The organism is Roseovarius sp. MMSF_3281 (assembly GCF_030733685.1).
Classification (GTDB): domain Bacteria; phylum Pseudomonadota; class Alphaproteobacteria; order Rhodobacterales; family Rhodobacteraceae; genus Roseovarius.
Map to the genome: position 1 here is coordinate 1 of NZ_JASHIM010000010.1, position 55,932 is coordinate 55,932.

Consider the following 55,932-nt stretch of genomic DNA (forward strand, 5'->3'; position numbering starts at 1 on the left):
GGCGGCATCGTCCACCGGGCGGGGCGCGGGGCCGGGCGGGGGCGTGACCGGCGAAAGGCCGCCGGGTTCCATGATCGTGATCTGGTGGCCAAGGCGCGCGGCCTCGCCCGGGTCGTGGGTGACCATCAGGACGGTGCGCCCCTGTAACAATTCGCAGGCCAGATCCTGCATGTCGGCGCGGGTCCTGGCATCCAGCGCCGAGAAGGGTTCATCCAGCAGGACAACGGGCCGGTCCTCCATCAGCGTCCGGGCCAGCGCCACGCGCTGGCGCTGGCCGCCGGACAGGGTGCCGGGGCGTTTGCCTTGGTGGTCGGCCAGGCCCACCCGCGCAAGCACATCGCGCGCGCGGTGCTTGTCCGGTGTTTCGCCGCGCAAGCGCGCGCCGAGAAGGGTGTTTTCCAGCACCGTCAGCCACGGCATCAAAAGATCGCTTTGCGCCATGAGGGCAAGGCGGCCTTCGAGCGGGGCGCCGTCGGTGGTGGTGATGGCGCCGTCGAAATCGGTCAGGTCGTCCAAACCGGCAATCAGGCGCAAAAGCGTGGTCTTGCCCACGCCCGAGGGGCCCAACAGGCAGGTCCATTGCCCGGCGGGCACCTCCAGTGTCAGGGGGCCGAACACCGGTGTTTCGCCAAAACTGGCGCGTCCCGACAGGGTCAGCCCCGGCGCACTCATGCCTCTTCCAGCCCCATGTCCCAGAACCCGACTTCAAGCCGCGTGGCAGTTGTGAACCGGTGGCACAGGGCGGGCCAGCGGGGGCTGTCCTGCGCGGCCGGGCCAAGCCGGCGGGTCACGGCGGCATCAAGAAGCGCGCCCACGTCGCGGCAGACCTGTTGATAGTCCTCGCTTGCATAGGTGGCGATCCAGTCGGCGTAGCTGTCCGATGTCGCCTTGCCCTTCAACTGCGCACCGATCTCGCCGTAGCCCATGACGCAGGGGGCCAGCGCGGCCAGCAGATCGAGCAAATCGCCCGAATGCCCGGCATCCAGCACGTATCGGGTATAGGCGATGTTCTGCAGCTTTTCCTCGGCCTCGAAAAGCTCTGTCTCGGTGAGGCCCAGATCGGCGCAGGTGCGGATGTGCAGCGCCATTTCGTCGTTGATCAGCGCGTTGACCGTCCCGGCGCAAAGGCGCATTTCATCCGCCGTATCCGCCTTGGTCACGGCCAGTGCCCAAGCGCGCGAGAAATGCACGAGGAACAGGTAATCCTGCACCATGTAGTCAAGGAAGGCGGCGCGCGGCAGGCTGCCGTCGCCCAGGCCCTGAACAAAGCGGTGTTGGGTATAGGCGGGCCAGTATTGGCCCGCCGCGTCACGCCAAAGTGCGAAGGTTTTGCCGTAATCAATCATTGCGCGGGGTCCATTGCGATATCGTCCACGGATTGCGGCGCGTCGATCAGCCCGGCCTCGGCCAGAAAGGCGCTGAATTCTCTGTAGCGGCCATGGTCCAGTGCGGATGGGCGCAGGGCAAAACGCGGGATCGTGTCGGCCCATGCCATTTCGTTCAGCTCGTCCTGCAGGTCGGTCGAGGTGCCCGAGAACACCTCCCAGGCCTCTTGCGGGTGGTTGACGATATATTGCGTGGCCCGTTCGGTGGCGCGCAGGAAGCGGGTGATCTGATCCATGTCGGCGGTTTCGGGGTTGGCGACATAGATCAACTCGTCATAGCTGGGCACGCCCATCTCTTCGAGGTACATGCAACGGCCTTCGACCTCTTCCAGTTTCATCTGGTTCAATTCGAAATTGCGATAGGCGCCGAGCACCGCATCGACCTGGCCGGACATCAGCGAGGGTGAAAGCGACCAGTTGACGTTGATCAGCTCGATGTCGTCCATGGTCAGGCCCGCATCGCTGAGCAGGGCCGAAAGCAGGGCCTCTTCCACGCCTGCCACCGAAAAGCCGACCTTGCCGCCCTTGAGGTCCGCCGTGGTCTTGATCGGGCCATCCTCCAGCACCAGAAGGCAGTTGAGCGGCGAGGCGACAAGCGTGCCGACACGCTTGAGGGGCAGGCCCTCGGCCACCTGCAGGTGCAATTGCGGTTGATAGGAAATCGCCAGATCGGCCTTGCCCGCGGCGGCCATTTTCGGCGGCGCCGAGGGATCGGCGGGGGCGATCACCTCGACCTCAAGGTTTTCCGCGGCGAAATAGCCCTGTTCCTGAGCCACGATGATCGGGCCGTGGTTGGGGTTGACGAACCAGTCCAGCACAAGCGTCATCTGGTCCTGCGCCATGGCGGGCAGGGCGGTGAGCAGGCTGGCGGCGAGGGTGAATGCGGCTTTCATCGTGGCCTCCTTGGGTTGGGGTCAGGCGATGAAAGGAGGGCGCATTGGGGCCTTGGGCCCTTGTGATATGCTCCGTTCCCTCCGCCGGTACTGACCGGATCAGGTTCGGTGGGTTAGCGCGTGGCCTCTCAGCCCCTTTCAGGGCACCCCAACGGATGAAGCCGGGGTAGCAGTACAGCCCGATCACGGCAAGGGGCGGGGAAAAATAATTCGCTTTTTATGTCTTCAGGAGATGTTAACCGACCTTTGTTCAAACTGCCCTATCCAAGACGGAGAGGGCGATGCATGGTTTGATCAATCGCGCGGTGGAACGGTTTGCCCGCGATACATATGGGCGCGAGATGTGGCGCGGGATCACCCAGCGCCTTGACCTTGGATTCACCGAGTTCGAGGCGATGCTGACCTATGACGACAAGATCACGCAGGATGTTCTGGGCGAATTGGCGGTCAGCCTGAACAAGCCTTTGACCGAGGTGCTTGAGGATATCGGCACCTACCTGGTTTCGCACCCCGGTCTTGAGGCATTGCGAAGGTTGCTGCGCTTTGGCGGGACGGATTTCGTGGAATTCCTGCATTCGCTGAATGACCTGCCGGGGCGGGTGCGCCTGGCGGTGCCCGAGCTTGCGCTGCCGGTGCTGGAACTGGAGGATCACGCGCGGGATTTCTATAGCCTGACGGTGGGGCCGTTGCCCGGTGGGCAGGTCGCCTTTGGCCCGGTGATGATGGGGCTGCTTCGGGCCATGGCGGATGATTACGGCGCGCTGGTCTTCCTTGAACACAAGGGCAGGCGGGCAGGCCACGAGATTATCGAGGTGCGCCTTTTGGAAACGGCCTTTGCCAGCGGGCGGGCCTTCGACCTGGGGGCGCATTTGCGATGACTGAGCAGGGTAACGAGTTCGCGTTTTACACAGTTCTGGACACGCTTTGCCCGATGCATGTGGTGCTTAACGACACGGGGCACGTGGTGCATGCCGGGCCAACCTTTGCCAAGGTGTTTCCCGATGCCCCGCCGCAGGGGCGGCGGTTTCTGGAACTGCTGGAACTCAAGCGTCCCAAGCTGGGCCAGAGCATGGCCGAGTTGCGCCGGGCCGCTGGCGGCAAGCTGCATTTCCGACTGCGGGCCGAACCGCGGACCGATTTCAAGGGCGTGCTGGTTGCCTTGCCCAAGGCGGGCGGGCTTGGCCCCGGTGGCGGGGCCATCGTCAACCTGTCGTTCGGCATTTCGGTGATGGAGGCGGTGCGCGATTTCGCCCTGACCAGCGCGGATTTCGCGGCCACCGACCTTGCCATCGAAATGCTTTACCTGATCGAGGCGAAATCGGCCGCGATGGAGGCCTCGCGCAAGCTGAACCTGCGACTGCAGGGCGCCAAGATCGCCGCCGAGGAACAGGCCTTTACCGATACGCTGACCGGCCTCAAGAACCGCCGGGCGTTGCAGCCCGTGCTTGACCGGCTGATGGAGTCCGAGCGCGATTTCGTGCTGATGAACCTTGACCTGGATTACTTCAAATCGGTGAACGACAGGCTGGGCCACGCGGCGGGGGATCACGTGTTGCAACGGGTCGCGCGCCGCATGGTCAGCGAAACCCGCGGCGAGGATACGATCATCCGCACCGGCGGCGATGAGTTCGTGTTGATCTTTGCCGGGCTGACCGATCGCCACCGCGTGGCCGAGATCGCCGGGCGGCTGATCGCGCGGCTTGAGCGGCCCATCGCCTTTGGCGATGAGGAATGCCGGGTCTCTGCCAGCATCGGGGCCAGCCTGAGCCGCGATTATGCCCGCATCGACCCCGAGCAGATGATGAAGGACGCCGACCTGGCGCTTTATGCCGCCAAGGATCAGGGCCGGGGGCGGCATGTGATCTATGACCCGGCGCTGCGCATGACCTGACGCGCGGGCCGTCAGAACCGCGTCGCGCGATAGGCCTCAAGCGCAACATTGGGCCGCACGCCTGTCAGGTGGTCGGCCAGAACCTCGCCGGATTTGGGGGCCATCATCAGGCCATAGTGGGAATGCCCAAAGCAGAAATGCAGGCCCTCGTGACGCTCGGAGGGGCCAAGGACCGGCAGGCTGTCGGGGAAGGACGGGCGGCGGCCCATCCAGAACCGGGCATTCTTGGTGACAATATCGGGAAAGACTTCGCGCGCTTGCCGGGCCAGTATCTCTTGCCGTCGCGGATCGGGGGGCGCGTCGGCCTGTGCGAACTCGGCCTGCCCGGCAAGGCGCACCCCGCCTTCCATGCTGGAGGCCACGAACTTGCCGTCCATATCCATGATCGAATTTTCAAGGCTGACCCCGGCGGCGGGGCATTCGATGTGATAGCCCCGCTCGGCCATCAGGGGCAGGCGATACCCCAAGGGCCGCAACAGTGCGGCCGACCATGCCCCCATGGCCATGACGACCCGGGCCGCGTCGTAGGTTCGGGCCTTGCCCGCGATTTGCCAACCCGTGCCCGCGGGGGTCAGGGCCTGCACCTCGTCCTGGATGATCTCGGCCCCCATGGCGCGGGCTTTCTCGGCCAGAACCTGCCCCATGCGCCCCGGATTGGTACAGCGCGCCTGGGCGCCGATGACGATGGCCGCGCGATAGGCGGGGCCGATGGCCGGCTCCATCTGCTTGAGCGCGGGGTGATCCACCAAATCCATCGGCGCGCCTTTCTCGGCGCGGATGCGATAGCCAAGGCTGTCGAAGGCTGCGCGCGCCGCATCCTCGTTGCGGAAGGCATGGATATAGCAGCTGTCGCGGATCAGCGCCTCGTGCCCGGTGCCCGCAAGGTGGCGGCGGTAAAGATCAATCGAGGGGCCGCAGAGATGCGCCATGGCATCGGCGGCTGCGCGCGTCCTGGTTTCGCTTCCATGGGCCAGAAGGCGCAGGCCCCAAGGGATCATCCTTGGCCATGTGGCCGCGCGCACCGCCAGCGGCTTGTTGCCCGACAGGAGCATCCCGGGGATGGAGCGCCACAGCCCCGGCGTGGCTTGCGGGATGATCGACCACGGGGAAATCACCCCGGCATTGCCAAACGAGGTTTCCTGCCCCGGCGCACCCCGGTCGATCAGGCGCACGCGCTGCCCACGTTCCAGCAGGGACAGCGCGGTGCAGATGCCGACGATGCCGGCGCCAAGGATGGTGACGTCTTCGGCCATCGGTCAACCTGCGACCGGCGCGGCGCGGCGGCGTGCGATCACTTGGCTGACGATCACCGGCGAGGCGATGATCAGCGCGACCAGATCGGCCTGCAACGAAGGCGCGATGAAGATCAGCCCCGAGATGGCCAGAAGCCAGCGCGACAATGCCCCCATTGGCACCAGCCAGTAACCCACCACCGCCGCCGAGAGCGAGATCACCCCGACGATGCAGCTTGTGGCGGTATAGCTGAACTCCCAGAAGTCGAAGCCGGTTTCGGAAACGAACAAAAGCACCGGCGCATAGACAAAGGCCATGGGCGCCAGCACCTTGCCAAGCCCCAGCGTGAAGGCGGAAATGCCGGTGCGGAAGGGGTTGGAATTGGCAATCGCCGAGGCCGCGTAGGCCGAGGTGCAGACCGGCGGCGTGATCTCGGCCACCACGCCATAGTAAAGCACGAACATGTGCGACGCGATCGGCGGGATGCCCAGTTGTGCCAGCGCCGGTTGGGCGACCGAGACCAGCATGATGTAAAGCGCCGTGGTGGGAATCCCCGCGCCCATCAGGATACAGGCCAGCGCGATGAACACGAGGCTGATGAACAGCGTCAGGTCAGAGATCGAGAAAAGCTCGAACGTGCCATAGGTGAACAGCCAATGCAGGTCGGTGCCAAGGGCGGTGGCGGCCTGCGTGACCATGAACCCGATGCGAAAGCCCACGCCGGTGGTATTGATCACGCCGATGACGATGCCCACGGCGGCCGCGGCCGCGCCGACGGCAAGGGCGTATTTCACGCCCGTCTCGAAGGTATCGGCCATCTCGCCCAGGGTAATGCGTGGTTGTGGATTGAAACTGGCGATCACGCTGCCTGCAATCAGCATCAGCGACATCGACAAGTCAAACCCGCCGCCCATGTATTTCCAGATCACGAAGGCGATGAACCCGGCGGCATAGATCAGGCTGAGAGGTTGCTTGACCCGGCTCATCCCCGCGATCAGCGACAGGGAAATGCCGCAGAAGGCCGACATGAAGGGCGTATACCCCGAGAAAAGCACCAGAAGCAGCCCGATCAGCGGCACGATATTGGCCCAGCCATCGCGCCAGACAGCGGCGAATTGCGGTAGTTTATCCTTGGCCAGCCCCTGCAGGTTCAGGCGCCGCGCCATCAGGTGGACAACGGCAAAGACGCCCACGTAATGCAAAAGCGCGGGAAAGATCGCGGCGATGACGATGGTGGTATAGGGCAGTTCCAGGAACTCGGCCATGATGAAGGCCGCCGCGCCCATGATCGGCGGGGTGATCTGCCCACCGGCCGAGGCCGCGGCCTCGACCCCGCCCGCGAAATGGCCCGGATAGCCCAGCCGCTTCATGTTGGGGATGGTCAGCGCGCCGGTGGACACGGTGTTGGCCACCGACGAGCCCGAGATCGTGCCGAAAAAGGCCGAGGAGACCACCGACACCTTGGCCGGCCCGCCGGTATAGCGGCCTGCAAGGATCGTGGCGTTGTCGATGAACAGTTGGCCCAGCCCGGTGCGCTGGGCGATCACGCCGAAAAGGACGAAGTGGAAAACGATGGTCGAGACCACCCAGAGGGTGACGCCAAAAATCCCTTCCTGCGGGAAGTACATCGACGAGACAAAGGTTCTGAACTTCACGCCGGGGTGTTGGAGGATGCCGGGAAAGATCGGCCCGAAAAGGGCATAGCACATGAACAGGCAGATGATCAGCGGCAGCACCCAGCCCAGCGTGCGGCGCGCGATATCCAGCACCAGCACGATCAGGATACAGCCAAAGACCATGTCGAAATTGTTGGGGTTGCCCATGCGGAAGGTCTGTTCCTCGATCCCCAGCATGGGAATGCCGCGCCACGCCAGCCCAAGGTAAAGCGCCGAGGCGACGCCAAGGATCATGGCGATGATATCGAGGATCGGAACGCCGCCAATCCGCCAGCCGCCGGTTTTCAGGTCGAAGGCCGACGAGGTTTTGAAAAGCGGGAAAAACGCGTAGGTCAGGATAAAGAGGCCCGAAAGGTGCCATCCCATGTGCCAGAAATCGGGCGGCAGGGCGAAGCCCGCCGTGAGGTAATGGTAAACCGCGAAGGCCAAGGCGACATAGCGCAGGAATGCGGCAAAGCCCGGGGCCACTGTCCGCGTCGCGGCGCCTTCGTCGTACTTGCGTTCGATGTCTTGCAGATCGTCGGCGTTCAGGTCGCCTGTTGGCTCTTTTTGTCCCTCGGTCATGGTGCCCCCCGTGTTCTTGTTATCCCGGATGCAAAAGGGGGCGGCGACGGGGCCGCCCCCTTGGCTGTACTCAGGTCAGGTGCGGATCACTCCAGCAGGCCCGCTTCCTTGTAGAACTTCTCGGCCCCCGGATGCAGCGGCACGCCAAGCGACATGATGCCGTCCAGCGCGGTTTCGAGCGTGATCTGCTTGCCCTTGGCATGGCCATTGTCCAGCAGGTTGCGGGTGTTGTCGTTCCACATCGCCTTGGTGATGCCATAGACCAGTTCCTCGTCGAGATCCGAGGACACGTTCAGCAATGCCGACACGGCGGGGGTTTTCACCTCGTAATCAATGCCTTCATAGACACCCGCCGGAATGGTCGAGGGGATATAGGCCGGGACAGCCTCGTTGATGATGGCAAGGTCCTCGTCCGAGAAGCTGTGCAGTTCCATCCCCTTGGTGGTGGCCAGTTGCACCATGGCGGAAACGGGCCAGCCCGCGGCGTAGAAATAGGCATCAAGCTGACCGTCGGCGAGGCGTTCGGCAGATTGCGAGTTGTTCAACTCGGCCTCGTCGATATTGTCGCGGGTGATACCCCATTTTTCCAGCATCTGCAGCACGGCCACCTGTGTGCCCGATCCGGCCTGCGCGATGCCCACGCGCTTGCCTTCGAGGTCGGCAAGGCTGTCGATGCTTTCACCTTCGGGCAGGACAAGGTGCAGGTCTTCGGGATAGAGGTTGGCGACGATGCGCAGTTTCTCGTGCGGTTTGCCATCGAACTTGCCGCTGCCCATGTACATCGAGCGGGTCACGTCGGCGGCGGCCATGCCGGCCTCAAGCTCACCGTTTTGCACGGCGGTGTTGTTGAAAACCGAGGCGGTCGTCGATTGCGCGATGGCGATCAGGCCCGGCACACCGCATTGGCCGCCTTCGTCACAGGGACGCGAGCCGGGAGGGGCGGAAATCCCGTTGGCGATGGTGCCGCCGATGGGGAAATAGGTGCCCCCGGCGCTGCCGGTGCCGATTCGGAAAAAGGTTGGCTCCTGGGCCAGGGCGGTGCCTGCCCCAAGGCTCAACGCAAGCGCCGCGCCCGTGATTTTCTTGAGTAATGTCATATGGATAACTCCCCGTTTTTGACGATTAACCCGTGACGTTTTCCCGTCACTTGGGCAAAGCCTAACAGAGGAAAAGATTTACGCAAATTTGAATACCTTTTGTTTGTAAAAGTTTCGCTTATGATAAATGGATGAACCTGAGCCAACTTTCCGCCTTTCGCGCTGTCATGACCTCGGTCTCGCTGTCGGATGCCGCGCGCAAACTGGGCCGTACGCAGCCCGCCGTCAGCCTTGCCATTCGCTCGCTCGAAGAAACCTTGGGCATGAAACTTTTCGAACGGCGGGGTCGGCAACTGGTGCCGGTGCCCGAGGCGCAATACCTGCTGGTCGAGGCCGAACGCCTGCTTGATCGCCTTTCGACGGTGTCGCGCACCATGCAAAGCCTGGCCTCAGGGCGGGCGGGATCCTTGCGGATATCGGCCATGCCGGGGCCATCGTCGTTCCTGTTCCCGCGTTTCGTGGCCGATTGGCTGGGCGGCAGCGGTGAATTCAATGTCAATATCACCTCGCGCAGTTCGATGCAGATCCAGGAACTGGTGCGCACCCAAAGCATTGATTTCGGGTTTTGCGATGCCCCCACGACCACGGCGCAGGGCGCGCAATACAACACCGAACAGATCACCGCGGAAAGTTTCGTGGCCGTGCCGGCGGGGCATGCCCTGGCCGGGAAACCCCGCATCGCCCTTGATGATCTTGCCGGTCAGCCGCTGGGCGCCCTGCAGGTGGGCCATGCCCACCGCGAACGCATCGCGCGGCGGTTCCAGCGCAGCGGGCTGGCCTTGTCCGTGGTGGTCGAAAGCCAGACGTTTTCGCCGCTGCTGCATTTCGTGCGCACCGGGCGGTGCCTTTCGATCGTCGGGCCTTTGGCAGTGGTGTCAGAGAACATCACCCGAAACCTTGAGGGGGCGGTGGTGTTTCGCCCCCTCGAAGAAACCCTGCGCTATGATTATGCCATCCTGACACCGATCCTGCGCCCGCTAAGCCAAGTGGCCCTCACGTTGAAATCCGATTGGCGGCAGGCCCTGATGGCGCATCTTGATGAGATCGCCTCGGACCCGCGGATCGAGGGGGCGGGCGATACAACCGCTCAGGGGATCAGCCCCACGGGCGAGACCTGACCCGGCGCACAGTTCAGCAAGAAGGCCAGCAATTTATTGGTGTCGATGGGCTTGTGAATCAGGGCAAAGCCTTGGCTGTTGCAGCGTTCGGTCAACTCGACCGAGCGGTCGGCCGAGATGATGCAAACCGGCAACCGCCCGAAATCGTCGCTGATGCGGCTGGCGGCTTCGGTGCCTAAATGCCCGTCGTCCAATTGGTAATCGGCGATGATGACATCCGGGCCAACGCCGATTTCCTGCAAAAGCGTGCTGGCCTCGTCCTCGCTGGCGCAGGCCAAAACCTGCACCCCCCATGTTTCAAGCGCCATGGTTAGGGCGGCGCGCATGCTGTCTTCGTTCTCGATCACCAGCGCGATCAGGCTTTGCAGGTCGCCGGTCTGGTTCGAGGTCTGGGCATCGGGATGGGCGCGGGCCTGTCCGCCCGATGCCACCAAGGGCACGCGCACCGAAAAGACCGATCCGCGCCCCTCTTGCGACACCAGGGTCAAGGGATGCCCCAGAAGCGCACAGGCGCGTTCGACGATGGCAAGGCCAAGGCCCATGCCCTCGGCGGCGCTGGCGGCGGCGTCAAGCCGCTGAAACTCCTGAAAGATGGTGTCGCGGGCGGAGTCGGGGATGCCGGGGCCCGTGTCACGCACCTCGATCAACAGGTGGTCGCCTTGGCGCCGCGCGCCGATCAGCACCCGGCCCGCATCGGTATAGCGAATGGCATTCGAGATCAGGTTCTGCAAAATCCGGCGCAGGTAGGTGGCATCGCTTTGCACAAGCGCACTGCTTGAGACGATGCGCAGGTCCAGCCCCTTGGCGCTGGCCGCCGGGCCGAAGGCATCGCCCAACTGTTGCAGCATCCCGCCAAGCTGCACCGGCGAGACATGCACCGAGGCACGCCCCGAATCCAGCTTGGAAATATCAAGCAGCGCTTCGAGGATATGTTCGACGCTGCCCAAGGCGCTGCTGGCTTTATGGGCGATGCCGCGTTCGGCTTCACCGGCGGCCCCGTTTTCCAAGGACGACACGTAAAGCTTTGCCGCCGACAGCGGTTGCAGCAAATCGTGGCTGGCCGCGGCGACAAAGCGCGACTTGGTGGCATTCGCGCGCTCGGCCTCCTTGAGGGCCTCGGCCAGTTCGGCAGTGCGGTCCGCCACCCGTTGTTCCAGTTGCTCCTTGGCCTCGATGATCGCCTGTGCCGCCTGCCGTTCGGCGGTGACATCGGTAAAGGAAATCACGAAGCCCCGGTCGGGCATTTCCTGTGCAAAGACCGACAGGATCGTCGACCGGCCCCGGTGAATTTCAAAACTGAGCGGCGGGCGGTTGTTGTCGCTGCCGACCCAGGCCTCGACGGCGTCGGCATTCATGCCGTCGTCGAATGTGACATCGGTGCGGAAGCGGTTGAACAGGGTGGCGAATTGCGCGCCCATCTGGAAACGCGCGGCGGGGATGGCCAAAAGTTCGCTGGCGCGCTTGTTCCAGCCCACCAGCCGCAGCTTGCTGTCAAAGATGCACAGCCCCTGGTCGATATGTTCCAGCGTGGCGCGGATCAGGCGGGCCTGATCGTCAAGGATGCGCTCGCGCTCCTGGCGTTCGATGCGCATGATGTCGGTCACATCGGTTTGCAGGATCACCGTGCCGCCATCGGGGGTGCGATGCTCCGAGACCTGCACCCAGCGGTTCCAGATCATCCGCACGTTGAAGATCACATGCTCATCGGCGTGCCGGGCCATGCGCCGCCGGGCCCATTCTTGCGGGGTCTCGGTGTCCGGCAGGGAAAGATAGCTCGATTGGCTGACCAGCTCGACGTATTGCGCAAAGCTCAGGCCCGGGCTCAGGGCGCTGCGAATATCGGGCATATGCATGCCAAAGCGGCTGTTGCACATGACCAGTTCTTCGTCGGCATTGAACAGGGCAAAGCCCTCTTGCACGGTCTCGATGGCATTGGCGAGGTTCGAACGGGCGGCCTCGGTTTCGCGGTTGGCCTGGGCCAGCCGCGCGTTTGACTCGTTCAGCAGGTCAAGCGCGCGTTCCAGGTCCAGGGTGCGTGCGCGCACCTCCTGTTCCAGCATCGCGGCGCGCTGGAACTGGGCATAGGCGGCGCCCGAGGCATCGGTCGATTCCTCGACCCGCCGCATCAGCGACTCGGCGATCTTGAGCAGCTTTTCGTTCTGCCGCTCAAGCGGATCGTTGGGATCAATCAGCGACAGGGTCATGTGCCGTGGCCTCTTCGGGCGGATAGATCGCCACGCCGGTCAGGGTTTGGTTGACGTGGATCGAATTATATTGCTCGCCATAGGTGGAAAACCCCACCACGCGGTTCGCGGCCAGAATCCCGGATAGCGCGCCAGTCATCTGTTTTTCCTGCGCTTCCATGCGGCGCAGGATGCAATCGCATCCAAGGATCGTGTCGGGCGTCGTGTCGCGTGTGAGGTTGGATAGCTCCTCTTGCAGATGCTCACCCATGTTGCGCGGCTCGGCCAGTGTCAGGACAAGCCCCTCGTCGATGGCCGAAAAGAACACCAGGTCGCCGTTCTCGGCCACCTGTTGAATGGCGCGCACATGGTGCTGCCCGCCGATCTGCACCACCACCGGATGCGCGGCGAAGGTGAAGGTGGTCAATTGCTCGGGGTCCTTGCCCAGAATGCGGGCATATTCGCGCGCCGCCGGTTCGGCGTTGATCTCGCGCACGACGCGGCGGGCGGGGTCGGCATCGGTGACGACCATGCGCTGTGCCGAGGGGACCAGATGATCGGATTTGAACACCTTGATCGGACAGCGCGTGCGCACCTGCGTCAGGATCGCGGCGTTTTCCAGGGCCCGGCCCCGGTGCAGAACATAGGTATGTTCGAACCGCGTGCCGTCGCCTGCGGACCCGCCGAACAGGGGCACCGGCCCAAGCCCGACAGCCAGCTCCGAGGTCAGGGCATCCTCTTTCGTCGACAGCCCGTCGATCATGAGAAAGGTAAACTCGTGATGCCAATCGGGGGCGGCTTCCATCATGGCGTTGCGGTTGCGGATCATCTCGTCGATCAGGTCCTGGGCGTCGAAATCATCCAGATCGGGAACCAGACAGGTCGTCGCCCGAAAGTGCGACCCTGGCAGGCCCATGGCGACGATCTGATCTTCGGTATAGCCTTCGCCGGTTAACTCACCCGCCGTTGTGCAGCCGATAACCGGGGTCGGTGCAAACCGTGCCGTGGCTTGCGCGATGACTTCGGCGGCATCGGCTTGGGAGGTGACGAACAAGATAACAAGTTCCATCGCGTCGCTGCCGATTGCGCGCAATAACGCGCCCGCCGGATCGGCAGTGTCATAAGGTACACAGGCTGTCCGGACGATGCCGGGCACGCGGGCGCAGGCCGCGTTCAGGCCGATCGCCTGCTCCATCGTGCTCCCTCCCTAAAGCGTTTCGCGAAAAAACCGGATTACAGCGTTTCGCGAAATGCGGCGCCTCCCTTGATCGTTGCGCGCGTTCCGCCTTTTGCTGATGGCTCAGGTGAATTGCGGAACGCCTCAAAAGCGTGACGAGTGTTTACCCTGCCAAGTCAGCCGTGGTCTTGCAAGACATTGGCGAACGAGGCCTGCTTCGCGATCAGCACCGCCTGCGTGCGGCTATGGACCCCAAGCTTGCGCATGATCGCGGTGACATGCGCCTTGACGGTGGTTTCGGCAATCGACAGGTCATAGGCGATCTGCTTGTTCAGCTTGCCTTCGCAGATCAACTGCAGGATACGCGCCTGTTGATTGGTCAGCGTGGCAAGGCGGCTGACCGCATCATCGGTGTCGTCCTCCTCCATCAAGACACAGCCTTCGGGCAGGAAGGTCTTGCCGTTTTGCAGGCTTTGAAAGGCGGTGCGAAACACCTCGCGCTGGCTGTGCTTGGGCACGTATCCGGCGGCCCCGGCGCGGATCACCTGATTGACGACCCGGTTATCGGCCAGCGACGAGACCACGACAATCGGCGCATTGGCGACAGATTTCAGGCGGATCAACCCCTCCAGTCCATCCACATCCGGCAGGTTCAGGTCCAGCATCACCGCATCGGGTTTCAGGCCGCCTGCCAAAAGCTCAAGCGCCTTTTCCAGACAATCGGCGGTATGCACATCGCCGATCCGCACCACGGTTTGCAGGGTCATCGACAGCGCATCGCAGAACAGCGGGTGGTCATCGACGATCAAAACGGTTTGAAAATCGCAACCCTGTTGTGTCTGTGCAAGCATCGTCAGCGGCCTTTTTATTTCTATGCAATAGCCTTTGAAACAAGCCTAGCAAGCCTTTCATCGCCCGCCTAGTGGCCGAAAGTCGTAGGTTCAGGGGGAAACCCCGCCGGGATCGGCGATTCGGGTTGCCACCAGAACCGCGTGCGCTGCCACGGCTTGTCTGCCGCGCGATAACGCGGCAGGCTGGGGCGCATGAGCGCGCGCAGGATCCTTCTCTTCGTGTTCCTTGCAGTGGTCCGCCGGATTGAACAGGTGTTCTTGCCCGGCGCTACCAACAGGACGACGTGGCGATGGCCTTTCGTGCGCTGGGCTATGCCGTTGACGATGCCATCCATGCGGCCATGCAGGATGGTCGCATGACTGAGATATTCACCCGCTATGGCCTGACCCACGTGGTGCCGGAATGCCGGTGACTACACCCAAGGTCTTACTAGGCACAGGGCGGGTTAGCGCATAGCGTGACATGAAAAGATTGGAGACAAGACAATGAAACTGTCCGATTCCCGCGTCATTGCCGCCCCCCGAGACGAGGTTTGGGCCGCATTGCTTTCGGCGGATGTCCTCAAGGATTGCGTGCCCGGCTGCCAGGAAATGACCGGCAGCCCCGAAGACGGCTTCGAAGCGGTCGTCGTGCAAAAGGTCGGCCCGGTGAAGGCCACCTTCAAGGGCGGCGTGACCCTGTCCGATATGGTCGAACCCGAAAGCCTGCATTTGTCTGGCGAGGGCAAGGGCGGGGCCGCAGGTTTCGCCAAGGGCGGGGCCGATGTTAAACTTGAAGAGGTCCCCGAGGGCACCAAGCTGATTTACGACGTGGAGGCCAAGGTGGGCGGCAAGCTGGCCCAATTGGGCAGCCGCATCATCGACGGCTTTGCCAAGAAGATGGCCGACCAGTTTTTCGAGCGGTTCCAGCAAACCGTCGAAGGCCCGGGCGAGGAAGATAGCGCCGACGGCGAGGCCGAGACAGACGAGGCCGATGGCGAAGGTGAAAAGAAGGGCTGGCTGAAGCGCACCTTCAGCAGCTGATTGGATCAAAAGGGAGGAGACAACCATGAAAGTGACAATGACGGTCAACGGGCAAACCCGGACCGGCGAAGCAGAGGGCCGGACGCTTCTGTCCACCTTCCTGCGTGAGACACTGGGCCTGACCGGCACGCATGTCGGCTGTGATACCAGCCAATGCGGCGCCTGCGTGGTGCATGTGGATGGCAAGGATGTGAAATCCTGCACCATGTTCGCCGCCGAATGCGAGGGCACCGAAGTGGCCACCATCGAAGGTCAGGCCGCGCCCGACGGCACGCTGAACAAGATTCAGCAGGCGTTTCAGGATTACCACGGGCTTCAGTGCGGGTTCTGCACACCCGGCATGGTGATGAGTGCCGCCGCCCTGCTGCGCGACAACCCGACACCGACCGAGGCCGAGGTTCGCGAGTACCTTGAAGGCAATATCTGTCGCTGCACCGGCTATCACAACATCGTTCGCGCGATCCTGGCCGCCAGCGGCCAAGAGGTGCCCGCGGTCGCCGCCGAGTAACGCTTTTCACGCGCCCCTTGCGGGGGCGTTTTTCGCGCGTGGGGCTATGGTGCCCCGAAGGCGCGATCATGGATTTTGAGGAGGAAAGACATGCCCAAAGACGGAGGCATCGGCGCCAGCAGCAAGCGGCGCGAAGACGTCCGGTTCCTGACGGGGGACGGCAATTACACCGACGACATCAACGTCAATGGCCAGACCTACGCGTGGTTCGTCCGCTCGGACGTGGCCCATGGCACGATCAACGGCATCGACACATCCGCCGCCGAGGCGATGGACGGCGTTCTGAAGGTCTTTACCTCCGCCGATTTCGAAAGCGCGGGCGGCATCCCCTGCGGCTGGCAGGTGACCGACCGGCACGGGCAGCCCATGCAGGAACCCAAGCATCCCATTCTGGCCGAAGGCAAGGTGCGCCACGTGGGCGACCCGGTCGCCTGTGTCGTGGCCGAAACGCTGGAACAGGCCCGCGACGCCGCCGAGGCGGTCGAGCTGGACATCGACGAGCTTGAGCCGGTTCTCGACATGAAAGCGGCGCTGGCCGATGGCGCGCCCAAGGTGCATGACGAGCTGACCTCGAACCTTTGCTATGACTGGGGTTTCGTGGAAGAAAACAAGGAGGCCGTGGACGAGGCGATCAAATCCGCCGCCCATGTTGTCACCCTTGAGTTGACCAACAACCGCCTTGTCGCCAACCCGATGGAGCCGCGCGTCGCCGTGGCCGATTATAACCGGGCGACCGGTGACTACACGCTTTATACCACCTCGCAGAACCCGCATGTGATCCGGCTTCTGATGGGGGCTTTCGTGTTGTCGATCCCCGAACACAAGCTGCGGGTCGTGGCCCCCGATGTGGGCGGCGGTTTCGGCTCGAAAATCTATCACTACGCCGAAGAGGCTTTCGTAACGCACGCCTCCAAGGTGGTGAACCGTCCGGTCAAATGGACCTCGACCCGCTCCGAGGCGTTTATCTCGGACGCCCATGGCCGCGACCACAAGACCAAGATCGAACTGGCGCTGGACGAAAACCACATGTTCACCGCCGTGCGCACCGACACCTACGCCAACATGGGCGCGTACCTGTCGACCTTCGCGCCGTCGATCCCGACGTGGCTGCATGGCACGCTGATGGCGGGCAACTACAAGACGCCGGTGGTCTATGTGAACGTCAAGGCGGTCTTTACCAATACCACGCCGGTCGATGCCTATCGCGGCGCGGGCCGCCCCGAGGCGACGTACCAGTTGGAGCGCGTGATCGACAAAGCCGCGCGGGAACTGGGCGTGGACCCGGCCGAGTTGCGCCGCAAGAACTTCATCAAACCCGAGGAATTCCCCTATGACACGCCGGTGGCCGTGACCTATGACACCGGCAACTATCACGCCACGCTGGACAAAGCGCTTGAGATGACCGACTACGCGGGCTTTGAGAAGCGCGCCGAGGAATCCAAGGCGCGCGGCAAGCTGCGCGGGTATGGCCTTGCCCACTTCATCGAGGCTTGCGGCATCGCGCCGTCGAACCTTGTGGGGCAGTTGGGCGCGCGTGCGGGGCTTTATGAAAGCGCCTCCGTGCGGGTCAACGCCACCGGCGGCATCACCGTGATGACCGGCTCGCACTCCCACGGGCAGGGGCATGAAACCTCGTTCGCCCAAGTGGTGGCCGATATGATCGGCATTGATGAGAACATGATCGAGATCGAACACGGCGACACCGCCAACACGCCGATGGGCATGGGCACCTATGGCTCGCGCTCCATCGCGGTGGGCGGCTCGGCCATGGTGCGGGCGACCGAGAAGATCATCAACAAGGCCAAGAAGATCGCGGCCCACCTGATGGAAGCCTCCGAGTCCGACATCGAGCTGAAGGACGGTCAGTTCAGCGTCGCGGGCACCGACAAATCGGTGGCATGGGGCGATGTGACCCTCGCCGCCTACGTGCCGCATAACTACCCGCTGGAAGAGATCGAACCGGGGCTGGAGGAAACCGCCTTCTACGACCCGTCGAACTTCACCTACCCCTCGGGCGCCTATGTCTGCGAGGTGGAGGTGGACCCTGAAACCGGCAAGGTCGAGGTGCTGGGCTTCACCGCCGCCGACGACTTCGGCAATGTCATCAACCCGATGATCGTCGAGGGGCAGGTCCACGGCGGCGTGGCACAAGGCATCGGGCAGGCCATGCTGGAAAACTGCGTCTACGACGAAAACGGCCAGCTTCTGAGCGCATCCTATATGGATTACACCATGCCGCGCGCCGATGACATGCCGATGTTCGACGTCGACCATTCCTGCCAGACGCCATGCACGCACAACCCGCTGGGTGTGAAAGGCTGTGGCGAGGCGGGGGCCATCGGCTCGCCCCCTGCGGTGGTCAACGCGGTGATCGACGCCCTGCACCGGGGCGGCTTTACCAACGTGGAACACATTGACATGCCTGTCACGCCTGCGCGTGTCTGGGCCGCGATGAACAGCTGATCCGGCAAAGGGAGACTGAAACGATGTATAACTTCGATATCGAAACACCCTCGACGGTGAAAGACGCGGTCGCCGCCCTCAAACAAGAGGACGCACAGCCGCTGGGCGGGGGGCAAACCCTGATCCCCACCATGAAGCAACGCCTTGCCATGCCCTCGGCACTGGTCAGCCTCAAGGGCATCGACGAAATGCGCGGCATCTGCGAGGATGACGCGGGCCGGCTTTGCATCGGTGGCAGCAGCACCCATGCCGAGGTGGCGGCAGGCGCGGGGAAATACCCCGCGCTGGCGGCGCTGGCGGGCAATATCGGTGACCCGGCGGTGCGCAATCGCGGCACCATCGGCGGCAGCGTGGCCAACAACGACCCGGCGGCCTGTTACCCGGCGGCCGTGTTGGCCTCGGGCGCGACGGTCACCACCGACCGGCGCGAGATTGCCGCGGATGACTATTTCCAAGGCATGTTCACCACCGCATTGGACGAGGGAGAGATCGTCACCGAGGTGAAATTCCCGGTGCCGGAAAAAGCCGCCTACATGAAGTTCGAGCAACCCGCCTCGCGCTTCGCGCTTGTGGGCGTTTTCGTGGCCAAGTTCGCCGATGGCGTCCGCGTCGCGGTAACCGGGGCCTCGGAAGAAGGCGTGTTCCGCTGGTCCGAGGCCGAAGCGGCGCTCACGTCGGATTTCTCGGCCAGCGCGCTTGAGGGGCTAAGCCTGTCGGGCGATGGCATGATCAACGACCTGCATGGCTCGGGCGACTATCGCGCGCATATCGTCAAGGTGATGACCAAGCGCGCCGTTGAGGCGGCGTAAGCCGGTGTGACCTAAAGGACCGCGGCCCCGGTGGGGCCGCGCGCTTGATATCTCGGGCCCGGGGGAAACCCCAGGCCCTCGCGCGTTCGGGGGATGTGACGCGGTGCGACAGGCCATCGACGCAGGGGCACATAATCATGACTGTCGGCGTGACCCGGTTGATCCAGCAAGCGTCGTGACCGGCACCGGATACAATATCCGTCTGGCGGTATCCTAGGGCGCTGGCCGTCTCACGTAGGATATTGGTCAGATCCTGGTCGAAAGATACTGGGCCAAAGTGGCCAACCGCCTTGATCGCGCTGGTCAATCCCGGGTCGGAGGAAATCTCCTGCACGGCCTCTTAGACCCCCGATGGCGCGGCATTCTGCCTTGCCACGTGGCGCAGATCATCCCGTATTTGTTGTTCGACACTCTCCGCGATACCCCGCTCGAATCCATCTGGTATGACAGCGCCGCCTTCAACGTCTATCGCGGCTCCGATTGGTTGCCCGAGCCTTGCCAGGGGTGCGAGCGTCGGGATGTCGATTTCGACGGTTGCCGTTGTCAGGCCCTGGCGCTTGCGGGCCATGTCGGCGCGACCGATCCGATCGGTGTGAAATCCCCCGATCCTCGCCGCGTGGTCGCGATGTCGGGGCAGGCCGATGGCGAGGCGGAACCGGCCGATCGCGTGAACGCCTGACGGTGGTTTTGTACATTCTGTACATATATCGCACGGCAGACCCGGATTTCTGTACAAAACTGCAAGGGGCAATGTACAAACTGTACACTGGCTTTCCGACCTTAAGGCGGGTAAGACGACGCCCCAAATCAAGGCCCGCGTTAACCTTTTCAGGATCCGATGACCGCCCAAGATCACACCCTTATTCCCGCATGGGTCGATGGCACGCTAACGCCGGTCGATAAACTGCGCGCGCATCGGGACGGGCTGCGGCACAAGGCGGTCTCGGTCTTTGTTTTGCATGAAAATAAAGTGCTTATACAGCGCCGCGCCTTGGGTAAGTATCACACGCCCGGCCTGTGGGCGAATACCTGCTGCACCCACCCGCATTGGGGCGAAGCACCCGAGGATTGCGCCCGCAGGCGTCTGGAAGAAGAGTTGGGAATCAATGGGTTAGACCTGGTTTATCGTGATCGGGTCGAGTACCGCGCCGATGTTGGCGGCGGTCTGATCGAACATGAACTGGTCGATATCTTCGTCGCCCGGGTCGATCACCGTATTCCGACCGCGCCAAACCCCGACGAGGTGATGGATGTGGCATGGGTCGAGATGTCCGATCTTGTGTCGCAAACCCAGACACAGCCGGAGCGCTTTACGCCATGGCTTCGGATTTACCTGCAGGACCACGCCGCGCAAATCTTTTCCCAAGCCAATCGTGGGCTTTTGTAAGTCACTGATATTCTTGGAAAAGGTGGTAGCCCGTAGGGGAATCGAACCCCTCTTTCCAGGTTGAAAACCTGGCGTCCTAACCGATAGACGAACGGGCCATACCGTGGCGTGAGGCGGTTACTAGGCAAAAGCGGCGGCACGCGCAAGAGGGTTTTTGCAAAAAAACGTCTTGGGAAACCATTCTTTTCGCGCCGGTCTTCGCGCCGGGCCTCAACCCGCCTCCGCGGCGTCCTCAAGGCGCAGTTGCACGGTTTGTCGACCGCCCCAAGTGTTAATATCCAACCGCCCCGCAAGGTGGAACCGCGCGCCCCCATGCTGTTCCAACCGCGCCCCAAGCACCCCATCATAAGCCCCAAAGGCAATCGCCTCCATGCTGGCCCCCATGCCGTCGCCAAAGCGCAGTTTCAGATGCGATTCGCCCACGCGTTTGGCAAATTGGATCGCCATGTCGGGGAAGGCATAGCGGGGGCCGGGGGCGCCTGCACCGAAGGGGCCGGCGGCTTCGATCTGTTCGACCAGTTCCACCGTCGCAGCCCCGGGCATCAGGACGCCGTCAAGGCGCAAATCGGCCGGTCCAGCGGTGCCCGCGCCCTGTTTGGCCAGAAGCTCCGAGAGGCGGGCCATGGCGGGTTCAAGTTGATCACGTGCCACGGTAAGACCCGCGGCCATCTTGTGGCCGCCGCCCTTGATCAAAAGGCCTTCGGCGGCGAGTTTTTGGATCGAGGCCCCCAGATCGACGCCCGAGACCGAGCGGCCCGAACCTTTGCCCTCATCGCCGTCAAAGCCGATAACGATGGCGGGGCGGTTGGTGGTCTCTTTAAGGCGTGAGGCGACGATGCCGACGACGCCGGGGTGCCAGCCTTCGCCCGCTGCCCAGACAAGCGGCGCGTCCAGCCCGCGTTCCTCGGCCTGCTCTAGCGCGGCGGCGCGCACCAGCCCTTCGATCTCGCGCCGTTCGGTGTTGAGCTGGTCCAGCCGTTCGGCCATGGATTGCGCCTCGGGCAGGTTATCGCAGGCCAGAAGCCGCGCGCCCAGGTCGGCGCGCCCCACGCGGCCGCCGGCGTTCACACGCGGGCCAAGCACGAAGCCAAGGTGATAGGCGGCGGGCGCGGTATCGAGGCGGGATATGTCGGACAGTGCCACAAGGCCCGGGCGGTCGCGTCGGGCCATGACGCGCAGGCCTTGGCGCACGAAGGCGCGGTTGACGCCTTTGAGCGGGGCCACATCGGCCACGGTCGCCAGTGCCACAAGGTCGAGCATGGCCATAAGGTCCGGGCCGCGCTTGCCCGCCTCGCGCAATTGGCGGCCTGCTTCGACCAGCATCAGGAAGACCACGGCAGCGGCGCAGAGATGCGCCAGATCGCCGGGTTCGTCCTGCCGGTTGGGGTTCACCACGGCCAGCGCCGGGGGGAGCGTTTCCCCGCCCAAGTGGTGATCCAGAACAAGCACATCCGCCCCCTTGGCTGCGGCGATAGCGTCATGGCTAAGCGTGCCGCAATCGACGCAGATGATCAGGTCATGCCGGGCGGCCAGATCGGCCATGGCCGGTTCATTCGGGCCATAGCCTTCGTCGATGCGGTCGGGGATATAGAGCGTGGCGGCAAGGCCCATCTGGCGCAGCCAGTCGATCAGCAGCGCGGCGGAGGTGCCGCCATCGACATCGTAATCGGCGAAAATCGCGATTTTTTCGCGTCGCTCCACCGCTTGCAGGAAACGGGATGCGGCGGCTTCCATATCCTTGAGGCTGCGCGGATCGGGCAGCAGGTCGCGCAGTTGCGGGGCAAGGTAAGCGGCGCTGTCTTCAGTGGCCACGCCAAGGCGGGCCAAGGTCTGACACAAAGGGCGGGGCAGGGCGGTGGCCTGCGCCATGGCTTCGGCCAGCCGCTCAACCTCCAGCGACGGGCCGATCCAATGCCGCCCCGTCAGCGATTGCGTGATGCCAAGAAAGCCCTCCGCCACGCGTCAGCGCAGCGGGCTGCGGTAGGTCATGCGGCGCAGCGATCCGGTTTTCGAGCGCATCAGCACGGTTTCGGTTTCCACGTATTCCGGGCGGCGCTTGATGCCCGAGACGACCGACCCGTTGGTCACGCCGGTGGCGGCGATGATGACATCGCCGGTGACCATTTCATCGCGCGAATAGATGCGGTCCAGATCGGTGATACCGGCCTTGGCGGCACGGCCCTTTTCATCGTCGTTGCGGAACAACAACCGGCCCCACATCTGCCCGCCCATGCATTTCAGGGCGCTGGCGGCCAACACACCTTCGGGCGCACCACCGGCGCCCATATACATATCAATCCCCGTGAGGGCGGGTTCGGCGCAGTGCATGACACCGGCCACGTCACCATCCGAAATCATGTAGATCGCCGCCCCTGTGGACCGCACGCTGTCGATCATGTCTTGGTGGCGGGGGCGTTCGAGGATGCAAACAGTGATCTCGGAGGGGTTGCAACCTTTGGCTTTTGCCAGAGCTTCAACCCGTTCCTTGGGGCTCATATCAAGCGAGACCACGTCTTTGTCATAGCCCGGGCCGATGGCCAGCTTGTCCATGTAAACGTCGGGTGCATGAAGAAGAGTGCCGCGCGGGGCCATGGCGATGACGGTGAGGGCATTCGGCATGGCCTTGGCCGTCAGCGTGGTGCCTTCCAGCGGATCGAGCGCGATGTCGACGCCGGGGCCATCCCCGGTGCCCACTTCTTCGCCGATATAGAGCATCGGCGCTTCGTCGCGTTCGCCTTCGCCGATGACAACGACGCCCTGAATGGCCAGCAGGTTGAGCTGTTCACGCATGGCGTTTACGGCGGCTTGGTCGGCGGCCTTTTCATCGCCACGCCCGATCAGGTCTGCACAGGCGAGGGCGGCTGCCTCGGAAACACGGGCCAAACCCAGAGAAAGCGAGCGGTCATTGAAATCCACGGGGGCGGTCATGGTAAATCCTTGTTCTTTTCAAGCCGCATCAGCATTAGCGGCCCGGGGTCTTGCGCACAAGGCGCGATCAAACGGTTTCGATCCGCAGGGCGACGGGACTTGTGGCCATGACGTCGAGTTTCGACATGGCCTCAAGCGCGGTGTCCAGTGCGCTGCGGGTGGTTTTATGGGTTACGACCAACACCGGGGCGGTGCTGTTGTCATGGCGGTACTGGCGCATCCGGTCGATGGAAATGCCCGCCTCGCCCAGAACGGTGGCCACCTTGGCAAGCGCGCCGGGTTTGTCGTCAAGCGCCATCCGCAGGTAGTAAGGCGCAGGTGTCACCGCGCGGGCCGGTTTGGCCTTTTCCAGTTTGTTCGCGGGCGCGCCGAAGGTCGGCAGGCGCAGGTCACGGGCAATGTCCATGACGTCACCCATCACGGCGCTGGCGGTCGGGCCTTCGCCCGCGCCGGGGCCACGCAACACGATCTGTTCGACCATATCCCCTTCGAGAACGCACATATTGGTGCCGCCTTCGAGTTGGCCCAAGGGACTGCTGGCGGGGACAAGGCAGGGCGACATGCGTTGCTCCAACCCACGCCCCGTTAGTTGTGCCACGCCCAGAAGCTTGATGCGATAGCCCATGTCGGCAGCGTGGTTGATGTCTTCCAGCGTGATCGACTGGATACCTTCCAGTTCCACGGCGTCGAAATCGACCTGCGTGCCGAAAGCGATGGACGACAGGATCGCCAGCTTGTGACCGGCGTCGATGCCGCCGACGTCCAAATTGGGATCGGCTTCGAGGTAGCCCAGTTTGTCGGCCTCTTCGAACAGCGCGTTATAGCCTTGGCCGGTGGCCTGCATCCGGGTCAGGATATAGTTGCAGGTGCCGTTCATCACGCCCATCACGCGGGTGATCTCGTTGCCGGCCAGCCCCTCCATCAGGGATTTGATGACCGGGATGCCCCCGGCAACGGCGGCCTCGTAACGGATCACGCGGCCCTGTGCCTCGGCCAGTTCGGCCAGGGCTTGGCCGTGGTGGGCCAGCATCGCCTTGTTGGCGGTGACCACGTCCTTGCCCGCCTTGAGCGCAGCCTCGGTTGCGGCTTTGGCGGGGCCGTCCGAGCCGCCCATAAGCTCAACGAAGACATCCACATCATCGCGGGTGGCCAGCGCGACGGGATCATCTTCCCATGCGTAGTCCGCAAGATTCACGCCGCGATCCTTGTCGCGGGTGCGGGCCGACACGGCCGTAATCGTGACCGGGCGACCGGCCCGATCTTCCAGAAGGGCGGCCTTTTGGCGGATGATTTTGACAACGCCGGTGCCCACGGTGCCCAATCCGGCGATACCAAGGCGCAGGGGGTCAGACATGGGCTTCTCCGATCGTCTTTGTTTTGTGGGTCTGGATGCGCGATGTAACGGGTTCGTGCCGGCCATGCAACGCGGGTTTTCGCGGGACTAGGGTTGGGGGACACCCTGTGACATTCGCGCCCTTGTGCCGCGATCCACCACTGTACCTTTAAGTCGTGCCGCGCGGGCGCGCAGGCGGGTGATCCGCGCGTCAAGCGCCGGTTGGCTGTCCGGGGAGATTGCCGCATCGGGAACTTGCCCGCGCAGTGTTTCGACGGGCACCAAATCGGGATACGGGGCCTCGCGCGAGCCCAATGCGGCGTCATCGGCCAGTTCGGGGAATTGGCTGCATGCGGCAAGGAAAACCGCGGCGATCAGGCAGGCAAAGGCAGAAAAACGCATGACACACATGGGCCTATTGGGGCAGGTGTCTCTCTATTGCCATCCTTTGGGCCCCGGGGGCAAGCAGGGCATTGATCTGAACGTGTGTTCAGATAATGATAGCCACATGGCAAGAACCCAGGGATCCCACTCAGGCATTACCGGCCCCAAAGTGCGCGAAGCGGCTTTGAAGCTTTTTGCCATGGATGGCTATGCTGCTGTTTCCATGAGACAAATCGCGGCAGAGGTCGGGGTTCAGGCCGGGGCGTTGTATAACTACACGCCAGACAAGCAGACTTTGCTTTTTGACCTGCTCAAGGGTCACATGGAAGATTTGTTGGCCGCACGTGCAGACATGCCCGCCTTGGGGCATCCGGCGCGCGCCTTGGAGCAATTCACGCGGTTCCACATCCGATTCCATCACGACCGGCCAGAGGCCGTCTTTGTTTCCTACATGGAACTGCGAAACCTGACCCCTGAGAATTTCGAGATCATCGAAGCACTTAGAAGGCAATACGAGGACCAGTTGGAAGACATTCTTCAACTTGGCGTGGCCAGTGGAGCATTCGATGTCACCGAACCCAAGATCGCAACCATGGCGGTGATCGCGATGTTGACAGGGGTCAACACCTGGTTCCGGGAAGGCGGACGGTTGAGCCTTGAGGAGGTGGAGGAAATATATTGGCGCATGGTCTACAAGGCAGTGACGTCACCCAATCGGATCAAGTCGTAGGTGACGGCCATTGCCGCCGGCGAACCAAGGGGTAGTGAACATCCCGATCACAACTGACTTGTATCGCCAAACGCCCCTTGCCGGGCAGGCCCGGCAGAACCGTTAATCATCATGTGAAGAGAAATGGAGGCGAGTACCGGAATCGAACCGGTGTACACGGATTTGCAAGACTAGGTATGTGTCTGAAAATATTGTGGAAAGTGTTTAGAGCTCAGGCGGAATTTGCCGGAACATAGCGTGAAAGTTTAGACACGTTTTTGTAGTGCAAGTTCTTGGCCCGAGCTAAAGTTTCTGGTTCTCCGCCCACTCCGAAATCTTGGCGACAAAGCGAGATAGAGCGGCACCTCTGCTGACTTCTGAATCTAGAAAAGAGAACTCTTCGGAAACAATCGCTGGTTCGGTTCTCTGCAAAGAGAATTCGTAGCAACCGCCTTCGGAATCCAGATTGGGATTGTAACGGACGACCCGCCAAAAACCCAACTCCTTCGCGGTCTTGTTCTGGACTAACCCCCATGCGAACGAACGGTTGTAGCCTGTTGATACCCAGCGCTCGTGGTCGATCAGGTTAATTCTGTATGGAAGAGGCATTCTGGTGATCCCAGCAGGTGAATAGTGAAGTCCAGTTGTTAACTCGTTTTTCCCCTGAAGTGTAGCTGAGGGCGGAGAGCTGCATTCGCTGCGCATCGCACAGATGACCGCGATACGCAGAATGCGGATGTTCAAGGCCCTATCACCTACCCTATTCTGACCCCATCAAGGCTGCCGAGTAGCCTTGTTTTCTAAGTCGTCACGCAAAACTTTGCTGCCAGTTCTGACTAGCCCTCAATTCCACGACCGATCTACGAAATAGGGGGAGGGAGGCCAATCCGCCTAAGTATCGGAATGAAAATGTCCAGAAATAATCTGCATTAGCAGGCTTTGAGCCTCTATCGCGTTATCTTTTAGAGAGGCTCGAGCCTTGGCGATTTTTGCCTGATCAGATTGCGATAGCTTCCGTATCGCACTAAGGGACTGTGGAATAGATAAGTCCCCATAAGACTTCGCGACAGTTTCTATACTCGCATAGGTTAGCAGGTAATAATAATAGGTATTCGATAGAATGCGAAGCATGGCTGGACTAGTTTCGCCGTTATGCATAACCGTGTTACGCTCTCTGTAAATCCTCTGAACTTGCCACTCTACTCTCGTCCTGTGATCTGAAACAGCTTTGGCAAAACTTTCGGGCGTGGAAAACTTTTGTTGCAAGTCCATCAAGCGAAATAGAGCAAGTGGGTTGGATTTTAGCACGTCGCAGAGCCCGCTCTGCTGCGACTGATCACCGGAAATTATAACCGCCGCCAATCTGTCCGACAAGGAGGACTTGTCGATTGGGAGGCCCTCTAGATAATCTTTGTATTCAGGAACGTGCAGCCGCTCCAATTCCCGAGAAAATTCGACGAAACAATCCCTTGGATAAGAAAGTGTGACGGCTGGAACAATATACTCAAGAAAGTGAGTAATTCTATTGGTTGAACCCTCTGGAACATTCGGCAAAAGTGCTTCAAACGCCGCCCAGAGAGTTAGCAGCTTGACTTCCGGCGCCGTCGATTTGTCGCCCAGCCCGGCCATCATCGTAGCTGAGAAAAAGCTTGACCCAACAATCTCTTCTGTACTTCTGTCTTTGGATAAAACGAGCTTTCTGACGCGGTCCATGTGCCTTACAGCTGAATTCTTTGAGTAAGATAGAATGCGTCGCGAAAATCCTGGTCGAGTATCCGACACTTTATAATCGGATGAACCGCGCTTTGATGCACACAATTGTTGCGGAACTTGGCCAAGTTGATCCCCGGGGAAAAGCATCATCATTGCTTCACCAATGCCAAGAATTACTCCAGCACCTTGAATTGCGGAGTAGTGATCGTAACTCTTGTATCTAATTTTAAAGTAAGCCTCTGACTTCGTTTTGGGGAAAATCGTCTTTAGCTTTCGCGGCACCTCGCGTCCCTGAATAATCTCTGCCGGAACAAGCCTGCCAAGTGCGTTCAAAAGGCTTTCTTCAGTCTTTCCATAGATATCGTATTCTCGCCGTTCCTCAGGAAATTTTCGAAAAAAGAATCTTAGGGTATTTCTATTTACTGAGGTCACGACTTTATCAAAAAAGAGCTCGCGAATCTTTTTTTCGATTTGAATTCTTGAGTGCCCCCTGAGAACCAACTCCGAAAGATAATTTTTTAACAGCAAATATATTTCCGATCGCCGCTTTTTCCCAAAGCACTCATCGACAATAAGGTCTTCTGCCGTAGAGCGGTAGCGATATTGGAATAATTGTAGCAAAAACCCACACTGGGTAAAGATGTCTTGCGCCTTGTCATCTTTTGATATCTCAATATCCTTTGGCTCAATGCGTTTACGATCAGCTATCTTCCTTATTATCGGATCATGGCAGAAAGACGAGTTGGCTTCCTCGACAACTGGGTCAAGCGCTTTGGACGGGAGGACACCATTCATGACACTCTGTGATATTGTTTGCGCTTCGTGCAAACGCGCAAGCGGAGAAAGTGCTTGTAGCTTGTAGCTTTCCCACGATTTCTCGTGGACCAACTCAATTGCGGCCTGTGCGAAAAAGCCAACCGCTCTACCCTCGTCCGTTTGAGGCCACGATTTCGCAAGAAGTTTCAAATCTTGTCACCTCCTAAGAATTTAAGCAATTGATACGGCGTGCCAATTAGGTAGCCAAGACATTTGAAGCATCTGAAGAAATCAGTCGTGAACCGAAACGGCTGTATGGTTGGGGTTGTAAAGATTGCGCACAGTGCACCTTTGCTTCTAGTGATCCCTCTGCGAGCGACCTGACAAGTCAGACGCGCTAAACCTTGATGTCGGCTTTGGGCCGTTCTCGCATGCCAGAGCTGGTGTCCGTTCATGATAGGCTTCTCGAACCTAGCTTTTGTTGCGCCTCGTTCGGCATTTCGCTCGGTATTGATCGTAGTCGAATTGCTCCCAGACATGCATTCGGCCTTTCTGCCGCGCGTCGGCGAGCCATAGTTTTTTTCTTGCGTCGCCGGTTTCCATGGAGCGGTAAACCCCACCGGAAAATTTGGGCCAGTCTATGGCTAAACCCATCTTAACCATTTCTGCCGAGAGGTCTCGCCCATCGGATAGATAGCATTTCCCGACGGTGCGCCCGTATGTGTCCACGTCGGTTACTTCTGTGCGCACGGTATGCCCTTTGCACAAAGACACGAGCGCCCATTTGGCCTTCTGGCCATAGGGATGGTCAATTTCGGGCGCGTCGATCCCGAATAAGCGTATCTGGGTCTTGTTGATCACGATGGTATCGCCATCGACTATGCGTGCGCGCCCTTCGATAACTCGCGGTTTGTCTAGGTGTGTTGCGCCTTTCTCTTGGAAAGGCGGAGGGGGCTTTCGCCGCGGCTTGTTGCTGCGTTTGGTCTTTGTGAAGGCTGGTTCGGGGACGTTTTGCGGTGGTTTAGAGTGCCGCCCTCCGCCGCTTTTGAATAGGAGATATACGAGGGCGCAAAATCCTAGGATGATTACTAAGCCGTCCACAGTGAAACTTCCCCTTGGAATTTTTGGGAGTAAGATTTGCACGCGAAAGGAGAGTTGGCAAGTTTCCTGCAGCAGGTGGAGCTTGCTGCCGAATTCGCTACTACAAGCTTTGTGAAGGTTTAGGGATGCTGGTCCGAGCTAGAAAGCGACGGAGAGCCGTTTAGAAGGCTGTCAGGATCGCCGCTAGACAAATGTGTGAGGGGGGCCGGCTGCGCGGTGGTGATTGGCGACCTCTGAGCCGTTCTTTTTACGGACCTAGACAACGAAATGGTTTTCGCGGCCCCTAGCCCTGTTTCTCCGGAGACTTTATGGATCGGAGGAGAAGCAGGGCGGCGATGTATTCTCCCCCCTTGTTCCTGTATACATTTAGTGACAGCCCAACGTGGTAACGGACTGTAATATTCGGCGTGTTGCCCCCCCCCCCGAACGACCTTCGTCTTTTTATTTCACCAACAACGATCATTTTTTAATCCGGCGCTGTGGGGAACATGGCACGAACTTTCTAACCCGTGGTGACACCACTTGCTGAAACATTTTGTATTCCGCGCCCCGTCAGTTGTCAGCGACTCAGGGGGCGAATACCTTTGGCTCAAGCTTGATTGCATGGGCGCAAACGCACATTCAGACGAACGGATGCGCGATTAGGCTTGGGCAAGGGTATTGGAAGGTTGGACGAAGATGGCTCGCACGACGATTGAAGAAAAAGCATTGAGGCTGCTCAGCGCTTTTGAACGTGCAGGCCGAACCGTTGGGCGTGTCACTGTTGAAGGCAGGCGAATTGAGATTGTCTTTAGCGAGGTAAGCCAGTTGGATGAATTCGAGAGGATAGAGATGCGACATGACAAAGCGTGAACTGCCCAAGCATGTCTATCGACAGCGCAACGGGATTTACTTCCAGCGGCGCGGCTGGCCGTCCCGCAAGTTTAAGAGCGAATTTGGAACGCCTGAGTTTTGGAAGGAATATGCGGACATACTCTCGGGCAGGGCGGAGCCAAAGCGGGTCAATATCCGGAATTTTTCGGCACTTATCCGGGACTACCGCAAGTCGCCGCGTTACAGGCGGCTCAAGCCTCGGACCGCTCTGGATTACGACAAGTATCTCGATTTCTTCTTGTCGATCATGGCCGATGCCAATCCGGCCAACATGAAGCGGAAAGACGTGATCCGGCTACGAGATTCCAATGCCGAAAAACCTTACTTCGCAAATTATTCTCTGCGTGTTCTGCGCGTTGTCATGGAGCATTGCGTTGACCTCGGTTGGCGGGACAGCAATCCGGCGAAAGGTGTTTCTGAGATTAAGGCGGAAAAGCAGGAGCGTGAGCCATGGCCTCACGAGTTTTTGCAAGCCTATCGTGACGCTTGCCCACTGGGGGCGCGGGAACGGCTCGTCATGGAGCTTTGCGTCGGCACAGGCCAACGTATCGGCGATGTACTGGAGATGCGCTGGTCGGATATTCAGGAAGGTGGCTTCGTGATCCGCCAGAGCAAAACCGGGAAAGAGCTATGGGTGCCAATCTTGCCTGATTTGCAGGTGGCCCTTGATGCAGCTCCCCGAAATTCCATTTTTCTTCTGACGAATGAACGTGCAACAAATCGTTGGTCGTATCGAGGTGCTTCCCAAGCCGTGAGGAAAGTCAGGGAAGCGATAGGTGCATTGAAATACGATATTCACAGTTGGCGCTATAACGCGGCTTGTGAATTGGTCGAGGCCGGTTGCAGTGATGATCTGGTTGCATCTGTAACCGGGCAAAGCCCAGCAATGGTGCTTCATTACACAAAGAAGGTCCGCCAACGTGTTAGGGCCTCTGAGGCCCAGAAGAGGCGCATTGAAAAAAACCGCTAGCGTTTATGAAATCGTTGCACAGGTATCGATAACCTTGAAAGCCAGTCTAGGAAGTTACGATGACTGAAATCGGTGGGGGAGTTTTGGCGCTTGGTTTCGCCGTTGCTGCCATGTTTCTCATGCTTTGGCTGTACATTTTGCTTCCAGCCGAAATGGCTGAGCGTAGAAGCCGAAGCGCCGTTATTTGGGTTTTAATTGCATTCGTCGCCAGCCCCTTTCTTGCAATTTTGCTCCTACTCGCGCTTGGAGACGCCGATGATTAGCGAGCGAATTGACCGTCAGAAATGGGCTTTTGTTCGTAGAGCGTGAACAGAACAAAAACAGAATGTTTAGACATTTGTTTAGACGCGCCCAGCGTGGCGCGCATCTATTCTTCATAAGTCATTGAAATTAAATGGAGGCGAGTACCGGAATCGAACCGGTGTACACGGATTTGCAATCCGCTGCGTCACCACTCCGCCAACTCGCCGAAGTGGAGTACCGTCTAAGGGCAACAGGCGGGGGCGTCAAGCTGTTATCGGCAGCATTTGCACGCGCTTTTAGCGGGCGTGGTATTGTCACCTATCATTGACACGACAGGGCAGGGTTGCATGCTTGGATCACGTGACGCTGTGACGTCGAGAGGGGGCGCGTAAGCATCGCTATCGCCATTGTTCCCCACCCGGGATTGTGTCACTATGGCTCAACAGGATTCTGAACAGAAGAGTTTAGCCGATGACAGACTACGCTGCGCGTCGCACGATGATGGTGGATACACAGGTTCGCCCATCCGATGTTACGAAGTTCCCGATTATCGATGCCATGCTTTCGGTCCCGCGTGAGGCTTTCGTTCCGCGGGAATTGCGTGAGGCAGCCTATGTCGGAGAGAATGTCGACCTTGGCGGCGGGCGCGTTGTTCTGGACCCTCGGACATTGGCCAAGATGCTTGATGCGTTGGATATTCAGGGCGATGAGCTGGTTCTGGATATCGGGGCGGCCTTGGGTTATTCCTCGGCGGTTATTGCGCGGATGGCCGAAGCTGTCGTCGCTGTGGAGGAAGACAGCGCAATGGTTGGCGAGGCGCAGGGCCTTCTGATCGAGAATGGTGCGGATAACGTCATTCTCCACGAGGGAGCACTGAGCGAGGGGGCCGCGGAACATGGGCCTTATGATGTCATCATCCTGCAAGGTTCTGTCGGGCATCTGCCCGAGGGAGTGACCGATCAGTTGAAGGACGGGGGGCGTATTGCCTGCCTGTTCATGGAAGGTGCCCTGGGCGCGGTTCGCGTGGGTTACAAGATCGACGGGCATATCAACTGGAGATTTGCCTTCAATGCGGGGGCCCCGGTTCTACCGGGATTTGAAAGGCATGCGGTCTTTACCCTCTGAAAAACTACCTTGTCCGATTGGCGGAGAACTTAACGTGCGCAAATTTAAGGTTGGAAACTTCAAAACAGCGGCCTTGGCCTTCGGTCTTGCGTTTGCGGCCCCGGTCATGGGTAAGGCCGAAGTCCTCGCCGATGCACTGGCCGATGCCTACAACAACAGTGGCTTGATCGATCAGAACCGGGCGTTGTTGCGCGCCGCGGATGAGGATGTGGCGTCGATCGTGTCTGAACTGCGGCCGATCATCAACTGGACCGCGGATGCCACGCGGACGTTCGGGAAGACACAAACGAACGGCGTAAGCCGCCCGACGGGATCGACGGACGCAAATCTTGGCGTGTCGCTTGACCTGCTGCTTTATGATTTCGGTCGAACGCCATTGCGCATCGAGTCGGCCAAGGAAACGGTTCTGGCCACGCGCGAGGGGTTGCGCAGTGTCGAACAACAGGTGCTGTTCCGCGCCATCCAGGCCTATATGAACTTGCGGCGTAACAGTCAGTTCGTGTCATTGCGCGAGAACAACCTGCGCCTTTTGCGGCAGGAACTGCGGGCGGCACGTGACCGTTTCGAAGTGGGCGAAGTGACGCGCACCGACGTATCGCAAGCCGAAGCGGCCTTGGCTTTGGCACGTAGCGGCCTGGCGACGGCGCGGGGGAACCTGGCGCAGGCGGTTGAGGAGTTCCGGGCCGCCGTGGGGCGTGCCCCCGGCCAACTTAACGCACCGCGGAGTTTGCCGGCGCTGCAAGGCGGAATTGAGCAATCCAAGACATTGGCCCTGCGCAACCATCCCGATGCCATTCAGGTTCAGCACGAGGTGTCTTCGGCGGAACTGACGGTAAGGGCCGCCGAGGCCGCGATGAAGCCCAGGGTCGGATTGACGGCGGGGCTACGCGTTGGTGAATCCATGAACGATAGCGACAATTCTCGCTCCGGGTCTTTCGGGCTTCAGATGAGCGGCCCGATCTACCAGGGCGGCCTGTTGAGTTCGGCCAAGCGGCGGGCCATGTCCGTTCGCGATCAGGCAAGGGCGCGCCTGCACTCTACAAACCTGCGATTGGTGCAGGATGTCGGCAACGCCTATGCCACCTTGGAGGCCGCCCGCGCCAGCCGTACGGCCAACCAAGAGGCCGTGCGTGCCGCGCAGGTCGCCTTCCGCGGAGTGCGTGAGGAGGCCAAGCTGGGTGCCAGAACGACCTTGGATGTTCTGGATGCCGAGCAAAACCTGCTGGACGCGCGGACCAACCTGATTTCTGCCGAGGTCGATGTATATATCGCGGCTTATTCGGTTTTGGGGTCGATCGGTCAACTGACCGCGAAGGATCTGAACCTGAACGTTCGCACTTATGATCCGGCAGCTTATTACAACATGGTAAAGGATGCCCCGGCAGAATTGAGCCCACAGGGCCAGAAACTGGATCGTGTATTGAAAGCCTTGGGCAAACAGTAAGCGAAACGGTGTCGTAGGGCGGGGTGTTTCAAGTTTGACTTGAAACATGTTTGCTAATTTATTGTGTGAAAGGGCGCTCAGAGGTAAACTGGGCCGAGGCAAGAGTGGTGTCAAATTATGTCCGATCCCGTTACCAATGCGGAAATCGAAGATGTTTTATCCTCAATTCGTCGTCTTGTTTCGACAGATGACCGAGAAGACCCGAGCGCACAGAAAACTGTATCAGGTGAGCATAACAAGCTTGTTTTGACCCCTTCCCAGAGGGTGGACGATGCGGCGGATTCGGGCGACGCAGATAAGGGGCAGCAGGATGGCTCTGCCCCGGTCGAGGCGGCGTTCCTTGCGCAATACGCGGTTGAACCTGGGGTCGAATCAGAGGTGTCACCATCCGCCGGTGTGCCGCAGGATGAAGATCACACCAAAGACGATGATCATACCGACCCTGCCGCCGAAGTGCCCGAATTCAAGCATCATCGCGAAGATGCCCCAGAGGCAGAAAACGACCTTGAGGTGAATGCGAAAGCACCCGAAGCCCAAGATGCGGCAAAGGACGCGTTTGAAGCCGAGGGTGGCGATCCTATGACCGATACGACAGCCGGCGACGAAGCGCAGGCTCTCGAAGGTCAGGACGGCGGGATTGATTTGCAGGCCAAGATTGCAAGCGTCGAGGCCGCGCTTGCCGGTCGCGATGATGAATGGGAACCCGACGGCGACGATGACTATGCCTATGGCGGGTCGCCCGTGACGAGATTGGAATGGGACGACCATAGCGAAGCCGTGAACGCGGCCGACGCGACGGCGCTCCGCTTCGAGGCGGCGCAGGACGAAGGCTTTGAGCCTGAAAAGGAAGAGCTGTCAGACGATTTCACGCCATCGGCAAATGAGCGGGATGGTCAATTGGGGCAGGGTGCCCCGGACGAGGCTTTGGAAGAAGGCGATCCTTGGGAACTGCAAGCGGATGTGTTGGACGAAGATGCATTGCGCGACATGGTCAGCGAAATTGTCCGCCAAGAACTTCAGGGCGCCTTGGGTGAGCGGATCACGCGCAATGTTCGCAAACTGGTTCGCCGCGAGATTCATCGCGCCTTGGCCAGTCAGGACTTCGAATAGCCGCGTGGCGTTTCGGCCAGTTCCAGAAGCAATTCAAGATTCATGTGACGTTCGATATGGTTGGCGAGATCGTCAAGCGTGGCTTCGACGCTGTCGTTGAAGGCCAAATCCGATTGCGCACCCAGATCGTGTAGCATGGCCGCGCGAAAGGCATCCGACGAAAACAATCCGTGCAAATAGCACCCCCGAACCCGGCCCGAAGGCGAGGCGGCCCCTTCGTCACGGCCGCCCACGCGCAGCCACGCCCGGCTGCAGTCTGGTCCGGTTGTTTCACCAAGGTGAATCTCGTATCCTTCAACGCTATCGCCCGTTGATAGATAGGTGGCCCTAGTCAAGGTGAGGTGCTTTTCGGGCTGCATGACCGTGGTCACGTCGAGATGGCCCAGGCCCGGAACGGACCCGGCCGTGCCTTCGATCCCGTCGGGGTCGGCGATTTCACGGCCCAGCATTTGGTAGCCACCGCAGATACCCATGACGTGCCCTCCGCGCCGGACATGGGCCTTCAGGTCGATATCCCAGCCTTGGGCGCGGAAATGCGCAAGATCGGCGATGGTGGATTTGCTGCCGGGGATCAGGACAAGATCGGCATCACCGGGCAGGGGGTGGCCGGCTTCGATGATCTCGACGGATACATTGGGTTCGCTTGAGAGCGGATCAAGATCGTCGAAATTTGCAATGCGGCTCAGGCGGGGCACCGCGACCTTGAAGTTCCCGCCGGGTGTGGAGGCAATATCCATCACGTCTTCGGCGGGCAGGCGCCAGGCCTCATCGAACCATGGCAGGACCCCGAGCGACGGCCACCCGGTACGCTGTTCGATTTCGGCCAGACCATCGTCAAACAAGCTAACGTCACCCCGGAACTTGTTGATCGCAAAACCCTTGATCAGGGCCCGGTCTTCGGGTGGTAGGATCGTTTGGGTGCCGACGATCTGGGCGATGACGCCGCCACGGTCGATATCCCCCACAAGGATCACGGAAACCCCCGCGGCCGAGGCAAAGCCCATATTGGCGATGTCACCTTCGCGCAGATTGATTTCTGCGGGGCTTCCGGCCCCTTCGACGATAACAAGCTCGCTGTCCGCGCATAAGCGGTCAAAACTCTCCAGCACGGCCTTTAGGAGTTGTGGTTTGGCCTTGGTATAATCGCGGGCGCGAAGGGTGGTCATGCGCTGCCCCTGAACGATCACCTGTGCCCCGGTGTCGGTTTCAGGTTTCAGCAACACCGGGTTCATATCGGTATGAGGGGCGCGCCGGGCGGCCAAGGCCTGTAGCGCTTGCGCCCTGCCGATCTCGCCCCCGTCCTGGGTGACGGCGGCATTGTTGGACATGTTTTGCGGCTTGAAAGGAGATACGCGCAGCCCGCGGTTGGTGAAGGCCCGTGCAAGGCCCGCCACGACCATGGATTTGCCCACGTTCGAACCCGCGCCTTGGATCATGATGGCCTTGGTCATGTCACCCCCTCCCGCGTTGCCAGTCGTGGTGATACCCGGCTACAGGCAGACGGGAAAGCCCAAAGAAAAAGCCCCGCCAGATTGGCAGGGCTATTTCTGGGCTGCCGGAGGTCGGATCAGGCCGCTTCGGCCTGTGCAGCCGCATTGCGGCGCTCACTTTCCTCGCGCGACAGTGCAACAGAGGTCCGAACCCCTTTGCCGACGAATTCCATCAGGCCTTCGACGACACGTTCATTCGGGTCGATCCCGGCACAGGACAGAACCTCGCGGCCATCGCGCGAGCGCGCCCAGCGGGCGATCTGTTCCGGACCGTTGCCATATTTCTTGTCGTCAGAAATGGCATCGTCCAAGGCAGCCAATACAACGGCTGCAAAAAGTTTACGAGCACGGTTGCCCTGTTCGGCATTGAAGGCTGTGCCGTCAACGAAATCTTTCATGTTTCGTCCTTGATCTTATTGCTCTTGTGTTTCGGGCGTGACGATGGTTATGGCGAAGTTTGAGCGATTCGGATAGAGTATAAATGCATAGCTTCTATGCAAATTGATCATATCTTTCTGCAAGTGCAGCACGAGATATCGTTTCCTTGCCCCATCTCCTCTTACAAGATATAGGGGCGGGCAATCTTCTATCAACCTTTTGACATGGTTTGCCATAATGCCGAAAATCAACGGAAACGAGATTCGCCCAGGAAATGTTCTGGAGCATAACGGCGGTCTTTGGAGCGCTGTGAAAGTTGACCACGTAAAGCCCGGAAAAGGTGGCGCTTTTGCGCAGGTCGAGCTGCGCAACCTGCGCAACGGGTCGAAGTTGAACGAGCGTTTCCGCAGCGCCGACAAGGTGGAGCGCGTTCGCCTTGAACAAAAGGACCAGCAATTCCTTTACGAGACCGACGGGATGCTGGTTTTCATGGATAATGAGAGCTTCGAACAGATCGAACTGCCTGCGGAAATTCTGGGGGAGCGCCGCCCCTTCCTGCAGGACGGGATGACCGTCCAGATCGAGTATTACGAGAACGAGGCGCTGAACGCCACGCTGCCCCAGAAGGTGACCTGCAAGGTGGTCGAGACCGAACCGGTGGTCAAAGGACAAACCGCCGCCAACAGTTTCAAGCCTGCGGTTCTGGACAATGGTGTAAAGGTCATGGTGCCGCCCTTCGTGGGCCAAGACGAGGATATCGTCGTTAATACCGAGACCATGGATTATTCCGAACGCGCCTGAAGGTCAGGCGCCCAGGCTGTCCAAAAGCCCGGTCACCATACCGCGATACCCCGCGCCGAAAAGGCGTAAATGCACAAGCGCCGGCCAGAGTTGATAAACGGGCCGGCGTTTTTCATGACCATGGGGCAGGGGACCATAGCCCTCGTAAAACGCGTTTGGCGGCTGGCCGAAGAGGGTGAGCATCGCCAGATCGACCTCGGCATCGCCATAGTAGCAGGCCGGGTCGATGAAACAGGCCCTTTCGCCAGTGAACAGGACATTGCCGGACCAAAGGTCGCCATGCAGCAGCGCCGCGGGCGGATGTTGAGGCAGCAATCCGGGCAGGCGATCTGCAAGGCTTTTCAAGCGCGCGACAATATCCGGGGGGAGCGCGTTCACGCCGGTCAGAAGCCGGTTTTCCGCCCAGAACTGCGGCCAATTCCGGCAAGGGCTGTTCGGGATGCCGACCGTGCCAAAGGCATAATCCATATCCCATCCATAGGTGTCTCCGGTCACCTTGTGCATCTTTCGCAGGGCCTGTCCCAAGGCGGCCCAGCTTCGCGGGCTGGACGGTGTCTCGGGCAGGAATTCCAGCAGGAGTAGGCCCGGAGCCTCGCCCAAGACCTTGGGCACGGGGGCGCCCACCCTGGCCATGGTGCGTAGCATCGCGGCCTCTGCCGCAACCTGCGGCCCCTGTTTGGCCACGAGGCTTTGGCCGCTGTCCAGATCTACCCGCTCGACTTTCGACAGATCACCGCCATGCAAGGGGACGCGGGCGGTGACCCGCGCGCCTGTAAGCGTGGCGATTTGTTCGGTGAGGGTCATGGCGTATAGGTGACATCCGCTTCACCGGCCTGCATCGGCCCCTTGGCACGGGCAAACCGCAGATAGGCAATACCGCGCCCGCCACTTTGGGTGAAAAGCGTGCCCGCCACTTTGCCATTGGCCGTGATCTCGCTTCCCACCGGGGCCTCGCCCGTGACATCGACCGTGGCAAGGCCTTTGCGCAGTTCGGTTTTGTGCTTCATCCGCGCGGTGACCTCTTGGCCGACATAGCAGCCCTTCTTGAAATCCACGCCGTTCAGGCGTTCGAACCCGGCTTCCAGAATGAAGGTATCGGGTGTTAGCTCGATCCCGGTTTCGGGAATGCAGTGCGCTACGCGGATCGCGTCCCAATCGGTGCCGTCATCGCCGCCCTGCGCACCATATAACCGCCACCCCAGGTCGGGATGGCGCGGGTCGGGCAGGGCGCCTTGCGGCGCGGGGCCGGTCCCGCGTTGCACCTTGAGGTCACTTTCGGCGATTTGCACATCGGCGCGCAACTTGTACATATTCAGGCGTTGCACAAGGCCTGATGCAAGGCTGTCATCTACATCGAGTATGATTGCATCTTCTTGACCGTACAGGAAAAAATCGGCCAAGTACTTGCCTTGCGGGGTCAGGACGGCGGCATAGACCAACCCCTCGTCAAGCCGCTTCACATCATTGGTGATCAGCCCCTGCAAGAAGTCCTGCGCCTCGGTGCCGGTAATTTTAAAGATCCTGCGCGTCATTGCCCCTCCAATCATCTTCCTGCCTGTAATATAGGTCATGGCAAGGCTGGCAACAGGGGGTGAGGATGCGCGCGAAATTGTCGATTGTGATCCCCACCCTGAATGCGGCGGATACCTTGCCCCTTTGCCTTGGCGCGCTTGGGGAAGGGCTGGAGGCCGGCATGATCCGCGAGGTGGTATTTTCCGATGGCGGATCGCAGGATCAGACGCTTGAAATTGCGGATGCCGCGGGTGCGGTCGTGGTGCGGGGGGCGCCGTCACGCGGCGGGCAATTGCGGCGCGGGGTTGCGGTGACACAGGGCGAATGGGTCTTGGTGCTGCATGCCGATAGCGTTCTGCCCTCTGGTTGGCCCGCCGTCGTGGCGACGCAGATGCAGGTTGAATCCCCCGCGGCCTTTCGGTTGCGCTTCGATGCGAGGGGGCTTGCGCCGCGCTTGGTGGCGGGGTGGGCGAACCTGCGGTCCCGGGTGTTTCACCTGCCTTATGGCGATCAAGGATTATTGATATCGCGGCAGGATTACGAGGCCGTGGGCGGGTACCCGGACATCCCCCTGATGGAGGATGTGACGATTGCCCGGCGTTTGCGCCGCCGATTGATGCTTTTGCCCGTCGCGATTACCACAAGCGCGGCAAAATACAAGCGTGACGGGTGGTTGCGCCGAGGTGCGCGTAACCTGTCGATCCTCTTGCGCTATCTTCTGGGGGCGGACCCCGCGCAATTGGCCAAGCGCTATTGAACGTCAGACAAGCGGCTTGTGCTTGGCCTCGTAGTCAGCTTGCATTTGCAGGTGGTCGTATTCGGTTTTGATCCAGTCCTCGAAACCGATTCCGGTTTCCTTCTGGCGCGCGTCATAGCGGTCGAGGATGAAGTCCAGTACGCCGGTCTTGGTCCAACGGAAGTGGATGTACCTGGCGCTTAGCATCTTGCGCGCGTCTGCGACGGGCCGTCCCTCGATCACCAATAGATAAATCGCCGAGGCAAAGCCCGCGCGATCGGCCCCTGACTTGCAGTGCATGACAAAGGGCTTTTCGATGCTGCGGAAGGCCTCGATCACTTGCAGGATGTTTTCCGCGGGCGCGGCGTTGCGGGCCATGAGCGAGACATTGACCAGTGTCAGGCCAAGGTCGCGGCAGCTTTCTTCCTCGGTCAGGTAGTGTGCAGCCCCGGCTGCGCCGCGCAGGTTGAGCACCGATTTGATGCCCATGGCCTTGAGCCTGACGAAGCGTTCATGCGTGGGCTGATTTGAGCGGTAAACGCCTGGTGCGACAGGGAAAAAATTGGTCCAGACCTTTCGCAGGATCGCGTGATCGAACCACAGGTTATAGATATGTGCGCGGCGGCGGTTCTCGGGCGTGGACAAGTCGGTGTTGTAGGAGGCGCGCAGGCCGCGTTCCCAATCGGAAATCCGTTTGAAGATAGACATTGGGGTGGCTGTGCTCCGTCCTTGTGGCCCGTGATCGGGGCCTGCCCCGTTTAGGCGGCGGTGGCGGATATGGCAAGGTGGTGATCGGGAATTGACGGCGCGTTGGAGGGGCGTAATGTGAAGCCTCATCATTTCGGGAGATTGTCCATGAGCCAAACCAGAGGCCGCCCCTATCTTGCCATTCCCGGCCCTTCGGTGATGCCCGAGGCGGTGCTGAGCGCCATGCATCGCAGCGCGCCGAACATCTATGAAGGCGAGTTGGTCGAGATGATGCCGGACCTCACCGCAGACCTGTGCCGGGTGGCGCGGACGGACGGCCATGTCGCGATCTATATCAGCAATGGGCACGGCGCGTGGGAGGCCGCCCTTGCCAATGTCGTGGCCCCCGGTGAGCGGGTCTTGGTGCCCGCGACGGGGCGGTTCGGGCATGGCTGGGGCGAGATTGCCAGCGGCCTTGGGGCCGAGGTGGAGGTGATGGATTTCGGCAAGCGCGCCCCGGTGGATATGGACTGGTTCGAATCCGCCTTGCGCGCCGATAAATCGCATGAAATCAAGGCAGTACTTGCCACGCATGTGGATACATCAACCTCGATCCGCAACGATATCCTGGCCATGCGCAGGGCCATCGATGCCGCAGGCCACCCGGCACTTTTGATGGTGGATTGCATCGCCTCCCTGGCCTGTGATCGGTTCGAGATGGACGCTTGGGGTGTGGATGTCGTGGTTGCGGCAAGCCAGAAGGGGTTGATGGTGCCGCCCGGATTGGGTTTCGTGTTCTTCAATGACAAGGCGGCGGCGGTGCGGCGCGGCATGGAGCGGGTAAGCCGCTATTGGGATTGGACGCTTCGGGCCGAGCCCGAGATGTTCTATCAGTATTTTGGCGGGACCGCGCCGACACATCATATTTACGGGCTGCGTGCATCGTTGGACATGATCCATGGCGAAGGGCTTGAGGCTGTCTGGAACAGGCATGACACCTTGGCTCAGGCGACATGGGCGGCCTGCGAGATATGGGGGCAGGGCGGGCCCTTGGCCCTAAATGTTGCGAATGAGGCCTGTCGAAGTCGTGCGGTGACCTCGCTTCGGATTGGCGCGCCTTACGGTACGGAATTGCGATCCTGGCTGCAGCGTGAGGCAGAGGTGACCCTGGGCATCGGCCTTGGCATGGCCGAACCCGGGGACCCCGCGTGGCACGGGTTTTTCCGCATGGGGCATATGGGCCATGTGAACGCGCATATGGTTCTGGGGATGCTGGCCTCGGTCAATGCGGGGTTGATGGCCTTGGGCGTGCCGCATGGTGCGGGCGCATTGGATGCAGCCGCTAAGGTATTGGCAAAAAAGGAAAATTCAACGCCGGTTGGCCAGCCAGACGATGAGGCGGTCAAGGCCAAAACCTGCTGCTAACACGGCGGGCAGGCCAAAGGCGGCCCATAAGACGATGAAAACCCACAGCAAATTCACCAAGCCCATGACAAGGGCGGCATTGGTGTAATCCGGGGCAGAGGGCATGATTCCGCGTCGCATGGGGTAATCATAGCGTGGAAATTGCGAAAATCAGGTAAATTCCCGGCGAGGGCGGGAATGGGCGGAAATTTCTGTACAAGTCGTACGTTTTGTACGTGAGTTTTGTACAAAACTGGATAGGGTTTGCGCCGCGAACGTACAAGTCGTACGTTTTTTCGCCGCGCGCACCCGGTTTTTACCCCGCCTTAACCTTTCAATGGCACACTGCCAGCCATGACATGTTTGAGATTCATCGTCAGGTTTGCCGCGTGGTTGCGCTGTTCGGGTCAGCCGCGCGCCCCGGCCAGGGCTTCTGGCAGCGCCTGGGCCAGAATATCGAGGTCTTGCGCGCGGCCACAGCTGATGCGGATGCACCGGTTTTGCGGTGCCACGAAGGGCATCCGGACGAAAACGCCCCGGGCGATCAAGCCATCAAGAACAGCCTTTGCAAAGGCCCCGTCACCGCCGCAATCCACGGCCACGAAATTCGTGGCCGAGGGCAGGGAGGTCAGGCCATTGTCGCGGGCAATCCGGTCGATCCGGGTGCGGGCACTGGCGACCTCGGATTGCACATGCGAAAGCCACGCGGCATCGCGCAGGGCGGCCAGCGCCCCGGCCTGGGCCACGCGGTTCATGCCGAAATGGTTGCGGATCTTATCGAAACTCTTGATCAGACCGGCCGCGCCGATGGCATATCCGATCCGCGCACCCGCCATGCCATGGGCCTTGGAAAAGGTGCGCATCCGGATCACGCGGGGATCGTCGGGATCAATATCAGGCGCGGTGCCCTGGGGGGCGAATTCGATGTAGGCCTCGTCCAAAAGCAAAAGACAGCCCTCGGGCAGGTTGTCGAGCGCCTTGAGAAGGGTATCGCCCTTGTGCCATGTGCCCATCGGGTTATCGGGATTGGCCAGGTAAACCAGTTTCGCCCCGACCTCCCGCGCCTTGGCGAAAAGGCTGGTGGGGTCTTCTTGATCGTCGACGTAGGCTACCTTGTGCAATACCCCGCCGAACCCCGCGACGTGGTAGTTGAAGGTGGGATAAGCGCCATCCGAGGTGACAACCGCATCGCCGGGGGCGATCAGCAGGCGCACAAGATTGCCCAACAGCCCGTCAATCCCTTCGCCCACAAGGATATTTTCCGGCGCGCAGGCCATGTGATCGGCCAAGGCATGGCGCAAATCATGGCTATCGGGTTCGCCGTATTTCCAGATACCGGACACCGCCGCGCGCATCGCCTCAACAGCCTTGGGAGAAGGGCCGAACAGGCTTTCGTTGGCCCCAAGCCTTGCACGGAAGGGCGCGCCACGGGCGCGTTCCTGTTCCTCGGGGCCGACGAAGGGCACGGTGGAGGGCAGCGATTGGATAAGGTCAGTGTAGCGTGGTGCGGTCATGGGGGCAGGTAAGGGCAAAGCGAGGCGGGATGCAAGGTGGCTGCGCGCCCGGGCGCCCCCGGAGATGGTCAAGCGACGGTGGACGTTGCCGGCATAGGGGCATGCCTGCGGTGCCGTGCCGGACCAAGCCCGGGATCGGTGGCGGATTGGCCGTCGGTGCGCGGCTGGGCGGGCGGAATTCGCCTGAAATGGGTGGGGCGGCACCGGGTGTGCCGAAATCTTGAAAAGATTTCGGCCTGTTTTCTTTCAAAGAAAACAGGCTTTTACCCGGTGTCGCGCAGTTTAGCCCAGTTCGGACAGTCGATCCAAGGCCGCGCGCAGCTTGCCTTCTTCTTCCTCGCGGGCGCGCAGGTTTTCGCGGGCTTCCTCGACCACATCCTCGGGCGCGCTGGCCACGAACTTGGGGTTGTTGAGCCGCCCGCGTAGCCCTCCAAGCTCTTTCTCCAGCTTGCCAAGGGTCTTTTCCAGACGCGCCTTTTCCTCGCCCACGTCGATCACATCGGCAAGTGGCAGGGCGAAGCTACCGCCATCCACGGCCACGGTGATGCAGCCCTTGGGCAGGTCATCCACGTCGGTCAGGCTGTCGATCCGCGCGAGGCGTTTGATCATCACCTCGTTGCGGTCCCAAGCAGCGCGGCCCTTGTCATCCAGTTCGGTGCAGAGCATGGGAATATGCAGGCCCACCGGCACATGCACCTGCGCCCGGGCCGAGCGGACCTGCTCAATAAGGTCGATCACCCAGTTCATCTCGCGGTCGGCCTCGGGGTCGATCAGGTCTTGGCCGTAGTCGGGCCAATCGGCGTGGACCAGCATCTTGTCGCGCTTGCCAAGGGTGCCCCAAAGCTCCTCGGTGACATAGGGCATGATGGGGTGGAGCAGCACGAGGCACTGGTCGATGACCCAGGCCATGGTGGCTTGGGTTTCGGCTTTGGTGGCTTCGTCGCCATCCATCAGCAGCGGCTTGGAAAACTCCACGTACCAGTCACAGACCTTGCCCCAGACGAAGGTATAAAGCGCATTGGCCGCATCGTTGAAGCGGAATTGCTCAAGCGCGTGATCCACCTCGGCGCGGACGCGGGCGGTTTCGCCGATGATCCATTTGTTGACCGTGGCCGTGGCCTGCGGGATCTGCCCGTCCGAGCCGGTGGCGCCGTTCATCTCGGCAAAACGGGCGGCATTCCAAAGCTTGGTGCCGAAATTGCGATAGCCCGCGATGCGCTGCGTGGAAAGTTTCAGATCGCGGCCCATGGCGGCCATGGCGGTGAGGGTAAAGCGCACCGCGTCGGCGCCGTATTCGTCGATCAGTTCCAGCGGGTCGAGCACATTGCCGAGGGATTTCGACATTTTCTTGCCCTTCTCGTCGCGTACAAGCGCGTGCACGTAGACGTGGCTGAAGGGTTTTTGGCCGACCACGGCGTATTGCATCATCATCATTCGGGCGACCCAGAAGAAGATGATGTCGAACCCGGTGATCAGGACGGAGGTGGGGAAGTATTTCGCCAGTTCCTTGGTGGTCTCAGGCCAGCCAAGCGTGCCGATGGGCCAGAGGCCCGAGGAAAACCAGGTATCCAGCACGTCCGGATCACGCCAGACCGGGTAGATCAGATGCGTGGGGTCCTGGCTGGCGGTATATTCGGCAAGGCTGGCGGCGAGTTTGTGCAGGGCATCTTCGCGGCTTGCGGCTTCGACCACCGTCATCGCCTGCAAAGGCACCGGAAGTTGCGCAAGCTTTGCATGGTAAGCTTCTGAAATCGCGTCGAAATCCGCCGCGCATTCCATCAGCGGGCTGTTGTGGCCCTCGATCAGCAGGTTCTGCAGTTCCACCAGGTCGAGGGTGCCGTCGCCTTCATCGTCGTGGAAATCCGGGTTGCTGAGGTCGAAGCCATACCAGACCGGGATCTGGTGCCCCCACCAAAGCTGCCGCGAGATGCACCACGGCTCGATATTCTCGAGCCAATGGAAATAGACCTTGCGGTCGCTCTCGGGCATGATGGTGACCTCGCCGGATTTCACCGCCTCGATGGCCGGGCTGACGATTTTCGAGGTGTCGACGAACCATTGGTCGGTCAGCATCGGTTCTATCACGACCTTGGAGCGATCTCCAAAAGGCTGCATGATCGGCTTGTTATCCACAAGCGGCACCGCTTCGCCTTGATCATTTTCAACCATCACAGCAAGGCCTTCGCTGGTGATCTGATCGACCACGCGCTTGCGGGCCTCGAACCGGTCCAGCCCGCGCAGATCGTCGGGGACAAGGTTGAGGGTATCGACTTCTTCGACGGTAAAGCCATCGCCGTTGGCGATTTGCTGGGCGCGGCTGGCGGCCTGATCATATGCTGCACCGTCGGCGCGCATGTGGCCCTTGGTGTCCATCAGGCGATACATCGGGATGCCGCCGCGCTTGGCGACCTCGTAGTCGTTGAAGTCATGCGCACCGGTGATTTTCACCGCACCCGAGCCGAAATCAGGGTCGGGGTAGTCATCGGTGATGATCGGGACCAGGCGGCGGTGCTCTTTGGGGCCAACCGGAATTTCACAGAGTTTTCCGATAATTGGCGCGTAACGCTCATCCGACGGATGAACCGCGACAGCACCATCGCCCAGCATGGTTTCGGGGCGCGTGGTGGCAATCGAGATATAGTCGCGCTCTTCTTCCAGCACGACGTTCCCGTCCTCGTCCTTCTCGACGTAGGTGTAGGTCTCGCCGCCCGCCAGCGGGTATTTGAAATGCCACATATGGCCCGGCTTCTCGATGTTCTCGACCTCCAGGTCGGAAATCGCCGTTTCGAAATGCGGATCCCAGTTTACAAGGCGCTTGCCGCGATAGATCAGGCCCTTGTTGTACATATCCACGAAAACCTTGATCACGGCATCGTGGAAATTGCCCTCTTCGCCTGCGGGCGCGTTCGGGGCGCCGGACATTGTAAAGGCGTTGCGCGACCAGTCACAGGAGGCGCCAAGGCGCTTCAACTGGTTGATGATCGTGCCGCCCGATTCCTGTTTCCACTCCCAGACCTTGTCGAGGAACGCCTCGCGGCCCAGATCGCGCCGTCCGGGTTGGCCTTCCTCGGAAAGCTTGCGTTCCACCACCATCTGGGTGGCGATGCCGGCATGGTCTTGGCCCGGCTGCCAAAGCGTGTCGTGGCCGCGCATCCGGTGCCAGCGGATCAGGATATCCTGAAGCGTGTTGTTGAAGGCATGGCCCATGTGCAGGCTGCCTGTCACGTTGGGCGGCGGGATCATGATCGAGAAGGTCTCGGCCCCCGGCTTGGCATTGGCCCCGGCCTTGAAGGCCCCGGCCTCTTCCCATGCCTTGTACAGGCGCTCTTCGGCCTCGGCGGCGTTGAATGTCTTGTCCATGCCCATGGCGCGGTCCCCGTGATCTGATCGGTCTTTGTGATCCATCTACCCAATGCGCAGGCCAAGGGAAAGGGGCCACTCCCACGGCCTTTCATCTTTCCCAAAATACTCCGGGGGAGTCGCCCGCAGGGCGGCGGGGGCAGCGCCCCCTTTATGTAAACAAACCTGTGCGGCGCAGCCGCGCCTTTTGGTCAGGCTTGGCGCTCGGCGGCCCGTTCGGGGTTGGTGAGCGGTTCGCGCGCGCCGGGGCGGATCACCTCGGGGTCATAGGGCGTGCGGGCGAAGACCTCTTCGACCATGGGCGCGAAGAAGGCCAGCGGCAGGTCGTCGTAATCGGGATCAAAGCTGGATTGGTCCCAGCGTTCGCAGAACGCCGCGCAGTCGTCGAAATAGGCGTGGCCCTTGTGGCGGTCGCGCTTGTTGGGGTCGGCCCCTTCAAGGTGGTGCCCGTAATAGAGCATTTGGAAATCGCCATGCGTCGCCACGCACCATGTACATTGTTCGCGCACGAAGGGTTTGAGGATCGTCGCGGCGTATTCATCGTGATTGTAAGGCGCGTAGATGTCGCCGATGTCGTGCAACAGCGCCGATACCACCCAATCTATATCCGCCCCGTCGCGCCACGCGCGGCTGGCCGATTGAACCGAGTGGCCCAAGCGGGTGATCTGGTAACCCGACAGGCTTTCGTCCAGATCCACCAGCGCCTTGAGCAGGCGTTTGGCGGTATGCTTGGTGTGGTCGATCTCATGGGCGGTCAGGAATTCATAATCTTCCTTGGTGCCATCTTTCATCTGGGTGAAGCTGACCTTGTCCATCGCTGGCTCCCTTCTGGTCTGACTGCACAAAAGCCTTGCCGCACCGGCGTGGAAAGGTAAAGCCCCGCAGGTCTTGCAGCGCGGGCGGGGCGGGCGTATACGCGCGGTTTGAATCACGAGGAGCCATCCGATGGTGGGCAGTGCCAATCTTAACATCATGATGAAAGCCGCGCGCAAGGCGGGGCGGTCCCTGGTCAAGGATTTCCGCGAGGTGGAAAACCTGCAGGTCAGCATGAAAGGCGCGGGCGATTTCGTGAGCCGGGCCGATCTGGCCGCCGAGGCGATCCTCAAGGACGAGTTGCGCGGCGCGCGCCCGACCTATGGCTGGCTGGCCGAGGAGGGCGGCGAGGAGCCGGGCGAAGACCCCACCCGCCGCTGGATCGTGGACCCTTTGGATGGCACAACCAACTTCCTGCACGGGCTGCCGCATTGGGCGGTTTCCATCGCGCTTGAGCACAAGGGCAAGATCGTGGCCGGTGTCATCTATGATGCGGCCAAGGACGAGCTTTTCTTTGCCGAAAAGGGCGAGGGGGCTTTCATGAACGAAAGCCGGTTGCGGGTGTCGGGCCGTAACCGGATGATCGAATCGATCTTTGCCACGGGCGTTCCCTTCGGCGGGCGCAGTGACCTGCCCGCGACGCTGCATGATCTGGCGCGGATCATGCCGGAATGTGCCGGGGTGCGGCGCTGGGGCTCGGCCGCTTTGGACATGGCCTATGTGGCGGCGGGCCGTTACGACGGCTTTTGGGAGCGTCGCCTGAACGCCTGGGACATGGCCGCGGGCATCATCATCATCCGCGAGGCGGGCGGCTTGATCGAACCGCTGACCGAGGGCGGCGATATCCTTGAGGATGGTGAGGTGATCTGCTCGAACGAGGCGATTTTCGACAAGTTCGTCAAGGTGATCCGGGGCTAAGGCCCACGCAGGCCCCGATAAGCGCGATCCAGAGAAAACCGACGCCTCCGCGCGTCGGTTTTATGCTTTCTTGTGTCGGCTGAACCCTTCGTCGTGTGACAGGCGTGATAGATATCCCCTAATGCATGGACCCAAGGAGTCGCCGGTCATGAAAACCCAAGTCAAAGCCCTTGTTGTCGGTGGTGGCGCCATCGGCACCTCGATTGCCTATCACCTTGCCAAGTTCGGTTGGGAAGATGTGGTGTTGCTGGAACGTGACGAGCTGACCAGTGGCTCGACATGGCACGCGGCGGGCCTGTTGCCGCTGTTCAACATGTCCTATGCCGTGACCCATATTCACGACTACTCGGTGAAATTCTACAAGTCGCTCGAGGAAGAAACCGGCCTCAATGCGGGCTTCAGCGTGGTGGGCAACCTGCGCATGGCGCAGACCGAAGAGCGGATGGACGAATACCGCCTTTATGCCGCCACCGCCGATACCGTGGGGGTGCCTTATGAATGGATGACCCCCGCCCAGATCAAGGACCGCTGGCCGCTGGTCAATTGCGAGGACTTGGTCGGCGCGATCTATCACCCGACCGATGGCTATATCAACCCGGCCGATGTGACCATGGCCATGGCCAAGGGCGCGCGGCAGCGTGGTGTCACCATCGAGCGCAAGTGGCAGGCGGATGCCTATCACTGGAACGGCGAGGCCTGGGAAGTGACCCTGACCAAGATGGTCGAAAAGGGGGGCAACCTTGTGCCCTCTGAAGAGCAGATGGTCGTGACCGCCGAGCATGTGGTGACCGCCACCGGCAACCACGCGCAGCGCACCGCGAAACTGTTGGGCATCAAGACGCCCGCCATCCCGGTTGAGCACCAGTTCATCGTGACCGAACCCGACCCCGCGCTTGTCGAGTACCGCAAAACCCATGGCGAGCATCCGGTTCTGCGCGATGCCGACGCCAAGTGGTATGTCCGCGAAGAGCGCGGCGGCTGGATTCTTGGCCCCTATGAGCGCAATGCGCCGGCGCGTTTCGAATACGGTGTGCCCGACAGTTTCCGCGCCGATCTTTTCCCGCTGGACCTTGAGCGGATCGAAGAGGAATACATGAGCATGATTCACCGGATTCCCTCGTCGGAAACCGTGGGTCTGAAGGACGATTTCAACGGTCCGATCTGTTATACCCCCGATGGCAACCCGTTGGTTGGCCCCGCGCCGGGCCTGCGCAACATGTGGCTGGCCGAAGGGTTCAGCTTTGGCATCACCGCCGCGGGCGGCACCGGCTATTACATGGCGCAGATGATGGTGGAGGGCGAAGCCGAGATCGACATGGCCTCGCTTGACCCGAAACGCTTTGGCAGCTGGATGACGACCGAGTGGTCGGCGCGCAAGGATGAAGAGGCCTACGAGCACGTCTATATCCTGCACCACCCCGATGAAGAGCGCGAGGCCTGCCGCCCGCTGCGCACCGCGCCCAGCTATGACCGCATGAAGGCGCGTGGCGCGCAGTTTGGCTGTGTCAACGGGTTTGAGCGGCCCAATTATTTCGGTCCGCTGGATGCGCCGGAAACATTCGATCACGACGCGCGGTCGTTCCGCCGTGGCGGTTGGTGGCAATATGCCGTAGACGAGGCAAAGGCCGTGCGCGAGGGCGCGGGCCTGATCGACGCCTCGGCCTTTACCAAGCATGTCGTCAAGGGGCCGGGCGCCACCCAGTTCCTCGATTGGTTCACCTGCAACAAGCTGCCGAAGGTGGGGCGCATCAACCTGACCTATGCGCTGACTTCTGCGGGGACCACGCGCACCGAGTACACCATCGTGCGTTTGGCCGAGGATGAGTATTACCTTGTTTCCGCCGGGGCCCTGACCGATTACGACGGCGATTACCTGCGCAAATGCGCCGAGGATAAAGCGCCCGAGTTCGGTTATATCTCGGTTGAGAACGTGACCACCCAGTGGGGCGTTTTCGCCATCGCCGGGCCGAAGTCGCGCGATGTTCTCAAGGAGGTCGTGAAAGACGTTGACCCCGAGACCGTGCTTGGCAACAAGCGTTTCCCGTGGCTGACCATGCGCGACATCGAGTTGGGCATGTGCCCGGTGCGGGCGATCCGCGTGGCCTATACCGGCGAGCTGGGGTGGGAGTTGCACCACCCGATCGAGATGCAGAACTATCTTTTCGACCTGTTGGAAAAGGCCGGTGAAAAGCATGGGTTAAAGCTGGTTGGCGCGCGCGCGCAAAACTGGCTGCGGCAGGAGAAGAGCTATCGCGCCTTTGGCCATGAGCTGGGCCGGGATGCGACCCCGCTTGAGGCCGATCTGCCGCGTTTCGTGGACCAGTCCAAGGAGTTTCACGGCAAGGACGCGATGAACGACCTGGGCGTACGGGTGAAATGTGTGACGGTTTTGATCGACGGGCCGGAGGATGCCGATCCCTGGGGGTCGGAAGCCCTGTTCGATGGCGACACCAAGGTGGGCCGCCTGACCTCGGGGGGGTACTCGGTGCATTTCGGCAAATCCATCGGCATGGGCTATGTCAGCCCCGATATGGCCGAGGTTGGTCAGAAGCTGAAAGTGAAGATCATGAACCAGCTTTGGGACGCCGAGGTTGTCGAGGACAGCCCCTATGATCCGAAAAACGAGGTTATCCGCGTCGACGGGTAAGCCATTGACCTTCAATGACTTGAAAGCCCCCGGTGCCGCTGCGCCGGGGGTTTTTCTTATCTGGTGTTCTGCGACAGCCAACGGCGCCAGTCGGCGCGGCTGCCGTTGAAGACGTTGATATCGACATGGTCCGTGATGCCGGGGATGAGCCCGGTGCCGGTGTATTGCCAGAAGCGCCACGACCGGCCCGGATAGACCTGTGCCGGGGTCTTGGCCGTCGAGCGGAGCCAGAAATCATAGCCCCTCAGGCGGGTAATGCCGGTGGCACGGTCGAACCCCGGAGTGGTGTAGATGATCGGGCGTTGTCCATAGTGGTTTTCAAGGATGCGCAGGAAGATCTTGGCATCCTTGCGCACCTGCGCGCCATTCGGGCGGTGTTGGCAGGTGGGGGAGTGGTGGTTCCATTCAAGGTCCAGAACCGGGGGCAGCATGCCTGCGCGTTTCGGGACATGCCGGATGAACCAGCGGGCCTGCACCCGCGCAGGCGTGCAGAAATAGTAGAAGTGATAGGCCCCCACGGGCACACCCGCGCGCAATGCGCCGTTCAGATGGGTGGTGAACTCCGCATCCAGAAGATCACCGCCTTCGGTCGCCTTGACGAAAGCAAAGCGGACGCCCGCGCGTTTGGCCCGGCGCCAATTGATGTGATCCTGAAAGCGGGCGGCGTCGATCCCGTGGACGGGATAGCTTTGCGGGGCGGGGTGGGCGAAATCCACCGGGTCGCTGTCGCCAAAGGCGTTTTGTGCCGTGGCGGGGGCGGCAAGGGCCATGACCGCGATGAAAAGAAGGGCAAAACCTGCGCGCATGAGCGCCCCCACGGATGAGTTGAATACCGTAAGCGTCGGGCGCGCGCGGGGTGTTGTCAAGCGGCAGGGGGCCATGCAAAAGGGCCACGGCGGTGCGTGGCCCTTCGTATTGATTTCACGGGGAAAATTCAGCGCATGAACTTGCCGAGGACGTCGTTCATGGCGTTGCCGTCGCCATCGGCGTCAAGCATCTGGTTGAGCATGCCGAGCGTGTTGCTTTGGCCTTCGGCGTCGCCGCCCTTGTTGCCGCCCAGAAGGCCGCCGATCATGCCCATCAGCCCGCCGCCGGATTGCTGCGGTTGGGCGGCGGCCATCATGCCGTCGATCTGCTCGTCCGGCATTTGCTTTTGCAACCCGCCCTGGGCCATGGCGGCGACCGAGGGCATGAACTGTTTGACGGTGTCCTGGTCAAGGCCCACCTTTTCGGCCAGCGTGGCGGCAAGGCCTTCGGTGGCGGCACTGTCGCCCAGCAGGGTTTCAAGGAAATTCTGGCCTTCTGCCTGTGCCTCGGGGGCGGCGGCAGCGGCGGCATCGTCGAAGAACGCGGCCTTATCTTCGCCCTTCATGGCGCCAAGAACGGTGTCCAATTGCCCCTCTTCGGCGCGTTTCTTGGCCGCTTGCCCGATGGCCGGGGCCAGCATTTGCGTCAGTTCCTGTGCCTTCGATTCATCAAGGCCGAACTGGCCAGCCAATTGCGAAAGGCCTTGGCCGCCTTGGGCCTGCTCAAGCAATTTCATGATCGACATGTGGTATCCCCCTAAAATTTTGCCAATTTCAGCCCATTCAAACCGGATTCCCCTCATGGATTAAGGGGAAATCCTGTTTTTGGGCCGCATTGCTGCAGATTTAGGCGGTGCCAGCCAATTCATCGTAACAGGCAAGCGCCTTGGCGGCATACATCATCGACGGGCCGCCGCCCATTTGTATGGACATGGCCAGAACATCGCCCACCTCGTCGCGCGTTGCGCCGCAGCGGATCAGGGTTTCGATGTGGATGGCGATGCAGGCCTCGCATTTCGTGGCCACGGCGATGCCAAGGGCGACATACTCCTTGGTCTTGAAATCCAGCGTGCCGCCTTCTTTCACCGATTTGCCCAAGGCGCCGAAGGCTTGGGCGGTGTCGGGGATGCATTTGTTGAGACTGCGCAATTGGTTGCGGGTATTGCCGAGTTTGTCGCTCCAGCTCATGTTCTGACTCCTGAATGTGTTTTCAGGAGGGGCTTAACAGGCGGCGAAGGCCCGTCCTTGATGCAGATCAGCCGGGGCGCTTTGCGACGAGGGCGAGGTTGTTGGCGGGCATTTCGACCACGTCGACCAGTTCTAGCCAAGCCTCGTGCAGCCAGTCGATGACATCGAAATCATCCTTGTAGCCAATTTCTGGGTCTTGGGCGGTGAGGGCGGCGTGGAAACTGGCATCGCCGTCCGAGGTAGCCTGACCATCGCGCAGGAAGGGGCCGTAGAGAACGAGGCGGCCACCGGGGGCGAGGGCTTGGGCGGCTTCGGAGACAAGCGTTTGTGCCTCGGGCGTAGAGATAAGGTGCAGCAGGTTGACCAGCAGGATCAGATCTTGGCCCGCGTGGTTCGCCCCCCAACCGGGCGCGGTTGCGTCGAGTTCGATGGCGGGTTGCAGGTTCGGGGCCTCCACGGTTTTCGCCCAAGCGTCAATGCTTTGGCGGCGGGTGGGGTCGATCTCGGTTGGTTGCCAGTGCAGGCCGGGCAGGGCTGGGGCGAAATGTGCTGCGTGTTGGCCCGTGCCCGCGGCCAGTTCCAGCGCGCGGCCCTCGGCGGGGCCGTGATGCTTGAGAAGCGCAAGGATGGGGGCCGCGTTGCGTTCGGACGAGGGGGCGTAGAGGCGGCCATCCTCGCCGGGGGTGGCGGTGGAGGCGCTGTCGGGCAGGTTGAGGCGGCGCGGCATGCTCAGGCCTCCTCGATCCGGTCGGTGGCTGGTGGAGGGGTGGGGGTGAGCGCGGTCAGGCGGTCGTAAAGTGCGTCATCCATCGTGAACTCCAGCGCCGCGAGCGAGGGCGCGAGTTGCTTGGAGGAGCGGGCCGAAAGGATGGGCATCGGGTTCGCCGGGTGACGGGCGGCCCAGGCCACGGCAAGGGTTGCGGGGGCAACGCCGACCTCATCGGCCATGGCGCACAGGCCCTTGGCGGCCTCGTGCATCCAGTCCTGCCCGTAGCGGGCGGCATAACGGTCATCCTCGGTCAGGCGGCCACTGCCGCCCTGGGCGTATTTGCCGGTCAACAGGCCGCCGCCCAAGGGCGAATAGGGGGCGACGTTGATGCCCTCGGCGGCGCACATCGGCAGAAGTTCCACCTCGGATTGGCGTTTCACGAGGCTGTACATGGGTTGGATGATACCGACGGGCAGGTCGAATTCCATGCCGATGCAGGCGGCTTTCATCACCTGCCACGCGGCGAAATTCGACAGGCCGATATACCGGATGTGCCCCGCGTCGCGCAGCCCGGCGAGGGTGTCGAGGGTTTCGCGCAGGTCGGTGTCAGGGTCGAAGCGGTGCAGATAGAGGATATCGACCATGTCCATATCCAGCCGCTGGCGGGATATATCGAATGTTTTCAGTACGTTGTCGCGCCCCGCGCCGCCGATATAGCCCGCCTTGGTGGCGATCACGAGGCGCTCGCGCTGGGGGGCGGCGAAGCGGCCAAGCAGGGTTTCCGAGGCGCCGTCTGTATAGACATGGGCGGTGTCGAAATGGGTGATTCCGGCCTGCAGCGCGGCCTCGAACATGGCGCGGCTTTCGGCCTCATCGGCGCGGCCACCGAATTGCATGGTGCCGAAGGCAAAGCGGCTGACGGGGGTGCCGTCGGGGGATGTGATCTGTGTCATGGGGCGGAAAGTGGCATGGTTTGGAAGGGTTGGAAAGAGGGGGGTGCGACCCCCGGGGGTAAGGATGCGAGCTAACATTGAGAACCCCTGTCTGTAACAGATCGGTAAAACGTGGGTATTTTTGTCAGACCCCCGGTAGATAACTGCGCGTAGGGTGGGTTTTGTACGAAACGTACGGGGGAACGGTTTGGGGAGTTTCAGCCCGGAGCAGACTGTCGCGGAGAGTCTTTATTCCACATCTTCCGCATATTTCCTTCCCTTCAAATCATCTTTACGTATAAGTTGACCCTCTCTCCTGAAAAGTCCTCGGTTTTAGGCTAGCCTGTTCTTCGTTGCAGGAGACATGGGATGAAGAGAATCCGTTTTAGCGAAGAGCAAATCATTGGCATTTCGAAAAAGCACCAGGCGGGTGCTGGGCGCAAAAGAGTTGTGCGGCAAGCATGGGACCAGCGACGGAACATTTTGCAAGTGGCGGTCAAAGTATGGCGGCATGGAAGTGTCCGATATGCGCCGGTTGAAGGGGCTGGAGGCTGAAAATTCCAAACTCAAGAAGATGCTGGCCGAGCAAATGCCCGGCGTGGCGACGCTCAAAGAGATGTTGGGAAAGAAACTTCTGAGGGACGTGCTAAATTGAAGCCGGATCAAAAAGGCCCCAGTGGGGCGTTTTCCCGGCAGACGCTACCCAGTTCTTTGCGGAGCGAAGCAAATGAGGTTCGCTTTCATCCATTGCCCGGCAGGCGATTTGCATGGCAAATCTGCCGAGAGGGGCAAAGAACGCCGAAATGTTGCCCGTCGAACGGCTATGCCAGATCATGGATGTCAGCCGGGGGGTGATCGGCTGGGCCCCCTCGCGTGACATTGCTTCGCAATGCACTGCCGGGCAGTTGTGCAGTAATCGCATGAAGCGTGATCTGGCGATCCGGGTGTTGAGCATGGCTATTGCATTGCGACGACCATCGAAGGGCTGTATCCACCACACGGACCGCGGCAGCCAATGTCAGGCTTATGGAGTGACACGAGCTCTGAACGGTACCGGTTCCCGATTGGCATTTTACACGGGTAGGCTTTG

The 55,932-nt window shown here is 60.9% G+C and carries 53 protein-coding genes, 2 tRNA genes, 2 pseudogenes and 1 riboswitch; of the genes and pseudogenes, 24 read left to right on the forward strand and 33 right to left on the reverse strand.

Features of this window, described 5'->3' with window-relative positions:
- The 3 genes from RBB32_RS11130 to RBB32_RS11140 all read right to left on the reverse strand — a co-directional run.
- Positions 1-672: ABC transporter ATP-binding protein (locus RBB32_RS11130; protein WP_306152785.1), on the reverse strand; the 672-nt coding region annotated here is incomplete at its 3' end.
- A complete protein-coding gene (tenA, locus tag RBB32_RS11135) occupies positions 669-1,343 on the reverse strand; it encodes a thiaminase II (RefSeq protein ID WP_306152896.1) in 675 nt (224 codons plus the stop codon). The genes tenA and RBB32_RS11130, both read right to left, overlap by 4 nt.
- Positions 1,343-2,278 carry an ABC transporter substrate-binding protein gene (locus tag RBB32_RS11140; RefSeq protein ID WP_306152786.1) on the reverse strand — a complete coding sequence of 312 codons (936 nt, stop codon included), beginning with the start codon at positions 2,276-2,278 and terminating at the stop codon, positions 1,343-1,345. The genes tenA and RBB32_RS11140 overlap by 1 nt, the downstream gene beginning before the upstream one ends.
- Positions 2,279-2,337: 59 nt before the next feature.
- Positions 2,338-2,439: riboswitch (TPP riboswitch) on the reverse strand.
- Between the two features lie 120 nt (positions 2,440-2,559).
- Between RBB32_RS11140 and RBB32_RS11145 the strand changes: the two genes are divergently transcribed.
- A complete protein-coding gene (locus tag RBB32_RS11145; RefSeq protein ID WP_306152787.1) occupies positions 2,560-3,156 on the forward strand; it encodes a heme NO-binding domain-containing protein in 597 nt (198 codons plus the stop codon).
- The gene (locus tag RBB32_RS11150; RefSeq protein ID WP_306152788.1) at positions 3,153-4,169 is read left to right on the forward strand and encodes a GGDEF domain-containing protein; all 1,017 of its coding nucleotides are present in this window, start codon (positions 3,153-3,155) and stop codon (positions 4,167-4,169) included. The genes RBB32_RS11145 and RBB32_RS11150 overlap by 4 nt, the downstream gene beginning before the upstream one ends.
- Positions 4,170-4,180: 11 nt before the next feature.
- Here the strand turns inward: RBB32_RS11150 and RBB32_RS11155 are convergent, their stop codons facing one another.
- The 3 genes from RBB32_RS11155 to RBB32_RS11165 form a co-directional block, all read right to left on the reverse strand.
- On the reverse strand, positions 4,181-5,422 hold the full coding sequence (locus tag RBB32_RS11155; protein ID WP_306152789.1) for an FAD-binding oxidoreductase: 1,242 nt from the start codon (positions 5,420-5,422) through the stop codon (positions 4,181-4,183).
- A gap of 3 nt (positions 5,423-5,425) precedes the next feature.
- Positions 5,426-7,642, reverse strand: a complete 2,217-nt coding sequence (locus RBB32_RS11160) for a TRAP transporter permease (RefSeq protein WP_306152790.1) — start codon at positions 7,640-7,642, stop codon at positions 5,426-5,428.
- Positions 7,643-7,728: 86 nt separating this feature from the next.
- Positions 7,729-8,739 carry a TAXI family TRAP transporter solute-binding subunit gene (locus tag RBB32_RS11165; RefSeq protein WP_306152791.1) on the reverse strand — a complete coding sequence of 337 codons (1,011 nt, stop codon included), beginning with the start codon at positions 8,737-8,739 and terminating at the stop codon, positions 7,729-7,731.
- A gap of 131 nt (positions 8,740-8,870) precedes the next feature.
- Between RBB32_RS11165 and RBB32_RS11170 the strand changes: the two genes are divergently transcribed.
- Positions 8,871-9,857: a LysR family transcriptional regulator gene (locus tag RBB32_RS11170; protein WP_306152792.1), complete on the forward strand. Its 987-nt coding sequence runs from the start codon at positions 8,871-8,873 to the stop codon at positions 9,855-9,857.
- Here RBB32_RS11170 and RBB32_RS11175 read toward each other — a convergent pair.
- From RBB32_RS11175 to RBB32_RS11185, 3 genes are all read right to left on the reverse strand, one after another.
- A complete protein-coding gene (locus RBB32_RS11175; RefSeq protein ID WP_306152793.1) occupies positions 9,827-12,061 on the reverse strand; it encodes a PAS-domain containing protein in 2,235 nt (744 codons plus the stop codon). The genes RBB32_RS11170 and RBB32_RS11175 overlap by 31 nt on opposite strands.
- Positions 12,042-13,235: an FIST N-terminal domain-containing protein gene (locus tag RBB32_RS11180; protein ID WP_306152794.1), complete on the reverse strand. Its 1,194-nt coding sequence runs from the start codon at positions 13,233-13,235 to the stop codon at positions 12,042-12,044. The genes RBB32_RS11175 and RBB32_RS11180 overlap by 20 nt, the downstream gene beginning before the upstream one ends.
- Before the next feature lie 158 nt (positions 13,236-13,393).
- Positions 13,394-14,068: a response regulator transcription factor gene (locus RBB32_RS11185; protein ID WP_306152795.1), complete on the reverse strand. Its 675-nt coding sequence runs from the start codon at positions 14,066-14,068 to the stop codon at positions 13,394-13,396.
- Positions 14,069-14,358: 290 nt separating this feature from the next.
- On the opposite strand from RBB32_RS11185, the gene RBB32_RS11190 reads away from it, so the two are divergent.
- From RBB32_RS11190 to RBB32_RS11210, 5 genes are all read left to right on the forward strand, one after another.
- A complete protein-coding gene (locus RBB32_RS11190; protein WP_306152796.1) occupies positions 14,359-14,481 on the forward strand; it encodes a hypothetical protein in 123 nt (40 codons plus the stop codon).
- A gap of 73 nt (positions 14,482-14,554) precedes the next feature.
- A complete protein-coding gene (locus RBB32_RS11195) occupies positions 14,555-15,091 on the forward strand; it encodes a CoxG family protein (protein ID WP_306152797.1) in 537 nt (178 codons plus the stop codon).
- A gap of 25 nt (positions 15,092-15,116) precedes the next feature.
- Entirely contained in the window at positions 15,117-15,599 is a 483-nt protein-coding gene (locus tag RBB32_RS11200; RefSeq protein ID WP_306152798.1) for a (2Fe-2S)-binding protein, read from the forward strand.
- 90 nt (positions 15,600-15,689) lie between these two features.
- Positions 15,690-18,062, forward strand: coding sequence for a xanthine dehydrogenase family protein molybdopterin-binding subunit (locus tag RBB32_RS11205; protein ID WP_306152799.1), 2,373 nt, complete (start codon positions 15,690-15,692; stop codon positions 18,060-18,062).
- Between the two features lie 23 nt (positions 18,063-18,085).
- Positions 18,086-18,871 (forward strand): xanthine dehydrogenase family protein subunit M, encoded by a 786-nt coding sequence (locus RBB32_RS11210; RefSeq protein ID WP_306152800.1) that lies wholly within the window; start codon positions 18,086-18,088, stop codon positions 18,869-18,871.
- Here RBB32_RS11210 and RBB32_RS11215 read toward each other — a convergent pair.
- Positions 18,834-19,205 (reverse strand): M20/M25/M40 family metallo-hydrolase, encoded by a 372-nt coding sequence (locus tag RBB32_RS11215; protein WP_306152801.1) that lies wholly within the window; start codon positions 19,203-19,205, stop codon positions 18,834-18,836. The two genes, RBB32_RS11210 and RBB32_RS11215, sit on opposite strands and share 38 nt — an antisense overlap.
- A gap of 42 nt (positions 19,206-19,247) precedes the next feature.
- Here RBB32_RS11215 and RBB32_RS11220 point away from each other — a divergent pair, with 42 nt between their 5' ends.
- Positions 19,248-19,550 (forward strand): hypothetical protein, encoded by a 303-nt coding sequence (locus RBB32_RS11220; protein ID WP_306152802.1) that lies wholly within the window; start codon positions 19,248-19,250, stop codon positions 19,548-19,550.
- A gap of 159 nt (positions 19,551-19,709) precedes the next feature.
- A complete protein-coding gene (gene idi, locus RBB32_RS11225) occupies positions 19,710-20,258 on the forward strand; it encodes an isopentenyl-diphosphate Delta-isomerase (protein WP_306152803.1) in 549 nt (182 codons plus the stop codon).
- Positions 20,259-20,281: 23 nt separating this feature from the next.
- On the opposite strand, the gene RBB32_RS11230 is transcribed toward idi, so the two are convergent.
- The 5 genes from RBB32_RS11230 to RBB32_RS11250 all read right to left on the reverse strand — a co-directional run bounded on the left by RBB32_RS11230 (position 20,282) and on the right by RBB32_RS11250 (position 24,921).
- Positions 20,282-20,356, reverse strand: a tRNA-Glu gene (locus tag RBB32_RS11230).
- Positions 20,357-20,468: 112 nt separating this feature from the next.
- Positions 20,469-22,217 carry a single-stranded-DNA-specific exonuclease RecJ gene (gene recJ, locus RBB32_RS11235; protein ID WP_306152804.1) on the reverse strand — a complete coding sequence of 583 codons (1,749 nt, stop codon included), beginning with the start codon at positions 22,215-22,217 and terminating at the stop codon, positions 20,469-20,471.
- Positions 22,218-22,220: 3 nt separating this feature from the next.
- Positions 22,221-23,186: a class II fructose-bisphosphatase gene (glpX, locus tag RBB32_RS11240; RefSeq protein WP_306152805.1), complete on the reverse strand. Its 966-nt coding sequence runs from the start codon at positions 23,184-23,186 to the stop codon at positions 22,221-22,223.
- A gap of 67 nt (positions 23,187-23,253) precedes the next feature.
- A complete protein-coding gene (locus tag RBB32_RS11245) occupies positions 23,254-24,540 on the reverse strand; it encodes a homoserine dehydrogenase (RefSeq protein WP_306152806.1) in 1,287 nt (428 codons plus the stop codon).
- A gap of 87 nt (positions 24,541-24,627) precedes the next feature.
- Positions 24,628-24,921, reverse strand: a complete 294-nt coding sequence (locus RBB32_RS11250) for a hypothetical protein (RefSeq protein WP_306152807.1) — start codon at positions 24,919-24,921, stop codon at positions 24,628-24,630.
- 106 nt (positions 24,922-25,027) lie between these two features.
- Between RBB32_RS11250 and RBB32_RS11255 the strand changes: the two genes are divergently transcribed.
- Positions 25,028-25,633: a TetR/AcrR family transcriptional regulator gene (locus RBB32_RS11255; RefSeq protein ID WP_306152808.1), complete on the forward strand. Its 606-nt coding sequence runs from the start codon at positions 25,028-25,030 to the stop codon at positions 25,631-25,633.
- A gap of 282 nt (positions 25,634-25,915) precedes the next feature.
- Here the strand turns inward: RBB32_RS11255 and RBB32_RS11260 are convergent, their stop codons facing one another.
- The 3 genes from RBB32_RS11260 to RBB32_RS11270 all read right to left on the reverse strand — a co-directional run bounded on the left by RBB32_RS11260 (position 25,916) and on the right by RBB32_RS11270 (position 28,942).
- The gene (locus RBB32_RS11260) at positions 25,916-26,356 is read right to left on the reverse strand and encodes a hypothetical protein (protein ID WP_306152809.1); all 441 of its coding nucleotides are present in this window, start codon (positions 26,354-26,356) and stop codon (positions 25,916-25,918) included.
- Positions 26,357-26,503: 147 nt separating this feature from the next.
- Positions 26,504-28,291, reverse strand: a complete 1,788-nt coding sequence (locus RBB32_RS11265) for a hypothetical protein (RefSeq protein ID WP_306152810.1) — start codon at positions 28,289-28,291, stop codon at positions 26,504-26,506.
- A 261-nt stretch (positions 28,292-28,552) separates the two neighbouring features.
- Complete coding sequence (locus RBB32_RS11270) at positions 28,553-28,942, reverse strand: thermonuclease family protein (protein WP_306152811.1); 390 nt, start codon at positions 28,940-28,942, stop codon at positions 28,553-28,555.
- Positions 28,943-29,860: 918 nt separating this feature from the next.
- Here RBB32_RS11270 and RBB32_RS11275 point away from each other — a divergent pair.
- The 3 genes from RBB32_RS11275 to RBB32_RS11285 are packed head-to-tail and all read left to right on the forward strand — an operon-like array spanning position 29,861 to position 31,288.
- Positions 29,861-30,034, forward strand: a complete 174-nt coding sequence (locus RBB32_RS11275) for a hypothetical protein (RefSeq protein ID WP_306152812.1) — start codon at positions 29,861-29,863, stop codon at positions 30,032-30,034.
- Positions 30,021-31,025, forward strand: a complete 1,005-nt coding sequence (locus tag RBB32_RS11280; protein WP_306152813.1) for a tyrosine-type recombinase/integrase — start codon at positions 30,021-30,023, stop codon at positions 31,023-31,025. Before RBB32_RS11275 ends, RBB32_RS11280 begins: the two co-directional genes overlap by 14 nt.
- A gap of 59 nt (positions 31,026-31,084) precedes the next feature.
- Positions 31,085-31,288 carry a hypothetical protein gene (locus RBB32_RS11285; RefSeq protein ID WP_306152814.1) on the forward strand — a complete coding sequence of 68 codons (204 nt, stop codon included), beginning with the start codon at positions 31,085-31,087 and terminating at the stop codon, positions 31,286-31,288.
- Positions 31,289-31,420: 132 nt separating this feature from the next.
- Here RBB32_RS11285 and RBB32_RS11290 read toward each other — a convergent pair.
- Positions 31,421-31,494, reverse strand: a tRNA-Cys gene (locus RBB32_RS11290).
- 245 nt (positions 31,495-31,739) lie between these two features.
- Here RBB32_RS11290 and RBB32_RS11295 point away from each other — a divergent pair.
- The 3 genes from RBB32_RS11295 to RBB32_RS11305 all read left to right on the forward strand — a co-directional run bounded on the left by RBB32_RS11295 (position 31,740) and on the right by RBB32_RS11305 (position 34,947).
- Entirely contained in the window at positions 31,740-32,393 is a 654-nt protein-coding gene (locus RBB32_RS11295) for a protein-L-isoaspartate O-methyltransferase (protein ID WP_306152815.1), read from the forward strand.
- Between the two features lie 106 nt (positions 32,394-32,499).
- Positions 32,500-33,837 (forward strand): TolC family outer membrane protein, encoded by a 1,338-nt coding sequence (locus RBB32_RS11300; RefSeq protein WP_371931049.1) that lies wholly within the window; start codon positions 32,500-32,502, stop codon positions 33,835-33,837.
- Positions 33,838-33,954: 117 nt separating this feature from the next.
- On the forward strand, positions 33,955-34,947 hold the full coding sequence (locus RBB32_RS11305; protein WP_306152817.1) for a hypothetical protein: 993 nt from the start codon (positions 33,955-33,957) through the stop codon (positions 34,945-34,947).
- Here RBB32_RS11305 and RBB32_RS11310 read toward each other — a convergent pair.
- Together RBB32_RS11310 and RBB32_RS11315 are read right to left on the reverse strand one after the other, a co-directional pair.
- Positions 34,932-36,398, reverse strand: a complete 1,467-nt coding sequence (locus RBB32_RS11310) for a cobyric acid synthase (RefSeq protein ID WP_306152818.1) — start codon at positions 36,396-36,398, stop codon at positions 34,932-34,934. The genes RBB32_RS11305 and RBB32_RS11310 overlap by 16 nt on opposite strands.
- Before the next feature lie 116 nt (positions 36,399-36,514).
- Positions 36,515-36,835 carry a DUF6280 family protein gene (locus tag RBB32_RS11315; protein ID WP_154149072.1) on the reverse strand — a complete coding sequence of 107 codons (321 nt, stop codon included), beginning with the start codon at positions 36,833-36,835 and terminating at the stop codon, positions 36,515-36,517.
- A 217-nt stretch (positions 36,836-37,052) separates the two neighbouring features.
- Here RBB32_RS11315 and efp point away from each other — a divergent pair, with 217 nt between their 5' ends.
- Positions 37,053-37,616: an elongation factor P gene (efp, locus tag RBB32_RS11320; RefSeq protein ID WP_306152819.1), complete on the forward strand. Its 564-nt coding sequence runs from the start codon at positions 37,053-37,055 to the stop codon at positions 37,614-37,616.
- Between the two features lie 3 nt (positions 37,617-37,619).
- On the opposite strand, the gene RBB32_RS11325 is transcribed toward efp, so the two are convergent.
- Together RBB32_RS11325 and RBB32_RS11330 are read right to left on the reverse strand one after the other, a co-directional pair.
- Positions 37,620-38,420, reverse strand: coding sequence for a fructosamine kinase family protein (locus RBB32_RS11325; RefSeq protein WP_306152820.1), 801 nt, complete (start codon positions 38,418-38,420; stop codon positions 37,620-37,622).
- The gene (locus RBB32_RS11330) at positions 38,417-39,148 is read right to left on the reverse strand and encodes a folate-binding protein YgfZ (RefSeq protein WP_306152821.1); all 732 of its coding nucleotides are present in this window, start codon (positions 39,146-39,148) and stop codon (positions 38,417-38,419) included. The genes RBB32_RS11325 and RBB32_RS11330 overlap by 4 nt, the downstream gene beginning before the upstream one ends.
- A 65-nt stretch (positions 39,149-39,213) precedes the next feature.
- Between RBB32_RS11330 and RBB32_RS11335 the strand changes: the two genes are divergently transcribed.
- Positions 39,214-39,885 carry a TIGR04283 family arsenosugar biosynthesis glycosyltransferase gene (locus RBB32_RS11335; RefSeq protein WP_306152822.1) on the forward strand — a complete coding sequence of 224 codons (672 nt, stop codon included), beginning with the start codon at positions 39,214-39,216 and terminating at the stop codon, positions 39,883-39,885.
- Between the two features lie 3 nt (positions 39,886-39,888).
- Here RBB32_RS11335 and RBB32_RS11340 read toward each other — a convergent pair whose 3' ends face one another.
- Entirely contained in the window at positions 39,889-40,572 is a 684-nt protein-coding gene (locus RBB32_RS11340; RefSeq protein ID WP_306152823.1) for a tyrosine-protein phosphatase, read from the reverse strand.
- A 147-nt stretch (positions 40,573-40,719) separates the two neighbouring features.
- Here RBB32_RS11340 and RBB32_RS11345 point away from each other — a divergent pair, with 147 nt between their 5' ends.
- Positions 40,720-41,976, forward strand: coding sequence for an alanine--glyoxylate aminotransferase family protein (locus RBB32_RS11345; protein WP_306152824.1), 1,257 nt, complete (start codon positions 40,720-40,722; stop codon positions 41,974-41,976).
- On the opposite strand, the gene RBB32_RS11350 is transcribed toward RBB32_RS11345, so the two are convergent.
- From RBB32_RS11350 to RBB32_RS11365, 4 genes are all read right to left on the reverse strand, one after another.
- Positions 41,920-42,096: a hypothetical protein gene (locus RBB32_RS11350; RefSeq protein WP_306152825.1), complete on the reverse strand. Its 177-nt coding sequence runs from the start codon at positions 42,094-42,096 to the stop codon at positions 41,920-41,922. The two genes, RBB32_RS11345 and RBB32_RS11350, sit on opposite strands and share 57 nt — an antisense overlap.
- A 266-nt stretch (positions 42,097-42,362) precedes the next feature.
- Positions 42,363-43,469, reverse strand: coding sequence for a pyridoxal phosphate-dependent aminotransferase (locus RBB32_RS11355; RefSeq protein WP_306152826.1), 1,107 nt, complete (start codon positions 43,467-43,469; stop codon positions 42,363-42,365).
- Between the two features lie 282 nt (positions 43,470-43,751).
- A complete protein-coding gene (locus tag RBB32_RS11360) occupies positions 43,752-46,835 on the reverse strand; it encodes a valine--tRNA ligase (protein WP_306152897.1) in 3,084 nt (1,027 codons plus the stop codon).
- 185 nt (positions 46,836-47,020) lie between these two features.
- A complete protein-coding gene (locus RBB32_RS11365) occupies positions 47,021-47,644 on the reverse strand; it encodes an HD domain-containing protein (RefSeq protein WP_306152827.1) in 624 nt (207 codons plus the stop codon).
- A gap of 130 nt (positions 47,645-47,774) precedes the next feature.
- Between RBB32_RS11365 and RBB32_RS11370 the strand changes: the two genes are divergently transcribed.
- Positions 47,775-48,560: an inositol monophosphatase family protein gene (locus tag RBB32_RS11370; RefSeq protein WP_306152828.1), complete on the forward strand. Its 786-nt coding sequence runs from the start codon at positions 47,775-47,777 to the stop codon at positions 48,558-48,560.
- 148 nt (positions 48,561-48,708) lie between these two features.
- Entirely contained in the window at positions 48,709-51,207 is a 2,499-nt protein-coding gene (locus tag RBB32_RS11375) for an FAD-dependent oxidoreductase (RefSeq protein ID WP_306152829.1), read from the forward strand.
- A gap of 56 nt (positions 51,208-51,263) precedes the next feature.
- On the opposite strand, the gene RBB32_RS11380 is transcribed toward RBB32_RS11375, so the two are convergent.
- The 5 genes from RBB32_RS11380 to RBB32_RS11400 form a co-directional block, all read right to left on the reverse strand.
- Positions 51,264-52,073, reverse strand: coding sequence for a GH25 family lysozyme (locus tag RBB32_RS11380; protein ID WP_371931047.1), 810 nt, complete (start codon positions 52,071-52,073; stop codon positions 51,264-51,266).
- 68 nt (positions 52,074-52,141) lie between these two features.
- The gene (locus tag RBB32_RS11385; protein WP_306152830.1) at positions 52,142-52,750 is read right to left on the reverse strand and encodes a DUF937 domain-containing protein; all 609 of its coding nucleotides are present in this window, start codon (positions 52,748-52,750) and stop codon (positions 52,142-52,144) included.
- 109 nt (positions 52,751-52,859) lie between these two features.
- Positions 52,860-53,201, reverse strand: coding sequence for a carboxymuconolactone decarboxylase family protein (locus RBB32_RS11390; RefSeq protein WP_306152831.1), 342 nt, complete (start codon positions 53,199-53,201; stop codon positions 52,860-52,862).
- 67 nt (positions 53,202-53,268) lie between these two features.
- Complete coding sequence (locus RBB32_RS11395; RefSeq protein WP_306152832.1) at positions 53,269-53,928, reverse strand: DUF938 domain-containing protein; 660 nt, start codon at positions 53,926-53,928, stop codon at positions 53,269-53,271.
- Positions 53,929-53,930: 2 nt separating this feature from the next.
- Entirely contained in the window at positions 53,931-54,863 is a 933-nt protein-coding gene (locus RBB32_RS11400) for an aldo/keto reductase (protein WP_306152833.1), read from the reverse strand.
- Positions 54,864-55,211: 348 nt separating this feature from the next.
- Here RBB32_RS11400 and RBB32_RS11405 point away from each other — a divergent pair.
- Positions 55,212-55,482 (forward strand): annotated as a pseudogene (locus RBB32_RS11405) (transposase); the annotation flags it as partial.
- A gap of 181 nt (positions 55,483-55,663) precedes the next feature.
- Positions 55,664-55,912: pseudogene (locus RBB32_RS21355) on the forward strand (hypothetical protein); the annotation flags it as partial.
- Positions 55,913-55,932: the final 20 nt, after the last annotated feature.

Coding starts and splice junctions, on each gene's coding strand:
- RBB32_RS11140 (WP_306152786.1), bottom strand. CDS start 2,278: ATGAAAGCCGCATTCACCCTCGCCGCCAGCCTGCTCACCGCCCTGCCC.
- RBB32_RS11145 (WP_306152787.1), top strand. CDS start 2,560: ATGCATGGTTTGATCAATCGCGCGGTGGAACGGTTTGCCCGCGATACA.
- RBB32_RS11150 (WP_306152788.1), top strand. CDS start 3,153: ATGACTGAGCAGGGTAACGAGTTCGCGTTTTACACAGTTCTGGACACG.
- RBB32_RS11155 (WP_306152789.1), bottom strand. CDS start 5,422: ATGGCCGAAGACGTCACCATCCTTGGCGCCGGCATCGTCGGCATCTGC.
- RBB32_RS11160 (WP_306152790.1), bottom strand. CDS start 7,642: ATGACCGAGGGACAAAAAGAGCCAACAGGCGACCTGAACGCCGACGAT.
- RBB32_RS11165 (WP_306152791.1), bottom strand. CDS start 8,739: ATGACATTACTCAAGAAAATCACGGGCGCGGCGCTTGCGTTGAGCCTT.
- RBB32_RS11170 (WP_306152792.1), top strand. CDS start 8,871: ATGAACCTGAGCCAACTTTCCGCCTTTCGCGCTGTCATGACCTCGGTC.
- RBB32_RS11175 (WP_306152793.1), bottom strand. CDS start 12,061: ATGACCCTGTCGCTGATTGATCCCAACGATCCGCTTGAGCGGCAGAAC.
- RBB32_RS11180 (WP_306152794.1), bottom strand. CDS start 13,235: ATGGAGCAGGCGATCGGCCTGAACGCGGCCTGCGCCCGCGTGCCCGGC.
- RBB32_RS11185 (WP_306152795.1), bottom strand. CDS start 14,068: ATGCTTGCACAGACACAACAGGGTTGCGATTTTCAAACCGTTTTGATC.
- RBB32_RS11190 (WP_306152796.1), top strand. CDS start 14,359: ATGGCCTTTCGTGCGCTGGGCTATGCCGTTGACGATGCCATCCATGCG.
- RBB32_RS11195 (WP_306152797.1), top strand. CDS start 14,555: ATGAAACTGTCCGATTCCCGCGTCATTGCCGCCCCCCGAGACGAGGTT.
- RBB32_RS11200 (WP_306152798.1), top strand. CDS start 15,117: ATGAAAGTGACAATGACGGTCAACGGGCAAACCCGGACCGGCGAAGCA.
- RBB32_RS11205 (WP_306152799.1), top strand. CDS start 15,690: ATGCCCAAAGACGGAGGCATCGGCGCCAGCAGCAAGCGGCGCGAAGAC.
- RBB32_RS11210 (WP_306152800.1), top strand. CDS start 18,086: ATGTATAACTTCGATATCGAAACACCCTCGACGGTGAAAGACGCGGTC.
- idi (WP_306152803.1), top strand. CDS start 19,710: ATGACCGCCCAAGATCACACCCTTATTCCCGCATGGGTCGATGGCACG.
- glpX (WP_306152805.1), bottom strand. CDS start 23,186: ATGACCGCCCCCGTGGATTTCAATGACCGCTCGCTTTCTCTGGGTTTG.
- RBB32_RS11245 (WP_306152806.1), bottom strand. CDS start 24,540: ATGTCTGACCCCCTGCGCCTTGGTATCGCCGGATTGGGCACCGTGGGC.
- RBB32_RS11250 (WP_306152807.1), bottom strand. CDS start 24,921: ATGCGTTTTTCTGCCTTTGCCTGCCTGATCGCCGCGGTTTTCCTTGCC.
- RBB32_RS11255 (WP_306152808.1), top strand. CDS start 25,028: ATGGCAAGAACCCAGGGATCCCACTCAGGCATTACCGGCCCCAAAGTG.
- RBB32_RS11275 (WP_306152812.1), top strand. CDS start 29,861: ATGGCTCGCACGACGATTGAAGAAAAAGCATTGAGGCTGCTCAGCGCT.
- RBB32_RS11280 (WP_306152813.1), top strand. CDS start 30,021: ATGACAAAGCGTGAACTGCCCAAGCATGTCTATCGACAGCGCAACGGG.
- RBB32_RS11285 (WP_306152814.1), top strand. CDS start 31,085: ATGACTGAAATCGGTGGGGGAGTTTTGGCGCTTGGTTTCGCCGTTGCT.
- RBB32_RS11295 (WP_306152815.1), top strand. CDS start 31,740: ATGACAGACTACGCTGCGCGTCGCACGATGATGGTGGATACACAGGTT.
- RBB32_RS11300 (WP_371931049.1), top strand. CDS start 32,500: ATGGGTAAGGCCGAAGTCCTCGCCGATGCACTGGCCGATGCCTACAAC.
- RBB32_RS11305 (WP_306152817.1), top strand. CDS start 33,955: ATGTCCGATCCCGTTACCAATGCGGAAATCGAAGATGTTTTATCCTCA.
- RBB32_RS11310 (WP_306152818.1), bottom strand. CDS start 36,398: ATGACCAAGGCCATCATGATCCAAGGCGCGGGTTCGAACGTGGGCAAA.
- RBB32_RS11315 (WP_154149072.1), bottom strand. CDS start 36,835: ATGAAAGATTTCGTTGACGGCACAGCCTTCAATGCCGAACAGGGCAAC.
- efp (WP_306152819.1), top strand. CDS start 37,053: ATGCCGAAAATCAACGGAAACGAGATTCGCCCAGGAAATGTTCTGGAG.
- RBB32_RS11325 (WP_306152820.1), bottom strand. CDS start 38,420: ATGACCCTCACCGAACAAATCGCCACGCTTACAGGCGCGCGGGTCACC.
- RBB32_RS11330 (WP_306152821.1), bottom strand. CDS start 39,148: ATGACGCGCAGGATCTTTAAAATTACCGGCACCGAGGCGCAGGACTTC.
- RBB32_RS11335 (WP_306152822.1), top strand. CDS start 39,214: ATGCGCGCGAAATTGTCGATTGTGATCCCCACCCTGAATGCGGCGGAT.
- RBB32_RS11340 (WP_306152823.1), bottom strand. CDS start 40,572: ATGTCTATCTTCAAACGGATTTCCGATTGGGAACGCGGCCTGCGCGCC.
- RBB32_RS11345 (WP_306152824.1), top strand. CDS start 40,720: ATGAGCCAAACCAGAGGCCGCCCCTATCTTGCCATTCCCGGCCCTTCG.
- RBB32_RS11350 (WP_306152825.1), bottom strand. CDS start 42,096: ATGCGACGCGGAATCATGCCCTCTGCCCCGGATTACACCAATGCCGCC.
- RBB32_RS11355 (WP_306152826.1), bottom strand. CDS start 43,469: ATGACCGCACCACGCTACACTGACCTTATCCAATCGCTGCCCTCCACC.
- RBB32_RS11360 (WP_306152897.1), bottom strand. CDS start 46,835: ATGGGCATGGACAAGACATTCAACGCCGCCGAGGCCGAAGAGCGCCTG.
- RBB32_RS11365 (WP_306152827.1), bottom strand. CDS start 47,644: ATGGACAAGGTCAGCTTCACCCAGATGAAAGATGGCACCAAGGAAGAT.
- RBB32_RS11370 (WP_306152828.1), top strand. CDS start 47,775: ATGGTGGGCAGTGCCAATCTTAACATCATGATGAAAGCCGCGCGCAAG.
- RBB32_RS11375 (WP_306152829.1), top strand. CDS start 48,709: ATGAAAACCCAAGTCAAAGCCCTTGTTGTCGGTGGTGGCGCCATCGGC.
- RBB32_RS11385 (WP_306152830.1), bottom strand. CDS start 52,750: ATGAAATTGCTTGAGCAGGCCCAAGGCGGCCAAGGCCTTTCGCAATTG.
- RBB32_RS11390 (WP_306152831.1), bottom strand. CDS start 53,201: ATGAGCTGGAGCGACAAACTCGGCAATACCCGCAACCAATTGCGCAGT.
- RBB32_RS11395 (WP_306152832.1), bottom strand. CDS start 53,928: ATGCCGCGCCGCCTCAACCTGCCCGACAGCGCCTCCACCGCCACCCCC.
- RBB32_RS11400 (WP_306152833.1), bottom strand. CDS start 54,863: ATGACACAGATCACATCCCCCGACGGCACCCCCGTCAGCCGCTTTGCC.